Here is a 49,323-nt window from a genome sequence, read left to right as displayed (position 1 = left end):
AGTGTGATGGGTATTACTTTTAAACTGCTTGATGCTTTTCTTTGCTTGAGTACGGCGGTTCGCTTTTTTATCTCTAGGCGCTCGCTTGCTCTGACCTGAAGAGGGCTTATCCGTAACAGGGAAACCTTCAAGCTCTTGCAGTGCCAACTCTCGCTGGGTAAGTTGACGAATCGCGCTTAAATACTCAGTTTCACCATGACACACCAATGAAATTGCAGTGCCTTGCTCGCCAGCTCGCGCAGTACGCCCAATGCGATGTACATAAGCTTCAGCATGTGACGGCAGTTCAACATTAATAACCACAGGTAAGTGCTCGATATGAATGCCACGCGCCAGTAAGTCGGTCGCAATAAGGACGTTCACTTGTTTTTGTTTAAACTGTTCTAGAGTTGCTTCACGCTCTTGCTGAGATTTATTGCCATGCAAAGCCGCAGCGACAATGCCGGCTTTATTGAGCTTTTTGCAAAGCGCATCGGCGTTATCTTTAGCGTCAATAAACACCAGCACTTGCGGCCAATTGTTTTTCTTTAATTCAGAAATAAGCGCGTTGGCTTTGCTGCCTTTATTGACCAAATATAAGGTTTCTTCAATGCCTTCTACCAAACTATTGGTCACTGTGGTTTGAATGCGTTTTGGTTCGCTCAATAATGGCGCCGCTTGTGTTTGCAACTCGCTAGAGAAAGTCGCTGAGAACATGGCGGTTTGATGTTTTGACGGTAGCAATTCAATGATTTTTTGAATATCAGGCCAAAACCCCATATCCAATAATCGGTCAGCTTCATCTAACACTAAAGTGTGTAAACGGCTCACATCGATGGCTTTATCAAGCAACAAATCAAGCAGACGACCTGGGGTTGCCACCAAAATCTCCGGTGATAGCAATAACTGCTGCTTCTGAATGTCTTTGTCTATGCCACCACAAAGAGAGATAGCGCTGACGTCTGTAGCATTAGCATACGGCAATAAAGATTCACTGACCTGCTGGGCAAGCTCGCGTGTTGGCACTAATACAATGGCTTGGGTCGTACAAGGGCTCAAACGCACTTGCTCAAGTAAGGCGATACCGTACGCTAACGTTTTACCACTGCCTGTTTGCGCTATCGCTAATACATCTTGTTTTTCCAATAGAGAGGGGATAGCAAGTTGTTGAACTTCGGTTAACGTCTTAAAGTTAGCGGCTAAAAGAGTGCTAATCTCAGAACAAAGTGGCAAATTGGAGTACGGCATAGTCATTATCTTATCGGTCTGTATCAATTAATCGTTTTCGGTATCTGTTGGGCGAAGTTGCAGTTGCACGCCCGTTAAAAAGTTGCGTAGGATTTGGTCTTTGCACTCGCGGTAATGCTTGTTTTCAGGTTTACGGAAAAACGCGCTTAGCTCGTGCTTGCTCACATTCAAGTCCGCCACTTTTAGTGTGTCTAAAATATCATCTGCCTTCATGTTTAACGCAATACGTAGTTTCATGAAAACCATATTATTGGTTAAGCGAGACTCAGGCTTAGGTTGCTCACCTTCACGTTTACCACGTTTGATATTGATAAATCCGTTTAGGAAAATAGCCAATTCTTTGTCGATGATCTTACAAAACTGTTCGTCTTCCTCTCTCTTTAGCCAGTTACTCACTTGAGATCGTGTAACCTCAAGATCAGCGGCAGCAAACACATTAATCATGTCAGCGTCTTTAAGGTCAAAGGTATAGCGAATACGGCGTAAAATATCGTTATTAGTCAAAATAATTCCTAATGGAGTGGGTTACTAAGTGTGAGTGAGCGTGCACCTTAACACAGACCCTAGGGGGAATATAAATATTAGTTGGATATTCTGGGTTGATACAGGTCGTTATACGTTGGTCTGCTTTAAGCAAGCTGTGCATTTTTATTAGGCATTGAACAAAAGAAATGCGAGTTACGAATAAAATCGCATGCTTCTAAAATATCAAATTTAATCACGCATTTGTAACACTGACATCACAATCAGCCGAACATTACTTTGACTTGTTTAAGACTACTAGTAATGCTTGTGCATCTAGTTTGGTGGTTTTGTGTCAAATCCACCCAGCCATCTAGATTAATAATCAAGGAGATAGATGTGATAAATCGTAGCTTAATATTGGTTATGGCATGCTTATTATCGTTATCGGTAAATGCAGCAAACTATTCAATTGGCACCGGCGGTCAAAGTGGTATTTATTACCCATTTGGCGGTGCTTTGGCGAAAGTATGGTCAGAAAACGTACCGGAAGTGAATGCTAAAGCAGAAGTCACAGCCGCTTCTGTTGAAAACACCATTAAAGTGGTTCGTGGCGATATGATTGCCGGTATTGCGATGGGTAACGTTGTACTTGATGCCTACAATGGTCAAGGCAAGTTCCCTGCGAAAATGCCAGTGAACACGCTGTTCGCATTATACCCAAACCTTGTGCACACATTGACCTTAGAAAAATCGGGTATCAATTCTTTAGCGGATTTGAAAGGCAAACGTATCTCTCTAGGTGCGCCTGGCAGTGGTACAGCGGTAACCTCTGCTGCGTTACTTGAGTCTATTGGAATTGATGTTAAAAAAGACATCAAAGCGGTGTATTTAAACTATTCAGAGACAACGAACGCGCTCGCCAATGGTCAAATTGATGCTGGATTCATTGTCGGTGGGCAAGGTGTTGGCGCAGTTACGCAGGTTGCGTTGACGCATAAGATCAAGATCCTTTCGATTACTGCTGATGAAAGTAAAGCTTTCATTGAGGCAAATCCGGCTTATAGCGCTTACAGTATCCCTGCAGACGTTTATAACAATGTAGGTGCAGTGTCGACATTAAGCGTTTGGAATGTATTAGTGGTGAATGCCAATATGAGTGACGATATGGCGTATAACTTAACTAAATCTGCTTATGAACACATTGGAGATATTAGAAAAGTGGTGAAAATGGCGGAAATGACCACGCCTGAAAACGCTGCTCGCCTACAAGGTGTACCTTTGCATCCAGGTGCTAAAAAATACTTAGATTCTATTTCTAAATAGAACTACTTAACTAGAAGGCAAGCATAGTTTCATGCTTGCTTTTTTTGTGCTTCACATTTTTCGTTCATATTTCAGGTGTTGTTATGAATGTAACTGATAATAAAAAGACGCAAGATCTTGCTGCCAATTTACCTTACGAAAGAGTGACGACATTTTTTGGCTATTCCATTTTGTTGTTTGCGGTATCACTTTCGATCTTTCAAATTTGGCAAGGAATAAGCTCAACGATTTCCGCTACCTATTTTAGACCGATACACCTATGTTGGGTGTTAGTGCTGATATTCTTACATTTTCCGCTTATTTCAAATCGCCGTAATAAGTTTTATCTAGTAGGGCGAACCATAGATGTCATCCTCTGCTTGCTGGTCGTGTTTGCGGGATATCGGATGTCTGTGTTTGATTACAACGACATCAACTACTTATTTTATGGGTTGCAAGCCGCAGATATGTTTGCCGGCGGGGTGTTAATTGCACTGCTCATGGAAGGGTGTCGCCGAACTGTGGGCTGGGTGATGGTCTTTATTGCCCTAGCATTTTTAAGTTACAGCATGTTTGGCGATCTGTTGCCCAGTGCTGTTTCAATAAAGGCTTATACCTTACAAGAGCTGATTCAATTTCAGATATTTTCAGCTAATGGCGTGTTTGGCTCTGCATTGGGTATTGCCGCAACCACAGTCTTTATTTTTGTATTATTTGGCGCTTTTCTTGAAGTCACAGGGGCGGGTAAATTCTTTATCGATCTGGCATTTGCCATTGCGGGCAAATATCGAGGAGGCCCAGCAAAGGCGGCAGTGCTTGCATCGGCAGGCTTAGGTTCTATTTCGGGCTCCGCTATTGCTAATACGGTAACCACAGGCTCTATTACTATTCCCATGATGAAGAAGTTGGGATACAAGCCAGAGCAAGCTGCGGGGATCGAAGCGGCGGCTTCAACGGGTGGGCAAATTATGCCTCCGATTATGGGCGCTGGCGCATTTGTTATGGCCCAGTTTACGGGTGTGCCATATAGCGACATTATGTTCGCCTCGATTGCACCTGCAATACTGTATTTCTTCTGTACATTGCTGTACGTGCACTTAATGGCCTGTAAATTAAATTTACAAGCGGTAAGTAAGACAGAAGCAGTCATCGCTGTAATGAAGCATGGGGCGCATCATTTAATTCCTTTGGTATTGATTACTGCTTTGTTGATGATGGCATATTCCCCGCTATTGGTCGGCGTGGCAGGTTGTGCTGCCATTCTAGTGGTGGCAAGTACGCGAAAGCATAGCCGGATTGGTTTTAAAAAGTTTTTTGAAGGCATGAAAAACGGTGCGCTTTTAGCTTTACCTATTTCTGCGGCTTGTGGCGCAGCAGGCATCATTGTCGGCGTTGTAGGGCAAACTGGGATTGGATTGCAATTTACCCAATTTGTGATGGATTTCTCGGGCGGTTATATGATTATCGCCTTGGGATTAATCAGTATCGTGGCTTTGATTCTGGGAATGGGCTTGCCTGTTACCGCCGCTTATATTGTTCTTGCAGTGATGGCAGTCCCTATGCTGACAGATTTCGGATTACCCATTTTAACTGCGCACTTGATCGTATTTTGGTTATCACAAACATCCAATGTCACGCCGCCTATTGCCTTAGCTGCATTTGCAGGGGCCGGGGTAGCGAATGCCAATCCAATGAAGTCGTCAGTTGAGGCATTTAAACTGGCAGGCGGTCTGTTTGTTATCCCTATTATGATGGCCTATACAAATTTGGTTAACCCTGGTGAGGGTGTAGTTGCCTTATTTATATCCGTAGCGCAGACATTAGCGATAATTGTCGCTATTGCAATCACCATCGAAGGTTACTTGTTTAACTCGTTAAGTAAACTCGAACGTTTAGCATCGGCAGTTGCTATCCCATTGCTTTTATTGAATTTTTATAATACAGGCATTATTGGGGGCTTAATTATTGTGGCAATAGCAGCTTTACAATGGCGTTCTCATAACAAAAAATAAATCCTAGGGTAAAACCCCATTTAATTTTGAACCTCGATCATTTGGTCGGGGTTTTTTATTGTCTGTTTAATTAATGGTTGACTAAATCAACTAACATCACTATAGTTGTCATTATCAACTTAATTAAAGGAAGTCATCTATGATTCGCAAAGCAAGAAAAGATCATCACTACAGCGTAACTATTGAAGAAACTACCGCAGAAGGTGAAGTGCAAAAATTGCAATTTGAATTCGAAGATCGTGAAGATATGTTTAATGTGGTGGCGATGATGAATAAGGGTACAGACTTAACTCTAGAGGAGGCGACAAGAGTGGGTGTGGCGCTGAGATTGCTTGGGCCTGTAATGATGGTGAATCGAAAACATACGTTGTTTTCTGAGTTCATGCCGCACTTTAAGACGTTTATGCAGAGTTTGAAAAAGGGTTTAAAGGCGCAGCAATAAGCGCAAAGTGATTAATGCTATTAATCAAACTGAAAGTGATGAGCAATGAGAGTTTTATTGGTTGGGAAAGAAACAAAGGCCGCATAAGCTGCGACCTTTATTCATTTAAGTTCTACTGTGAAGTATCGCTATTAATACAGTAAATTCATGCTATTTAGAATCACTAAACCAATAGTGGTGGTAATAACCGACAAGATAGTGGTTAGAGCAATAATATTGGCTGCCAGAGTTGAATTTCCGCCCATTGAGCGAGCCATAATATAGCTGGCGGCGGCGGTTGGCGCTGCGGTCATAAAGAAGATGATGCCTAGTGCTTCGGCGCGAAATCCTAGCGCGTAAGCCAGCAAACAGCTGAATATCGGTGCAACAACCAGTTTAACTACCGTTGCAAGCCAAGTGGCGAAGGTTTCTGCTCGTAGTGATTTAAGATCCAATGAGCCGCCCGTACAAAGCAGGGCAAGAGGTAAGGTCATGCTAGCAAAGTAGTGACCGGCGTCTGAGGCAATCTTTGGTATCGGCAAACCAATAGCAGAGTAGAGCAGTCCTGCAATAATTGAGATGATCAAAGGGTTGCTAGTAATGCTTTTGCTCATGGCTTTTATTGCGCTACTGCCTGACTGTTCACCTTTCGGTGTTAACGATATAACCGCCAATACGTTATAAAGTAGAGTCGTTGCCGCCACGTATATTGCTGCGGTAGCAACGCCATCGCTACCGTAAATATTAGCGACGTAGGCAAGGGCAATAATACCTGTATTCGAGCGAAATGCCCCTTGTATGGTAACGCCGTTGTCTTTGTTTCCTTTCAATATCACGCCAACTAACGCAGTACAAAAAGCGAAAAACAGCAAGCTACTGCCCACAGTAAAGCCCACTAACGAGGCGCTGGTGGCAAAGTCATGATCAGCTTCCACAAGGCTAAGAAACAGCATGGTCGGTAAGGTGACTTTAAAGACGAGGTTGGATGCGCTCTGTATAAATACGTCATTAATTACGGATGTCTTTTTTAGGACAACGCCCATAACCAAGATTAAACAGATAGGCCCAGTTACCGAGATGGAAAAAGCGAGCTGATCTAAAAGTCCCATAAATGCCTGCAAAATGTTAAGTGTGACGGGAAAAAGCGCATAGTTGTACTTTTGTACTACAAATGAGCAAGGTACATATAATGCCATGATTATCACATGCTTGTAAAAGTCATTCAGACATTTGAGGGCTAACTCGACACAATTGTGAATTGGAAATCTGTGACCTAAGGTTACTTTTACCATTTTATGACGTAAGATGTGCGCCTAATTTTCTCGGGGATACATTGTGAAAAGAGAACAGTTCGAGCTATTGGCACCTGGCGGTGATCTAGATTCAATTAAAGCGGCAATCGCAGCCGGCGCAGACGCAATTTATTGTGGTTTAGACAGATTTAACGCTCGTAATAGAGCCACAAACCTGACTTTAGATAACCTAAATGGTGTAATTGAACTGGCGCATCAGCATCAATGTAAAATCTTTGTCACGCTTAACGTATTGATATTAGAGAGCGAATTGCCTGCTATTGTGCGTTTGCTCAGTCAGCTGAATACCACAAAAGTGGATGGCGTTATCGTACAAGATTTAGGCTTAGCCTACCTGCTTAAACATCACTTCCCTGAGTTAGATGTGCATGCTTCTACGCAGTTGAACACGCACAACGAAGGCCAAATACTGTTTCTGAATCAATTAGGCACCAGTCGCGTGAATTTGTCGCGTGAGCTTAATATTCAAGAAATCAAACATCTTGCGCAATTTGGTTTGCAGCACGATGTATTGATGGAAGTGTTTGTGCACGGCTCTTACTGCATTGGTTTTTCTGGCCTGTGTTACATCAGTTCTGCAAGAAACGGCGCATCTGGCAACCGAGGTCGATGCAGTCAGCCTTGTCGCGATCAGTATCAAACGACAGAAATGGGCAGCCATTACCCGTTAAACTTAAAAGACAACTCTGCCTTTGGCGATCTCGAAGCACTGGTTGACGCTGGTGTGTATTCATTGAAAGTAGAAGGGCGCATTAAAAAATCTCACTATGTGTTTACTGTGGTGGATAATTGGCGCAAGCAGATAGACAGATTTTGCGATGGTGAGCCGTTATTAACCGATAAAACTGAACTGTATACCGTATTTAACCGCGATTTCTCGAACGGCTTTTTGCAGGGTAACTTTGGCAAAAACATGTTCATTGATAACCCAAGAGATAATGCGGTTACGCATTTCTCTAAAGTGTATCAATGCACCTCAGAAGAGCAGGTCAACAGCGTTAAAACCAAGCTTTACGACGATAAAACGCAAATCATTGAGCATGTGGCTAAGGCAATCGCTGACTTTGATGTGACCGCCGAAACTGGACATGGTTCAACGTTAAAAAGTGGTATTGATACCTCGAAGATTTTAACTTTATCTCATCATCAACCAGAAAATTCAGTAGCAAATCTTTCAGTGCTGATTTCATCGTCAGAAGATGTGAGCCTACTGTCTCATTCAGATGTGGACGTGTATTACCAAATGCCAATGGGCGTAAAGGCCGAGCTGGCGAAACTGATCACACTCTTTACTGAGCACCCACAGCTTAAACCTTGTTTCCCTGCCATTTTGATTGGTGATGATTTCTCCGCATCAATAGAGTTTTTAGCCGCTGTGCGCCCTGAAATGTTAATCACCAACAATGCAGGTGTAGCGTATCAAGCGCAGCAGATGAATTTAGCATGGGTGGCAGGCCCGCACATGAATACCTCAAACTCATTTGCGATGCATTGTCAGCAACAAGAATTTGGCGCAAGTGGTGCCTTCATCTCTAACGAATTGAGCAAAGTGCAAATCCGTCAGTTAAAGCGTCCACAAAACTTCAGAACCTTCTACAGCATTTATCACCCGAATACTTTGCTAACCAGTCGTCAGTGTTTGTTCCAACAAACCGAAGGCTGTAAGAAAATCAAAGTCAATAAAGGCTGTTTAAAACGCTGTGAAAAACGCACGTCTATTATCAACCTCAAAGATAATCCGTATGTCATTCAAAAGCATAAAGGTAGCCACAATAGCATCTACAGTGAGCACAATGTGCTGAACTTAGAAATACTTGCAGATTTCCCTAACTTGCTGACCGATGTGATGATTGATCTTCGAGACATTCAAACTGAAACGCAAGTGGCAGTGTCAAAAGGGCAGTTAATCGAACTCTTCTTAGAGGCACTCAAGCAAGGTGAAGAGGGTGCGGTGGGGAATGTCCATAGCGTGTTAACACCAACGGTTAATCAGCAGTACCATAAAGGTATCTAGATAGGTTTTTGTTATCTTATTTGGGATGGGACAGAAAAAATTGTGATGCAAGCCATTGCGTTTTAGCCTTGTAAATGCACTCAAACGCCTCAATGCATAGTCACGCAGACTCATTGAGGCGTTTTTTATGGGGTAAACCGATTAGGGATTAAAAATTTGAAATACCAACACTTCTACTTAGGCAAAGCCAAACATCATCTCTGATGGGCCTATGGAAGGAGGCGTACCACTATCCGTACTTATTCGCGGAACCTAAATTACCATTAAACTAAGTGTTTCAAATGGAGCTCTAGCAATATAATGGCGTTTTATCTATTCAGATAGTACATCCAGCAAAGGAAAACGCAGTGGCGCATCTCAATTGCCATCCCTGAACGACATAGTAGGTAATTAAGATCTTGTTACGTAGGTTCAGCTATATCACTACATACGATAAGTATGGCAGCAAGAAGCCTGGGAATTGCATACCCTGATAGCCAGACGAGTATGACATACAAAAACGTCAACCTTAAACGAACGGCGACACACTTGAAGTTACCATGTAGAGCATCACACCAGGATCCGAAGATCAGTGCGGTGAATGAATAATCGGTTTTTACTTCACGTTGAAAACGAGTTGCTGGATATTCTAATAGATGTTTCACTCATATTTCCAAAGGGGCGATACATTGATCGTTCTTTTAATTAAAGGGCTTTTGTCTTTTCCCATACCGGTATGAACGCCTCAACAAAGTTATCGTTGGCCACAGTAAATCGACCACTACCCATGATGTCGATAGCTATATCCAGATCCTTCCCTTCCGCTAATTGAAGCGTGATATAGTTCATACCAGTTTGGGTTTCAGGTTGAAGCTCTACGTTCCAACGATAGACGTAGTTAGTCGTCTTGCTCTCTTGGTTGTAATCACTCTGTAGCGCACCATTACACACCGCCACCATATTAATGCTTTGCCCGTTCACGTTAGAGAGACCAACATTCACCTCTTTATATTCATTGGCGCTAAGTTGACTATGACGACCGCAGATTTGCTGTGTTGCCATATCGTTTTGCGGCACCATTATAGATGCGATGATGCTGTTATCATCATAAAAGTGCATGAAATGAATACTTAACTCACGGTCATATTTGGTGTCAGTGAGGTTGGCAAAGGTAGAGGCGTATACCCCCTCGTCCGTTCGCCACGTTGATGCGTTTGCGATGACAGATATCATTGATGCACCGAGCGCTAATGAGCCCAGCGAAGCTTTGCTAAGAATGTTCATTAAAAAGACCTTGGGTAATTTAAACTGTACGCATTTTAACCGAATCGTCGGTCTCGATGAATAAAGCAAACTTTAGGTAGGTCATTAATGACGTTTATAGGTAATATGAATCGGTCTGCAGGTATAGGCAAGAATGACGGTCCTTATCCAGACTGCTTGTGATATTTAGGTTTGAGGGGGTGCCTCTGACTAACCTTCTATTAGCGTATCTTTAAAATCATCGCAACTATGAGAGAGTAATAAAGTTAGTTACTAAAGCAGTCAAGTAACCCTGTTCGTACTGTTCTAAGTGATACGTAGCCCAAAAAGGATTCATACTAATTTCTACAACCGAGTCTGAATCGGGCTACCACTGAGTATTAAAGTACCATACTGGTTGTCTTCATCATCCGTTGAAACACGTTTCTGGACAAAACTTTGTAAGTTATATGACTAAATTGGTATATAGCGGATTAGCTTAGGCATGGGAAAGTAACGTCGTTTTAAGCGACTAAAATTATGTTAGCTACAATTTGTGAGGAACGAACAAAGCCAACTGTTTTTTGTCCTTGTTTAATTTCTTGTTATGTTTTAATTGCCCCGGTGCATGAACACCGGGGACTTGGTTTACAGTAAACCGATAAAGTGCAAGGTATCTAGAAGTTCGGAAACAGCTAGGATAACCAAAGCAACATTAAAAGTTACTTTAACTGTGGTTTGCTTTTTCATGGCATGAGCCTTAAAAATGCAGCCACATCAGCGCTGAGTGACTACGTTAATAACGTGATCGCTCTTTGGTGGTTACTAGATTTTGTGTGTGAGTATTCGTTCGACAAAACGAGTCCATTCACATCTATTGGCCACCTTACGGAGTGTTTGCCAACACTTCGGGATAGTCTTCCGTCACGAGTCCGCCTTATTGGCGTAAGTCGATTATTCGTGGCAGAGCTTTCCAATTCGATGAAACATAACAGCTTATTAATTAGCAGTAGGATAACCTCCTACTTTCTTGTAAGCCTCTTCCTCAAAATATCACTTGTAAGTGTTTGTTGTAAATGTGTTTTTTAATAAAAGCACGGGTTAAACATAACAACTTAGCAGATACAAAAGATGCATAAGTGTTTACGAGGTCTGTATAGCACTTTTATATATATTACAAACGATTTATGCATCTTTTCCATAGTAATTATCTTAACTTGAGCCATAACGGTGTATAAATACAGTGCATTGGTAAGGTAACGGTTGTGGAGCAATTAACATTTTGGGAGTCTATACAGACAGAGATCAGGGTAAGCCATTACAGCTATCAAACAGAAAAATCCTACCTCTATTGGAACCGCTATTTCATTTGACATTGCAATATTCGTCATGGCGCTTATATAACCCACACTTTGATTGAACAATTTCTTAGGCTATCACTATTTAATTGGTGCCATCCTATTTGGCTCAGCGCTAAGATTAAAGGAAGCCATAATATCTACGGGGTCAGGTCTTTGTTTTTGCATAATATTTTACCCTAGCAAGGAGAGGGGCATCAATAAGTTCACCAACACTCCCTGATTACAAACAAAAAGCACAAATTTAAAACCTAACTCGCATAAAAAAGGGGCTCAATGCACCCCTTTAGTATTACTACCACCAAAGCGCTATGCCTTGATCGTGATGATTCCTTTTTTGCTATCAGCAGAATGGTTTACATAAACCACTTCCACCACACAAATAGAGCCAAGAAACCAAACAAATAGATAAGTCCAACAATGGACAGTGCTTTCAGTTTTGGCCCTACTGCAAGCTCGGCAGGTAGCGGAGTGCGCGTAACTAAAATAAAGTTCAGCAGGGCGAAAAATGGCGTTGTAATAAAGGCCAGTACCATTGCAAAGTTCAGCATTGGTAGCAGTGCTTTGGCCAAAAATACTACGATAAATAGAGCCGATAGTGACACCACTAGCATCCAAATTTGATTGGTCATTGGATGAATGGTTTGGTCTTTACGCAGTAATCGTTGAGATTCAGTAATAACGCGTGAATAGCCATCAATCACGGTGATGGTACTACCAAAGATGCAGAAGAAGGCAATGACTGCCACTAAGTAGCGTGACCATTCGCCAATGGTAGACGCGTATAGGCCAATTAGCTGATGAGAAAAACCAACCCCAGAGGCTTGCAGTTCAACACCTGATCCATGTAGCAATAGCGCGCCCAAAGAGACAAATACTAAGGCTAAGATTGCTGTTCCAATATAACCCACGTTAAAGTCAAACAGTGCCGATTTTGGCGTCACCTCTTGATCTCTGCACTGACTTTTTAGCCACATTGACGTTAGGCTCGATATTTCGATAGGGGCGGGCATCCAACCCATAGTCACGACAATAAAACCAATTGCGGCAAGCGTCCAAGGTGAGGGTGATACAAAATCAGGTTCTGGCGTTACAGGGTTACCAAACGCTATCGCCACTGCAATTAATGTGGTGATGGTTAATACCACCATGATGATTTTTGATAAAGCGTCTAATGCTTTGTAGTGCCCGACAAATAAAATGCTTAAACAAGTGACTAACACTATGATCGACAATGTGGTCATCGACAGGTCAAATGGAATGAAATAGGCCAATAAACTGGCGCTAAACATTAGCAGAGCGGCGGTGTTGACCACAGAAGAGATCACACTCAATAGGGCAAATAAAATAAGGTAAGGTTTGCCCAAATTAAAATAGCCTTCAACTAAGCTAGTCTTTGTGCCAACGGTATATTGAACGCCTGCTTTAAAAAATGGGTATTTTAAAAGGTTAACAAGCAAGATCAAAATAGCCAGTTGCCAGCCGTAAATCGCACCGGCTTTGGTGGATGCAACTAAGTGAGAACCGCCGACAGCAGCGGCGGCGGCCATGATACCGGGACCCAACGAGCGGGCTAGCGTTCCTAATCGAGAAGGAGAACTAGACGGAAGAGTAGTGTTTTCCATTTGCTTATTTACCTAGTGAATATTTTTAAATATCACTTATAAATATCACACATTAAACAAGTGTCAATAAATACATACACTCCGTTTAGAAAATTATACATCACAACTCAAATAGAATGTTTTATAAGCTGTTTTATAGGTTTATCAGTTACCTCATTGCATCCTTAACTGCTGGCGTTATTTGTCTTTGCGGATTTTTTATATAAAGTCAGTGCGATTCCGCCAAGGATTAGCATCATACTCATCAGTCCGCTCAATGTGAGTGTTTCATTAAGAAAAACGACCCCCATTAGCAAAGCAATTGCCGGTACCGTTAATTGAGATAACGAGGCATTCAGTAAGCTCATTTTCGGCACTACGGCGTACCAGAGTACATAGCCGACGCCAGAGGTGAGTGCACCAGATATCACTCCATACAGTAGACCTTGTGGGATTAGATTATCGGGTGAAAGTAGCCAAGGAATCAGGCTAAGAGAGATGATTGATGCAATAATGAACCCTTTGGTAGTCGCAGGGAGCGCTGCATTTGCACGTTGACCTAATAAGGTGAATCCAGCCCAACTTACCCCTGACAACAACATGCTCAATACCGGCCAAAAACTAAAGCCTACTGCAGAAGGGTTAACTAACCATACGAACCCAGAAAAAGAGAGCAAAATTCCAAGCCATTCTATTGAGCTAAAGCGATGTCCGCGAAATAAATGTGCGCCTAATAACGAAAACTGCACCGCGCCAAATAAAATTAAAGCTCCGGTACCTGTAGTGAGAGAGGTATACGCTACAGAAAACAGCAAAGCGTAAAGAAATAAGCACACCCCAGACCATATTCCCAAGGACCACTGTTGATAAAACCCTTTAACGCCTTGAGTGCAGAGTAATATTACACTCAAGGTCACAGCGCCAGACATGATGCGAACTAAGGTAAAGACTTGCGCTGACGCTGCGCCGTCAATAAGAGCCAGTCGAGACAGCAATGAGTTGGCGGCAAAGGCAATCATCGCAAGGCCTGTTAACAATAAAATGCGCATCAATAAGCACCAACGTAATCAAGTGAAAATGCACCAAATGAGAAAGTGGTAATCAATTTGTCGATAACGTTTTTTGCGTTGTGAGTGTCTTTTGAAGTGCTAATCATTATTTCCTTATACCGCGAGTAACCGCTGCTTTAGCTTAAGAGTGATCAAGGTAACATAGGGCTGATGAGGCATAAAATACAATTCATTATCAGTCCTAACTTGTGGTTATAAATAAAAGTTCATATTAAAAGTGACATATCTTCGTCATATGCCAGTCACGCAGTGTTCCTAAGATATCCATAACTAGCGCTGAGGCATTTAGCCTTATACGTATTTTCAATGATCAATTGTTATGGATAGAAAATGAATTGTTTGAATAAGTCTTTAATCGCTTTGACCGCACTTGTCAGCATGCACTCGGTATTTGCACAGGATATTTCACAAGTAAAGCAGGGTGATGTGTATCAAGCTGTACTTTCCGAGTTAAAGCCAACTCAGCCATCAATTGGTTATGATCAGGTGTATTACAAGCTTGGGCGTTACCAACACGACGTTAAAAAGCAGTTCGATGAAATCTGTGAGGCAAATGGTCAAAAAGGGCTGGTTTCTTTTGATACTAATTCTAAGCCTTCAGACCCAAGCACATTTGAATGTGAAAAGAACGTTGGTGATGTGCGTAAAGACATGAAAACCATCGTAGTTGCGCCAAACAACGCTATCTACCTAACGGATGGACATCATACTTTCAATACCTTCACTCATATGTCTGGCGGCGGTAGTGATTTTAAAGTGCACGTTATCGTAGAAAAAGATTATCGCCACCTAAAATCTATGGATGAGTTTTGGGCAGAGCTAGAAAACGACAAAAACGCATGGCTGTTTGATCTTAACAACAAGCCAGTTGCACACACAGACTTGCCACAGCAACTCGGCATGAGCAACTTTGCTAACGACCCATACCGCGCTCTAATGTACTACTCACGTGACGTGAGCTGGAACAAGCCTAAGCAACCGGTTCCTTTCCTAGAGTTCTACTGGGCAAAAGAGCTAAAGCCAGTATTTGACATCAACCGCTTTGATCTCACTACTGAAACAGGCTACATGGAAGCGGTAAAACAAGCCGCTGACGTGATTCTAGCGCTAGATACCACCAACCTAGGTGGTTCAGGTCTAAGCGCTAAAGAAATGGGACAATTTGATCGCTTTGATAATAAAGAATTCAAAAAAATGACCCGCAAGACTAGCAAGCTGAACTACATGTTAGGTTATAAAGCGTCGTTGTAATGTGATTGCTTGGCTACTTGTGGCGATTGCCCAGTAAAGGCTCCTTAGTAGGAGCCTTTATTATTTCGAGGGAAGAGTCATTAAGGTTGCTTGTTAATACTGAGCATAAACGCGAGTACTGCCATCCTCTAAAAAGGCAATCACCTGAAAATCTTTATAGGCTTCACCTTCTTTTGCCATACCCGGTGAGTGCATCGGCATCCCCGGAGCGCTTAAACCTTTTACGCCTGCTGGGCGCTCTTTGAGCAGCTTGGTAATCTCTTTTTCTGGCACATGACCTTCAATTAAGTAGCCGTCGATAATAGCGCTATGACAAGATTGCAACTTGCTTGGTAGCGAATGTTGCTGCTTGATTTCATGCCATTGATTTTGTTCATGAACCTCCACCTGATAGCCTTTGCTTTGCATGATTTCAGCCCACTCGGTACAGCATCCGCAGTTCGGGGATTTATACATTTGGAACTGAGTGCTGGCGTAGCTTAGGCCAGTAAATAATAGTGAGGCAGAAAGCACGGAAGTGGTGCGCATTGTTTTTAAAAAGGTATTCATTGTGTACTCCAGTGGTATTACTCGCAAGATAGGCGGGTGATACGTTTTGTTTAAGATGTGCTGTGTTTAAGAACAGCTTTTTAAGCATTATTTGGTTGGTGTTGATTGATAACGCTAAACAATAGGAGGACGAATAGGTTGTTGCAGGTGCGCACTTAATAGTTGCGATTTATTGCGCATCAAGGGGTCGGTACTTGCAATAGAAGTTAAAGCTAATAGAGGGGATGCGCTCAAATCGATCACAGTGCCACAGCTTTGTCCTGAGCAAAGGTGCTCAACACAGTCATGCCCCATCTTCACATGGGTATGGTTGGCGCAGTGAGCTTGTGCTGAATGCGCAGCATGACTCGATTGTACGCTTTCAACATTCGCTTGCGTTATTGCATTTGCCGGCATTGCGTGCTGAGAAAGGGAATTAAACGACGGCGTCATGCTGGCTACTAGCAGAGCTAGCATCCCCAAAATGGCGTAAAAATTGATGTGATAATGTCGTTTAATCATTGTACTACTCTAAACCTTGTCCTTTGGTTATAGCTTAGACGGTCTTTTTTGGTCAAGGTTAATATCATTTGTCGTGATGTAAATTAAATAACAGCAAATCAGCGAGTTAAACTGTTTGACCTATGCCTAGCACACAGGTTTTAGACTGTGACGGGAAATCATAAACAAAGGAAACAGATTATGGGTTGTTGTAATAAAGCGCCATCGGGCGGTACTCGTTCATTGTCACTATTTTTGAAGTTGGTAGCCGCAATATTTGTGATTATTTTCGTGATCGCACTCGTAACAAAATAATCGCTTGACCTATGTGTTGCTCCTAGGTTTTACACTAAGCTTAAAGTAACAATGAGAGACGAAAAATGATTACTTCAAAACTTGCCAAATTAGCCAATGTGTCACCGGATACGGTGCGTTACTACACCAAACGAGGTTTGATTGTGGCGACGCGAAACCCCGACAATGGTTACAAAGAATATGACCGCGCCGCTTTGCAACGTTTAAAGTTTATTCATCAAGCTCGTGAGATAGGTTTTGCGTTAAAAGAGATTGAAGCTATTTTAGCGTCAGCGGAGGAAGGAACTTCTCCTTGCCCCCAAGTAAGGCAAATGATGACCGAAAAAATCACTGAAACCGAACAGCAGATCTTAAGGCTGCAACAACATGTCAGCATGTTGAAAACCACCTTTGCTAGTTGGGAAAGTTTAAGTGATGGCACGCCGACCGGAGAGTCAATTTGTTGCCTGATTGAGTCTTGGACTAAGGACGACAACGCATGAGTCATTTTAGTCTGCGTCTTGCTGGCGTGTCGTGCCAAGGGTGCATCAATAAAATAGCGAAAAAGGGACAATCACTCGATGAAACCTTTGCCATTGCAAGCACCGTTGCCAATAAAACCGAGCACAATACCGACTATATATCAGCGCGAGTGAGCACCGCTCTTTCGTTAGATGAAACGATAAATCTCATTGAATCGCTAGGCTTTACCGCTGAGCAAGGGACATTGCCATCCTATGTTGGCGCTGTGCAAAACGTGTCGTGTCAAAAATGCGTAGGCAAAATTACCGGTGCGCTGCGTGAGCTAGATGAACTGGCTGAAGTCAGCATTGATTTAGACAAGCAAAGCATCGAAGTGGTCGGTTTGTTATCGCCTCAGCAAATTACATCGAGCTTAACTGAGCTCGGTTACGCGCCTAATCACAATGAAACGCAGACTTCTATTGAACAAGGCAATAGCAACAGCGCTGCACCGCAACAGGTGAACAGTAGCGCGCAGTTAGTGCGTTTAAACTTATTTGGCGTGACTTGCGCAAGTTGTGTTGCAAGCATCGAAAAGGCGGTGAATGCGGCTATTGCAACTGAATCTGCGCATGAATCCGTAACCATTAACTTTGCCAACCGCACCGCAAGCGTTTATTCCTCATTAACTGAGTCTCAACTTGTACAAACTATAGAAAACGCAGGCTATGGCGCCTCTGTGATTGTGGATGAAACGGCCGCTGAATCTGAGCGTGAGCAAAGGCAGCAACAAGAATATCAACACAAAATCAGGCACACCATAGGCGGTTTAAGCTTAGGTGTCCCTCTGATGCTGTATGGCATGCTGGGCGGTTCGATGACTGTGAATACCACGCAGCAACAACTGGCATGGGGCGTGGTAGGTTTGCTGACGTTGGCGGTGCTTTGGTTTAGCGGTCGACACTATTTTATTGGCGCAAGCAAGGCATTTAAAAATCGCAACGCAAACATGGATACCTTAATTGCCTTAGGCACAGGCTCCGCGTGGCTGTATTCCATTGTGGTAGTGCTCATGCCTGCGTTATTGCCTGACAGTGCCCGTCATCTGTATTTTGAAGCCTCGGCCATGATCATAGGTTTGATTAATCTTGGGCAAGCGCTGGAATTAAAGGCGCGCGGCAGAACCTCACAAGCCATTAAACGTCTGCTGGATTTACGCACTAAAACGGCGCTGGTGATAAAAAACGGTAAAGCCATTACCTTGCCCGTGGAGGAGGTGCAAATCGGCGATTTGGTATTGATTCGCGCCGGCGAAAAAATTCCAGTGGATGGTCAGGTTATTGAGGGCGAGTCTTTAATCGATGAATCCATGTTAACCGGTGAGCCGATTCCGGTGCTGAAATCCATCAAAGATACGGTATCGGCAGGCACTATTAATGGCGAGCAAAATCTGACTATTCAAGCGTCAAAAGTGGGCAGCGACACTATGTTGGCACAAATTATCGAGATGGTGTCGAATGCGCAAAACTCCAAACCTGCTATCAGTCATTTAGCGGATAAAGTATCGAGCGTGTTTGTACCGACGGTGATGATCTTATCCATCATTACTGCGCTCATGTGGTACAACTTTGGCCCTGCGCCAACGGTGATCAACATGTTGGTCACGGCTACTTCGGTACTTATCATTGCTTGCCCGTGCGCCCTTGGCCTTGCCACGCCAATCTCAACCATGATTGGCATTGGTAAATCAGCCGAGTTTGGCGGTTTGATTCGTAATGGCGACGCTTTGCAAATGGCAAGTAACATAGATGTGGTGATTTTGGATAAAACCGGCACTATCACCCAAGGCAAACCCAGTGTTGCCAATGTTGAGCACGTGCGTGAAACCCCCTTTACTCTGGACTACCTGACTGCGCTTGAGCAAGGCTCTACCCACCCATTAGCAAGCGCTGTGGTCAGCTATTGCGCGCAACATAAATCGCAAATTGCGCCTTTAGCTGTGGCTGATTTTGTCAATCTAACAGGGCGAGGTGTCACCGCTAATATCGATGGTCACAGTTTGTTATTGGGCAATCAAAGACTGATGCGAGAGCAAGGCGTTGATATTTCCGATGTTGCAACAAAGGCCGAGCAGTGGGAAGCCATGGCGCATACTGTGATTTACTTTGCCATAGATAAGCAATTACACACTTTACTCTCGATTAGCGACCCAATAAAAAGTGAATCTGCTTCGGCGATTGCCGCATTAACTCAGCTTGGCATTAAAGTGATGATGTTAACCGGTGATAACGAGCACACCGCCAAAGCCGTAGCGCAGCAAACGGGCGTAGATGAATTTCATGGCGAACTGCTACCGCAAGATAAACTGCAATGGGTTGAAACCCTGCAACAGCGAGGTTTAGTGGTGGCAATGGTGGGGGATGGCATTAATGATGCACCAGCACTGGCTAAGGCCAATGTTGGATTTGCAATAGGGCAAGGCACTGATGTGGCCATTGAAAGCGCTGATATCACCTTAATACGTGGTTCGCTGTTTGGCGTCTCTCAGGTTATTGAAGTGAGTAAAGCCACTATGCGTAATATCAAACAAAACCTATGGGGCGCATTTATCTACAATTCGGTGGGCATTCCTATTGCCGCGGGCGTGTTGTATCCGCTGTTTGGCGTGTTATTAAGCCCAATAGTGGCAGGGGTCGCGATGTCGCTATCGTCAATTACTGTGGTCAGCAATGCCAATCGATTGAGGTTGTTTACACCGAAAACACAGGAGCCTTCACAAGGGATAGCACAAGCAATAACACAAGGAGATCAGGCTAATGGTTAATCTAATAGGCATAGCACTGATTGGGTTTATCGTGTGGTGGTTTTGGCTGAAGTAACGGCGTACTTGTAAACACCTGTTAATATCAGTTTCGTTTTTATTAGGTAATTCAAATATCTATATACCGCAAATTGACTTACGCTATATAATTAGAAGGGTGTTACTATAACCCTGTAACGTCTTGTGAGTGGTATTAAGGATGGCTGAGTAAATGTTAGATTTGAAGATAACGGCAAAAAAGAGTATTGAGTTACAACAAACTCTCTCGGCCGCTTCACAATCGGAAACCACGGTTGAGTTTGTTATCCCAAGCAGTATTGATCTTGGGGATACTTTTTCTGCGGGTGATTTCTTTGATAACGCATTTACTCAAACGCGCCGCTTTCATAAAGGAAAAAGCATCAGCTTAATGCTGTTGTACATCAAAATACTGGAAAAAGAACAGCTTCCTTACGAGTCGTACAAAACCTCTATCAGCTTATTTGCGTATCTCTTTATCAATGAGATACGCTCTTTTAAGACCACCCAAGAAAAAGAAGAGCAAGCAGTAGAAGAGATCATTGCCAAGGCAAAAGGTCACTCTAATATTTTGACCTCATTCCGTCGTTTTAAATTAGAAGATGACCAAAAGTTTGAACGCTTTCGTAAAGTAGACGCCATTCTCTCTTATGAATTTGAGCAATATTTGCTAAGACAAACCGCGTATGTGCAAAACATCAAAGGGGCAACGGTGGCCCGTGATTATTTGTCACAACTCTCCATAGCCGAAGATGAATATCGCATCACGCAAATGTACGAAGGGATCTACTCGGTAAAAAGCATTGAAGCGGAAGACCAAGAAAAGCTTACTCGAATCTTTAACCAAACTGACCTACAAAAGAAATTGCTAGAGTTGCCCCTTCGGGTACACAGCAGCAGTAAGCGAGTGGGAGAGAAAGAGCGTTATCTGTCTCTTGCCATTGCCACGGGCCTGATTATGTTAGGTTTCAGTGTGGTGATTTTTCAGTTTCGTTTAATGGGGCTGGATACTGACTTGCAGTTTGTATTGGCATTCGCCGCCTTGTATGTGGTGCGGGATGTGTTTAAAGAGAGCATTAAATCTTGGGTGTTTGATAAGATCATTCGTAAAAAACCGCGTGTGGTGTCTACCTTTAGTAAGCCGGATAAAAAAACCGATATTGGTTCGGGAGAGACGTGGTTTAACTCGCAACCTAACTCTAAATTGGCGATTGCAAACCGTGAGAATATCTCGCTGTTTTTCAAAGAGATCGTTAATTTAAAGAACTTTGAATACAACGGTTTTAAAAAGATAAAAACCAGCACCACCGTCGATCTTAGCCCTATTATGCGCTGTTTCCCGAGTGAAAATCGCGATATGTATGTGTACTCCACATCCAATAAGTCGCGTAAAGTGAGCATTTCTCGTCGTGGTCGAATTGAAGTGAAAATTCATGAAAAGAAAACCGAGCCGGGTGGTATCAAAGAGCGCACCGCACGTTATCGAGTGACCTTTGATCGCACCAAGATCGTTAAACTTGAACCTTTGCAATAGTCGAGCTTGGTGAGTGAAGAGTAGTGAGTATCCCCGAACTTAGCTTTGAGCAGTGGGCTCTGATTGCCGATATCTATACACCAGTGCTAGTTGTTATTAGCTTGAAGTTGCTTTATTTATCGTCAGGAGATCCAAGAAAAGCTGAAATAAAAGCATTGTTAGCCACAACCGCAGTCGTGTACATTTCAATGTTTTTGGATGATTATTTCAGCATTTGGCCGGCGTTTGGCGCAGATTACAGCACCCATAGCGGCATTGCTTTAGTGTTTGTCGTGCACATTATCATTAAAAGTGCGTGGCGAGCACGAATACTCGCCATCGGCTCATTATTAGCTTATCTGCAGTTAATGCATCATCAGCACTATCATACCTATTTAGATATGAGCTCTACTCTTATCTATCTACTGCCATTATTTTGGTTAACTTGGCGTCAATTTGCAGTTAAAAGGGCTGATTGACCATAAACCACATGTAAGAGCCTTCCTCGGACATGGCATAATCTAAGCGTACAATTAAGCCTGCTGCTAGTGCTCGCACCGCAAAGCCACCATCCAATTTCATGTCTGAGGTGAGCTCGCCCAAATCATAACTTGGCGCAACTTGTCCCGCTTCGGCAAAGGCGACTAACTGGAACCAATCAATATTTAGAAATTTCAGCCAAGAGACGTCTTTAATTGGATTGTGGCGTAAGGTATATCGGTATTCTGCGGTGGCGTACAAACTGGCTTTGTCATGAAAGCGGTTCGAATCAAATCCGCGCATTCTATATAAACCACCGAGCGATGCACCCTCGTTATACGGCGGCGCGTTTTCAACTTGGCTATTTTGTGAATCAACCGCGGTGACTTTCCAAGAAGGTGAATAACCTGTCCAAAAGTTTAAGGCAATAATGCGTTGCAGTGCCCAGTTGCTCTCACCAATAGAGATGTATTTACTCATATCCAGTTCGACAAAATCCCATTTGCTGTCTTGAGAGATAAGCGTGCCTTCATAGGTGTAGCCGATATATTGGCGGCTACCCATAGATGGGTTGGGAGAAAAATCAGTATTATCATATTGAATGCCAAGCTCAAAAGCGTTCATATCGCCGTCTTGTTTGGCTTCGCCTGGGTTGGTATACGATTGGTAACGATTAAACTGACGCAACAATAATATGGTAGAACCGGTTTCCAGTGGGTTCCAGTAGGTGCTAGTTGGCCCATCGGTTAATAAACCATTGCGCAGGTGATAATGGGCTGTAGGAGAGTGCTTGGCCGAGCCAAGGGGTAGCACGTATTCTATTTTAAAATCTAGCCAGTTTGAAAATCCGTCCCCTTGGATATAATCATCTTGGCTTGAGCCTGAACTGCCTGGCCTTGGACTGTCGTTTGGCCACGAACCTGCGCCTATGGTATAAGCGCGCTGATCAGGAAAATAGGCGTACATGCCAGATACGGAAATAAAAGCGCGATTGGCAAACCAAGGGCGATAGTTCCAAAGCCCCGCGGAAATGCCGTAGCTTTCTTCGCCTCCCCATGCGGTTCCGCCAATCACCAACTGCTCTTGCCCAATGCCTTGTACTACACCACCGACACCCACATTTAAGCCCATCGTTTCAGTAGAAAACAGATACGGCAGTGCCATGGCGTTTTTAGTATCGTTAGCATTTTCGGCGCGAGTAATGGTGTATTTCATACCCACGGGAGTGGCAGCCTCAACACAAAATGATAAAGCCAAAGTGGACAATAGCACACTGCTACAGGAGATTTTACTAAGGGAAGAACTAGAGTGTTGTTTTTGTTTATTCATCAGTGAGATATGAGCATCCTGCTCCCGTTAATTAACGTCCGTTAATGATGATACAAATAAAAAACGTTCAGGAAAAGATAAGAAACTGCATGTTGTGCAATGAGTTTGTTTTGTGCGTTCAAGTGATGAAAAAAGAGGCAGTAACACGCTGCCTCTTTATTTAAGTGGTCGGTGAAAAATCGCTTACCAGAATACGGTGGCAATAAAGGTAAGAGCGATAATGCACGCAATATTCAAGACAATGCCCACTCGCATCATTTCTTGCTGCTTGATGTGCCCTGAGCCAAACACAATTGCATTTGGCGGAGTGGCTACTGGAAGCATAAAGGCACAAGAAGCAGCGACGGCAATCAATACAGACAGAATGACTGGCGACATGCCAAATACTTCTGCCACTGTCGCAAAGATGGGAATCAGTAGCGCCGCACTGGCGGTGTTGCTGGCAAATTCGGTTAAGAAAACCACAAACAGAGCAATGATGGCGATAATGAATAAGATGCCAAAATCTGAGATCAGGCTACTTAGTGTATTTGCCAAGAAAACACTGGTGCCGGTGGCTTTTAGAACATTACTTAAACAAATGCCGCCGCCAAACAAGATCAATACGCCCCAATCCGCGGTTTTTTCTATGTCTTTCCAGTGTACGACTCGCGCAAAGCTGACCAAGACAATTGCGCACAAGGCGACAATGGTATCAAAGCGTGAAATTCCGCCTAACATGGCGTTGATCGGCTTACTGAATATCCAGCAAGATACGGTCAAAGCAAAGATAGACAAAGTCACAATCTTACCTTTGTCCCACACTACCGGCTCACGGTTTAGCTCAAATGTGCCTTTCAAGTTTGGCTTGAGTACCAAATAAAGAGTGGTTACGGCAAGTGGCAATAAGATGATAGTGGCAGGTACGCCAAATGCCATCCATTCGCTAAAGGTCAGTCCCACTTCGGCTGCGGCAATGGCGTTCGGCGGTGAGCCTACTATGGTGGCGATACCGCCGATACTGGCACTGTAAGCTACGCCAAGCAGTACAAAGACATAGGTTTTGCGCTCTTTGCCTGCATCCACTTTACTGAGCACCCCTAATACCAACGGAAGCATCATAGCGGCTGTGGCTGTGTTACTGATCCACATAGATAAGCCTGCAGTCACACCAAACAGCATAAATACCGCGGTGCTCATTTTGCCTTTTGCCATGATCAGCACTTTATCGGCAATGACTTTATCAAGCCCTTGTACATGCATAGCCGCAGCAAGCGCAAAGCCCCCTAAAAAGAGAAAGATAATAGGGTTAGAAAAGTTGTTGAGGGCAGTTTGGGTATTAAAAATATCAAAGGCGACCGCCAAAATAGGCACTAAGATGGCGGTGATAGTTACGTGCAATGCCTCGGTTAACCAAAGCACTGCAATAAACACTAATATACTAAAGCCAAGCACGACCTGCGGTTCAAACGGCAACAGATTATATAGGGCAATAAACAGTGCGATATCAGCAAGGACTATCAAACTGTTTTTATGCATTAGCCATTCTTTGGTGTTGCTAGGGAGGGGGACAGTGTCATTTTTATGCATTTTATTTCTCCTCTTTGTAGCCTTTGACGATGTTATTTTTATTAATTCGCTTAATGTAGGGTGTACCACTATATGGTTACTAAATAGTCACATTATTTGTGTGTGTATGAAACGAAGTTATTGCGATTTTGTTAACTAAGGTGGGTGGGTGAGATTTTGCTGATTTGGAATGAGTGGCGTGTCACAACTTTATTGCAAAGCGAGAAGCGAGAAGCGAGAAGCGAGAACAGGGGAGCTTAGCTGCGCAGGTGATAAATCGTTTAAACAAAAAAAGAGTGGCACCCTTAACGGGAGCCACTCTTAATAGACAGTATTAAACTTAATTGAGTTTAGTTGTTTTTCATATGATCGAGCATTTGTGTTTTATAAACATCACTATTGCCGCCAAAGATAGCTTGTACGCCAGTACCTACACGTACTACGCCTGCTGCCCCTAGAGCTTTTAGTCGATCATTATCTACTTGGTCTTGGTCTTTAACCTGCATTCTCAAACGAGTAATACAAGCGTCGACAGAAACAATGTTTCCTTTACCACCAAACGCAGCAACGAGTTCTTTAGTGAACTCGTCACCTTCTAGTTTTTCAGAGGTGTCTTGCTCTCCATCTTCACGGCCTGGTGTTTTCAAGTTGAAGAACTTGATAAACCAAGTAAATACAGCGTAGTAAATCGCTGCATACGCTAGGCCAAGTGGAATGATCATCCAACCTTTAGTCGAAATACCATAGAAGGTTAAGTAGTCAATAAGACCGGCGCTAAAGCTGTAACCGTGTTTCACACCCAAAATAATACATAGCGGATAAGCAAGACCTGCCATGATAGCGTGGATTGCGTATAGCGCTGGTGAAATAAATAGGAATGCGAACTCTACTGGTTCAGTAATACCTGTTAAGAATGAAGTAAGAGCCGCCGAAACCATGATCCCCATCACTTTGACTCTATTTTCAGGTTTTGCTGCGCGACCCATTGCAATAGCCGCTGCTGGTAAACCAAACATCTTGAACAGATAGCCGCCTGCTAGGTTGCCTGAGTTTGGATCGCCTGCGAAGAAGCGAGGAATTTCACCATGGAATACTTGACCTGCTGCGTTAGTAAAGTCACCGGCTTGAAGCTGAATGATTACGTTAATAACGTGGTGTAAGCCAAATGGAATTAATGCACGCTCCGCGGTGCCGTAAGCCCAAAATGCCATGACTGGATTTTGTTCTGTAGCCCAGTGACCAAACGCATCGATACCTAAACCAATAGGTTGCCAAATAAAGGCAAGTGCGATACCCAATAGCAACATAGCAAATGAAGTGACAATCGGTACAAATCGTTTACCCGCAAAGAAGCCTAAGTAAGCTGGCATCTTGATGGTGTAGAAACGGTTGAACATGTATGCGCCTACCGCACCAGAAATGATACCACCGAGTACCCCCATATCGATGTGATCAACGCCTAGTACGCCTGCCATAACCTTTAAGGTTGCAATCAGTACGTAATAACCGATACCTGCAGCAACGGCCCCCACGCCGTCATTGTCAGTAAAGGAAATTGCGACACCAAGTGCGAAAATAAGTGGCAAGTTACCAAATACAGCGCCACCGGCTTCAGCCATAAGTTGTGACACGATAGGTGGGATAAACCCAAAGTTAGCGGAACCGATACCTAACAAAATACCGGCGGCAGGCATAGATGCAATTGGTAGCATCAATGCTTTACCAACCTTTGAAAGGCTCGCAAAGAAGTTTTTGAACATATAATAACCCTGATGTTTTTTTTGATTTAGCGCCGAAAATTAACGGTTTTAAGTTCATTACTCAAAATATTTCGGTGGAAAATAATTCTCAGTTTTTGGTACGAAAAATTACGCTTTGTAAGGTGAATAAAACGGGAAAAAACAAACAGGTAAGTCAATATAATTAAGGTGTATTTGTGCTCTTGATCACTAATACCAAAGAGGTAAAAGGACGATGCTTTAGATACATGCTGAATAGGGGGGCGTGTGTTTTTTGATCAATGAGAACACGGGGCCCTCATTGTTGATTAATTTATAGCGTGTGGGATGTGTTGGATTGAATTCTATAGCAGATGAGCGTTTCGCCAATGGGTGAGTGACTCCTGACCGACTTCACCATATTGTACGGCCGCATCAATCATTCCCTTTTGAAAGGCTTGGCTTAATTCTTTTTGTCCTAGAAGGGCTAAACTTCGAATCATTTGGGTAATACATTGATGACTGTAGTCGTCATACTTGAGCCAACTATGCTCATTTACGCTGAAATTGGTTTGCGGAAGCACAACACCATCGATCAATTGCATGTCATAAAAATTTAACATCATGTTTAACGAGCGACGTTGAGCTTCTCTTAAGGCTTTACAGGTGAAAAAATAATCACGGGTGGACTGACACACTAAAGGGGTGTGGGATTGAAGTTTATTAGAGGTGTCTATGGGGAATAACCATTGTAGGTATTCTCGATCATACTGTAGCCAAAAATCATCCAGAGCCCATATCTGCTCAATGCTTCTGTTTTTGTGATCGAGTTGCTGGCCAAGCATAAATTGGCAAATAACGTTCATGTTTTATGCAAACCTTTCTTGTGCTACTTATTGCGTAGCTAATGATGTTCATATGCATATTAGCTGTGGTCAGCGCAAATATCTATTCTATCCAGTTATTAATAATAACTATTTACATTTATTTTTTCTGGGCATCCAAATGATTGATATACATAATTAATTCACAAACTTTAAACTTTACTGTCATTAAACTCAACTAACTTACCTTCCAACTTAAACCCGTTTAGGAAAAGACAATGAAGTTAGTTAAGACTGCAGTTGCTACTGCATTAATGTTCTCTGCAGCCGTTTCAGCTATGGATGTTCGCTACCAAGACCGTACTGGCAACCTAGTGGCTGATGTTCCGCAAAATGAAGCTGAATGGGCTAACCCATCAACTCTTATTTTTGCTTACACTCCTGTTGAAGACCCAGCAGTATATGCTGATGTATGGAGTGAGTTCTTAGCACACCTTGAAAAAGAAACCGGTAAGAACGTTCGTTTCTTCCCAGTGCAAAACAACGCCGCTCAAATCGAAGCGATGCGTTCAGGTCGCCTACACATTGCAGCATTTAACACAGGCTCTACGCCACTAGCAGTAAACTGTGCAGGTTTTGCACCATTTACTATGATGGCAGGTAAAGATGGTTCTTTCGGGTACGAAATGGAAATCATTACTCACCCGGATTCTGGTATCAAAGCAGTTGAAGATCTGAAAGGCAAGAACCTAGCATTTACTTCTCAAACGTCTAACTCTGGTTTCAAAGCACCTTCAGCTATCTTAAAAGCTGAGTATGGTCTAAAACCTGAAGCGGATTTCAAACCGGCATTCTCTGGCGCGCACGATAACTCTATCTTAGGTGTTGCTCACCAAGATTACGATGCAGCGGCAATTGCTAACTCTGTACTAAACCGCATGCTTGCGCGTGATGTTGTGAAGCCAGAACAATTTACTTCTATCTACAAGTCACAAACATTCCCAACTTCTGCTTACGGCACAGCGCACAACCTAGCGCCTGAGTTACAAGAGAAGATTCAACAAGCATTCTTCACCTTTAACTGGGAAGGCACCAAGCTTGAAGAAGAGTTCGGTCGTAACGGTGAAGCACAATTTATTCCAATTACTTACCAAGAGCATTGGGAAGTGATCCGCACTATCGATACAGCAAATAACGTTTCTTACACTTGTAGCTAATACAGAGCTAACGGGTGATGCGCATCGTTATTTAATCACTCTGGATAGGTCCGGATTTTAATAAAAACGACCTATCCAGAATTTGTTTCAACAGGTTTATCAAGCCTTCTAAATTCTCCAAATGGAAGTTATGTCTACTCTAATTCTTAAGGGTTTAACCAAGCACTATTCAGCATCGGACAAAGCACTGACCGATGTGAGCTTTACTGTCGAACCCGGTGAGGTCGTTGGTTTAATTGGCCCGTCTGGCGCGGGAAAATCGACGCTAATACGTTGCATCAATCGTCTTACCGAGCCAACAAGTGGTCAGGTCATTTTTTCAGATAAATATCTTGTCCAATTATCCAAATCTAATCTGCGACATGCTCGCCGAGAGATTGGGATGATCTTCCAAGAATATGCGTTGATTGAGCGTTTAACTGTGATGGAGAATGTATTATCTGGCCGTCTTGGTTATGTGGGTTTTTGGCGCAGCTTTGCTCGTCGTTATCCGGAGCAAGATGTGCAAGCGGCGTACGCTTTGCTTGATAGAGTAGGGCTACTAGAGCACGCGAATAAACGCGCGGATGCGCTTTCTGGTGGTCAGCGTCAACGTGTAGGTATTGCACGAGCGCTCGCGCAACAACCCAAATTATTATTGATTGATGAGCCAACAGCGGCACTTGATCCGAGAACGGCTCGTCAAATTATGCGTCTGATCAGTGAAATCTGTGAAGAGCATCAGCTTCCTGCCATCATCAACATCCACGATGTTGAATTGGCAAAACAATTTGTACAACGCATTGTCGGCCTGCAAGCCGGTGAAGTGGTCTTTGACGGTAAGCCAAGTGAGCTTAACGAAGATGCGTTAACCCAAATCTACGGTCAAGAAGATTGGAGTGCGTCGACGACTGACAGCGATGAAGAAGAAGAGATCATTGCCGCACCATTTACTGAGGCATTGGCATGAGTGGCAACTATCCAACGTACTGGAAAAAGCCAGCACTGATCAGCAGTGCATGGTTACGCTGGGGCATTACGTTATCGGTGGTGGTCTATTTATACCTGGCGACACAATCGGTTGAGATCAACTGGACTCGAATCTACGAAGGCAGTGAGCGCGGATGGCGCTTTGTATCGGCGTTCTTTAATCCTGATTTCACAGGGCGTTGGGAGAACATCTCGCAAGGTTTGATAGAAAGTTTAACCATGACTCTGACATCAACTGTGGCAGGCGTGATTCTTTCGGTACCTTTTGGACTGGGCGCAGCCAAAAACTTAGCGCCTAAACCTATTTATTTGTTCTGTCGCGGGTTCATTTCTATCGCAAGAAGTTTTCAAGAGATCATCATCGCTATTTTATGTGTAGCGCTGTTTGGATTTGGTACTTTTGCCGGTTTTGTCACTTTAACCTTTGCCACGATTGGCTTTTTGGCCAAGCTGTTCGCCGATGAAATTGAAACCATAGATCCTGCGCCATTAACGGCGATGAAGGCCACGGGCGCGTCATGGTTACAACAAGTGAACTATGCGGTGCAAGCACAAGTCATGCCGCGATTTATTGGTTTATCTATGTACCGTTTGGACATTAACTTTCGTGAATCAGCCGTGATCGGCATTGTTGGCGCTGGTGGTATTGGCGGCACATTGAATACGGCTATGGATCGTTATGAATACAGCGCAGCAGCGGCCATTCTACTGATCATCATCGCTATTGTTATGTTGTGTGAATACACCTCAACCTTGATTCGTAAGCGAGTACAATAATGACCCAATTCAATTCTTCGCTTACTGTTTGGCGAAAGTACGACGAAAAACAGACTCTGCTTCGCTGGAGTGTATGGCTAGCTTTTATTACCCTGTTGGTATACGCATGGCAATTGATGAACCAAGACACCATTTGGTACTTCGTCACCGATGCGCCAAATCAGATTGCTGATATTGGCTCTCGTATGTGGCCGCCACGTTGGAGCTATCTTGAGCATTTATGGTTACCGCTTTGGGATACACTAAATATCGCCACTTTAGGGACATTGCTCGGGATTGTGATGGCGTTTCCAGTGGCGTTTCTTGCGGCACAAAACACCACTCCAAGTGCGGTATTTATTCGACCGATTGCGCTGTTTATTATTGCGGCAAGTCGTTCTATCAACTCTTTAATTTGGGCGCTGTTATTAGTTGCTATTTTAGGCCCTGGTTTGCTGGCAGGTATCATCGCGATTGCCCTACGTTCAATCGGTTTTATCTCAAAGCTGATGTACGAAGCCATTGAAGAGGTGAACGTTACTCAAGTATCGGCCATTCGCGCCACGGGCGCATCGCCACTGCAAGTGTTGGACTACGGTGTATTGCCACAGGTAATGCCAAGTTTCATCGGCACAAGCTTGTTCCGTTGGGACATTAATATTCGTGAATCTACCGTGTTGGGCTTAGTAGGAGCGGGTGGCATTGGTTTGAAGCTTCAAGAATCAATGGCAGTGTTAGCTTGGCCACAAGTGACAGTGATCTTTTGCTCGATTCTGGTGACCGTGGTTATTTCTGAGTGGATATCGGCAAAAGCTCGCCATGCACTGATCTAGTATGAAATTACTGTGAATGAACAAAGGTACTGAGACCGATTAAGGCTCAGTACCTTTCTTGTTTTTTGATAGGCTTTATTCGATTTCAGGGTGATTTTTAATATAGATTCGATAGTAAAAAGCAATAACCACACACAAAATCGATGGCATAAATAAAGCATAAAACGAATTGTATAGATAAAGATAAGCCCCCACACTGCCGCCTAAAATAAAGCCAAGCGTAATGTAGATAAATAGCATCAGCTTTCTGGAGTTGACTTCTTCACCACGCAAATAATGACCCAGCATCAAACCAAGGTCGGTAATGATCCCCGTCAAATGGGTGGTGCGAACAATCGCGCCACTGTAGGTCGTTACCATTGCATTTTGCAATCCACACGCCGCAGCAGCCGTAAAGTCACCATAATCGCTACCGTTAAACAGCAAATAGATGGTCAGCAACAAAAGTGACGCTTCTAAAAGGAGCGGAACTTCATAGTGACGTTTAAGTTTTAAAGAGGATGATTTAAGTACAAAACCCGATATGGCCGCACCCAAGAAAAACGACCCCATAACGCCCGCAAGGTGCAGACTTTGCCCAATGGAAGAAGTAAATAACTCTGTACCAAATAGGGTAGCAGTCCCAGACAGGTGAGACACAGACTGATGGTCTAGCCCCAACAAACCAATAGCATTGATGGATCCGGCAATAAAGGCAAGCAACAAAGCGCCATATTCAACCCATCGAGGTAATCTTGTAATCACGATATGTACCAAAAAAGTGCGGGGTCAGGTCTTGAAATTTGCATGTATGCACGAATTAGGGACGAGATCCTAGAGGACTAGGATCTCAGAAGCTAGACCTGAGATGTTACGCCAATCGAAATAATGAATGTAGCGTTCTAGCTTGTTAAAGCTATCTTTGAGCACTTAATTATGACGATTGGTATTCGGTTTACGATTTATTCAAATACGGAAAGCGCGCTTGCTTTCATACATTTGCTAGGAAATTGGTGTTGTACAGCACTAACTGAAGAACAAACTTTTGAGAATGCGGTGTTGTTGTTCCAGATAAATAGCCAAGCAATGGCGACAACTGCAACGATAACAAGAGGTTTTTTCATGTGCATGTATTCCGTATTTAAAATGAAAACTGAGTTTAAGATCTGAGTTAAGGATAGACCAATCTTTGTTATCCACTACATATGAAAACAAAGGTTTAGGATCTGGGCGTATATTCCCAAGAGTGCACATCTATTAGTTGAAGAGTTTATAGCGACGAAATACCAGTTACGAATAAATAGCAAAGCGTGTCATACTCAGTTTAAGCCAGTTAACGAAAGTAGTGTCCATGTCGACAGCAAGTAACAATCAATACAGTAAAAATGAAGAGATAGCGAATTCACTGACCCACGGGATTGGGATGATTTTTGGTGTTTTTGCTTTGGTTTTATTAGTGCGTAAAGCCCTATCGTATGATGCGGACCTACTTACGATAACCAGCATGGCCATTTACGGTAGCAGCATGATATTGCTATTTTTAGCCTCCACGCTTTATCACGCCGTTCCTTACGAAAAAACCAAGCGTTTATTAAAGACCTTCGATCACAGCGCTATTTATTTGCTGATTGCAGGTAGCTATACGCCCTTTTTATTGGTCACGTTACGCACGCCATTAGCGATAGGGCTGATGATTGTGATTTGGTCCATTGCCTTAGTTGGCATTGTCATGAAAGTGGTATTTGTGTATCGCTTTAAACGATTCTCCTTGATTAGCTATATCGTTATGGGCTGGTTATCTTTGGTCATGGTGTATCAACTGGCGATGACAATGCATACTGGAGGGCTAGTATTTTTAGCCGCTGGTGGTTTGTTGTATTCACTGGGCATTATTTTTTATGTTGGTAAGCGTATCCCGTTTAATCACGCTATTTGGCACTGTTTTGTGTTGGCGGGTGCGGCATGTCACTTTTTAGCCATCTATTACTACGTACAACCCGTGTAAATTACCGCACATCATTGAACAATATAGTGACTTGTCCTAGCTTTGATTAGGGAGGAGTCACTATGTTTAATATGGATAGAAAGACCAAGTTTAGTTACGCTTTTCTACTCTCAATACTCGTTTTGCTCACAGGATGTCAGACGAGTTCTACTCCTGCTGCTCCTATTGACCCTCCTAACGATCCAATACTCAAAATATTGTTCGACCAAGTCACATTTCCTGAAGGATTTACGGCTAAATCAGACGCTTTTGTTTACGCTTATGCTGATCTTAACGGCGATAATGAAGACGAGTTATTTGTGCTAATGCAAGACGCTCATTTTTGTGAAGCAGAGGGTTGTACTGGCTATCTGTTTGATTCATCAAAACAATTGCTAGCCACGTTTACATCCATAAAACGCCCGATCTTGCTTTCACGTACGGGCAATTATCAATGGAAGAACATTGTGGTTGCTAGCGGTAATTCACTGCGTTTGCTTCGCTACGACGGACAAAACTATCCTTTTGATGCGACCAGTGAGCCTATTTTTAATCGTAAGTCAGGCAAAGCCATAGCGCATAAATTGGTGGTGAATAGCGACCTCTATCAAGACGGCGGCTATCAACTATCTGAGCGAAGTGACTTGCCGATATTAGCGCCGGTAGAGCAATTTAAATTTCAGTTCAAACGAGAGTCCGATAGCAACAGTGTCTTTATCGCCACAGCAAATGCGATAACGGGTAATGTCTTTTTTAATAAAGAAGTGATTAAGGTAGATTAAACTCATGGCCAATCCTGAGCATAAAGAATCGCTAGATGGATTAGATAAAATTAGTGTAGTGATATACAGAATAGGGATTAGCCTAGTATCGGTAGCACTATTGATGCTCGCATTTGCCGAAATACTGTGCGTGATCGAAAGTGATAAAGCGGGTTTCATGCGCCATTTAAGTATTCATGTTGTGGCGATTTCTGCTGCTATGTGTGCGGCGACAATTCATATCTACGATAAAAAGATCCGCACCCTTATTGTGTGGTCTGGGTGGTTGGGGTTAGTGACTTTTATTGCATTACCTAGCCATGATTGGCTGTTTATCGGCTTCTTTTTTGTGACTTTTTCTGGGGTGGCATTAAAAGAGTCATACTGCTTTAAGATTAAAGGGTTAACGCTTGTGCCTATGTTGCTGATCTTATCGGTACTGGTGATTTGGATGAAAGATGCCGCCTTACTTGCCATACTTAGCAGTATCAGTGGCGCTATCTTTGCCTTCTTAGCCCTTAAAAAATGGCGTATGCCTTTGCATTTTGATATCGGTAAAAAAAGTAATTATCAGATTTGAGTCCCTTTTGTGCCCTAATTGATAGGCGCAGGGCCAAACGAAGCACTTGAAAGAGCTTAGAATGACATTTCTGTTACCTGTTAGGCTCTTGGATTGTTATACTTCACCCAAATACACAACAGTGAACGTACAATGAGCATTAATAGAGAAGAATTACAAAACAACCCATTACACGGCCTAAAGCTTGAAGATATGGTGAAAGAACTTGTTGACCATTACGGCTGGGATATTCTCGACACAGCAATGCGTTTTAACTGTTTTCACACCAATCCATCAGTGGCAAGTAGCGTTAAATACTTACGTAAAAGTGACTGGGCAAGAGAGAAACTAGAAGCCTTTTATTTGTCTCGCTTTAAACGTATGCCACGTCCAACAGAAGAAGAAAGAGAAATTCCACCAAGAATGCGCACTTTTGCTAACGGCATTGAACCCAAAGAGCCTATGGAATTGACTGTCGATTCAATTTTAGCCTCGCAAGCCAAAGCCGCTTCTGCCTTTAAAGCGAGAAAAGCGCAAGAGCGTAACTCTCGCTCACGCCGCTAGAGTAAAAATACTCGTATACTACGGGGTCGAGTTAACTACGGGGTCGGGTTAAACCACTCGGCCTCGCATTGATTTAGTTTGTCCCTTTTTCTTTTTCGCATCCACTCGTCGTCTTTGTGAGGCGCGCGTCGGCTTAGTCGCACGACGTATCTTTGGCACAATCGTTACGCTTTTAATCAAGATTAACAGACGATCTAACGCATCTTGTCGATTCAATTCCTGCGTCCTATGCGCCTGCGCTTTAATCACAATCACGCCATCACTGGTAATACGGCTATCCGACAAAGCCAGCAATCGTTCTTTATACACTTGCGGCAAGGTGGAACGACTAATATCAAATCGAAGATGGATGGCTGATGAGGTTTTATTCACATTCTGCCCACCCGCACCTTGCGCGCGAATGGCAGTCATTTCAATTTCCCAGTCGGCTAGGGTGACGGTGTTGGAGATTTTTAGCATTCTTGTTGCCATGCGAAGAGTTTGATGGCGCCTTCTCCAAAGTAAAAACAAAGATTGTCACCGATTTTCAGATTTCCATCTATAGGCAAATGATTAATTCTAGCTCTACCAGTTTTAGTCATTTCTATATTTATGGTGTTTGAGCTATTAAGTATAGAAAGTGCATTCCAGCTTATTTTATCACTAGCGTTTAGAGTTAAATTTGGAAATAAGTGAGGCCAAATATCTTGTGGGATACCTGTTTGGTAGTCGTTAAGTAATGTTTTATCTACGACTTTTACTCCCAAACGTGGACCAATAACAGTCCACGAGTGTGATTTTAGAGGATAATTATCCATTTAATTTATTTGTAGCATGTAACACAAGCACCACCACCTTCGACATCGTCATAGATCTCGTCCATAAACATTGTGTCGATAAGTTGTTCTTCGTTGACCATAGCATGAAGACCTAGTTTACGTTTTCGTTCTCTAGCTTTCTTTTTTTCAAATCGCTTTAACGATTTTTCATGGTTTGCTTTAATTTGAGCAATTCGTTCTGGGTTTTCTAAAGTGGTAAGGGGTTCGTTTGGTCCCATCCAATAGAATGTCTCGCCATTTGCGCTAGTTTCAGCTCTTTTTTCATAAGCTTTTGCTTCTTCAAAAGCTTCTGGATATCGTTCCATTAGCCTAACCCACTCAATTTTTCTTTGGAAAAAACAAAAGGTACAACCGGAGCGAGAGCGCCACTCATAGTATTTTGGTAAACCGATACCAGAGCTTTCCAATAGAGAGATAACACCGGCTCTTTTTATACCATCATCGGCAAATGGCATTTTTATCTTGAGGTATTTTTGAGATTCATTAGGAGTATATCCGTCGCGCCAAGGTTCATCAGCTCGAATACCTACATAAGAAACAACCTCATAGCCATCATTTAAATATGGCTTAATCCATTTTTCAAATGGTTCTAGTTTCATACGAATGGTGCACCATCGTTGACGACCAGAAGGAAGGAAGTTGTTATGTTCCGCTAAGAGTTTATCGAAGACTTTAACATCATTGTTAACTGCTCGTTCATTGTGATTAAGTCTTAATATTTCTTTGCCAAGAATACTTTCTAACTGCTCGATAAACTCATAAACCTCAGGCAATTCATAGCCAGTGTCGGTGAAAAAGTAGTCGATATCTAACTCTGGGTACTCACGAGCCATATAAATGGCTAAAGCAGCACTGTCTTTACCACCAGATAAACCTAAGACATGTTTTACTTTTCTATCATTACTCATGATTGTTACCTACTTCATTAACCTTGAGTTTGTAATGCATCTTGCAACAATTGCTTTAGTACATCGATCTTTTCAAATTCACTTAATTTATCGAGTTCTTTAGATAAATTACTCTTGATAGGGGCGATGATAGCATCATCACTAACTTTAATCTCTTTGCTAAAGTTAACGAACTTGCCATCTTCATTTTCAAGAACGAGGGATACACTCCGTGTGGACAATGCCGTATCTTCTGTTTCTAAGTCGCGCTGTGAGGATGCCTTGTATACACGCAAGAAATCTTGGGAGAAATCGCTAATTTTCTGTTCAGCAACCAGCAGATTGCTTTCGTTCCAATTAGTCATTCCTCTACCAGCTACAACGGCAACAAGTGACTCCAGCCAGCCAGACTCGCTTTCTGTACTTCGACCTAGTTCTCGGGCAAATGATTTTAGTCGTAAGTCACCAGATTTACGTTCAACGGTTTGACACATTTTTAGGAGTAATTCTCCTGATTCAGGAATAAACTGGTCTACTGTTGAATGCATTTTACTCAGCATCTTGCCATGTGCGGCACGTAGCACAGAAATACACTGCTCTAAACCATCAATCTTATTTGTTTCTGTTAGGTCTGAGTTAGGATCTAGAACTTCATTTAACTGTTGAATTAATAGTGCATGAGGATCGTTTGCTTGTAAGAAAATATCACGTAAACGCAGTACTTTCTTATTCAGTAAACGGTCATCCTCCACTAGATTACTAGCATTTCTAACCCAGTGAGGCAGAGTGTGCATAGTGGTTACAAGTGGGGTAGCTATAGAGAGTAAATTTGTTTGCGTTGACTGCCCCGTCAAGATAGACACGTAAACTGCCAACTGTTGAAGCCACTGTTTATCTTTCTCTTCTAGTACAATAAACTTAATAGCGAGCTCTTTTGGCGCTTTTTGTAGTTTATGTACATAGTCTATGTCTGGCTCAGCGAGAAATTCAAAGTCACCTGAAAGTGCTTTTTCATAGTACGCAATGTCTTGCCCTAATGTTTTTAGATAGGCAAGTAACAGTATTGGGAATACTCCAGCACTGATACCGAAAGGTGCATCAGCCCACAATTTTTCGATAGTAGCTAAGTTAACTTGCTCACCAGCGTTATCTTTTAGATATTTACTAGTAAATTCAAAGAGTTTTTTAAATTCAGGAGCAACATTTTCTAGTGACCACTCCCAATCTGTTCCGTTATTGATATGTAAGTTTGTGTTCTTCAAGCAACTGATATACATGGACTTTTCAGGAGGGAAGCCATCTATATCTAAATTTTCTTCATCATCAAAATCTAACATTGCTTCTAACAATTTTTTACGCGCAGATACAGCAGTGCCAGATATTTTATTACGGTTAACTAGTTCGTTTAATATTTTAGGGCTATCACAATAGATATGATCGGCTAATTCACTGGCAAGTTCACTTAATGGGTATGCTCTGTCGCTAGGTATCCCTCTGACAGTCCAGAATGAACTACTAAAGCCTTCTTCAATTGAAGACCAAAGCAGTTTCTGAGCATCAGATAAACGGCTATCAAACTCTTTTTGAGCGACTTTATCGTGCTGAATTGCTGCACCTACTTCTTTATCAGCTCTGATTAGGTTTAGTGCATATACTTCATTTGCGTATGCGATGATATCGTCTGAGTTGCTTGCTACAGCAAAAGCAATATTAGGATACTCTTGAGATTTTTTAATGAGCTCATCACTACTTACTCCTTCCATTAGTAGTACGAAGTGAGCGAATTCTCCAATTTTTGATAGGGAGAGTTGGCTTAGGTTAAGCATGCCAACATTTTGACAAAGAGTCTGCTCAACCCAGCGTAATGAACCAGTTAGATGATAATGGCCTTTTGCCATAGTTTGTTGCGAGTATGCAATATGCTCAATGGCTTCGGTACTAGACGTTAGTTGCTCAATTTTTTCTTCTAAAAGCGTAGGAATATCAATATCACTACCTTCGAATATTACCCAAGAAGATTGATGTTTCCGAAAAATGATTGATGATGCTTTTTTTAGAAGTTCTAGATGTCTTTTAAGCTTATTCCTATCCTCAATACCGCTAGCAGCTTGAAGCATTGGCTCTGTCGCATAAAGTTTGGCTGGTTTACCAAATAAATTTAGAAGGGCAATAGATTTTAAAATATTCAATGTATCTTGAGGAACATCGACTTTATTAATTGCTTCTGAAGCTTCTGCCCATCCATGACCATCAGGAGAGCTAAGAATCGCGTGTTCTAAATTGGTCTCAAGATAGTCCCATAGATCGCTAAGTGAATATCTTATATTTGTGTCTACTGTATGTTGTAGAAATAGCTGGAAACTGCTTGGTTCATGAGAATTCAAAAACCCAAAAGTGCTTCGTTCATTTTGGCTAAAGCGACGCTTAGAAAGTGGCCCTAGTATTAACGCTACGAGTGGATGCAAAGGAGCTACATTCTCTAGACGACTTTTTAATTGTTTTTTGCGTTGTTCGGTATCTTCAAGAGCATTTAGTACTAGTTCAATAAATCGAGTTTGATCGGGGGCGGTGCCTTTAGCAGGTTCAATAGATTTAGCTATCAGTGATACTGTCTCATCGGTTGAAACATTGTATAAAATATCAGTGTAGCGACCTTGGATTTTTGCCCATTCTTCTTGAAGCTTAGTTCCACGCTCTTTTGCGTACTCACTAAACGATTGATGAAGTAAACCTAGAAATAGGACGGGAGTGTCTAAACGACCTAAAACTTCAGCTAAATCCTGGTATAGGTGGAGTTCACCCTTATTTTTATTTATAAACTCAAGAGACTTGCCCATCTCATCACCGAGAATTAAAACACCATCAACGAAATTACGAACTTCGGTAAATAGCTTCTCCCACAATGTGATAAGTTCAGCTTCACTTTTAGGTATGGTTTTAGAGTACTCTTTAAATAGAGGCTGAGTATTGGGGTGCTCTTTTAAAGACTCTAGGGTAGCATTCCAAAATGTATCAATGGGTGCGTTTACTCCGCCAACAGAGCGGATTTGTAGCCAACCTTTGACAACAACAAAATTAGAATCAAAATAACTTTTCGATTCGTTGTTTAGGACAGATCGCGCAGCGTTGTGCACTTGTTTATCGAAGTGCAACATGCCAGCTAATAACAAAGCAACCGTAGATTTACCAGAGCCATAAGGACCTGTTAATGTGTAAGCACTTTGTCCCGCTTGAGAATACTGGCGAACAAGAGTTTCTAAAGCGTTTTGAGCTGTACCGTGATAAACAAGACCAGGGAAAAATTTAGGGCTTAAGTCACTATCAATGCGCGTAGAGCGTTGATGCCTAACTGAAATAGAGTATTGATTTGCTAATGTCATGTTTATCTCTTGTAGTAACTAGTTAGGTATTCAGATGGGTCAATAGCGTGCAAATTATTAAATGAATGTTGCACTTGTCGTAGCCCTTGAGTGTCTGTCCAGGCCACTTGACCGTTAGTAATTCTTTCAACAGAATCTAGTTTTTCACTTAGTCCGTTTGATGTGAGTCTGAAGATACGCCCAGGTGAACCAATTTCATTTAAAAGTTTATCAAAGGAGAATGTATTCTCGTTACTGATGACTTTTCCTGACTTATCAATTTGCTGTTTCTGCATAAAATCAACCAGTGCGAAGGTAAACACCTCATCGGGTAAAGATTTCCTACTTGATAATTCTGATAAATAGGTTTTTCCATCAAGTTGAACTAGGAGCCCTAACTCGGTAAAAGGAGAGGTGAAGCTATCTTCGCTTAACTTTTTGTTAACGGAATATTTAGTTGAGTAGGTTTGAAAAAAACAATCAATATCTTTACGAAGTGTTGCTTCAGTAAGCTCTTTTTCATGATTACCCAAAGACAGGTTTATATCTCTAGCAAGTTGTTGTTTATCTAAACGAACACCATTAAAATAGTTGAAAAACCATCTAGCAGTGTTTAACTCTGCGTTGCTTGCAGGGATTGATTGAGTTAACCAATGCAGTAGCCAAATCGTACCGATCTTATCTAAGAATTCATCCCATGCTTTTTGCTCTTCAGTGTTAACGAAAAGGTTTTTAGCTAAATCGGTAAGTTCAAAATCGAGTAGCTTGTTCTGATTAGGTTGTACAAGCTTGAGAGTTTTGATCCAGTGTCTAACGGACAAAACCATATTTTTACCCATTCCCATAGAAACCATTTGTTGTTCAATAGTCTCTTTACTAGAAATCGAAACGTTAGTTTGAACTTCTTGAATTATTTTGTAGATCCATCCATAACGGACAGGGAAGGTTTGATGACCTGAAAACTTCAGACTACTAGACTCGATTGACAATTTGCGTACCTTTGCTGTTTGGAGGTTTTATCCACGCGCTGATTGTAACTAAATTCTCAGAATCAATCTATAACCGAGTAATTAGAATTATTGAATATTGAGAAAATACAACATTAAGTCTGTATGTTTTTTGAGCGGGTGCTGTCGTGAAATGGTAAGACAAATTTGGATGCGTGCCGTAGGATATATTTTTAACTAATAATAATGAAAAAAGTATTATTTTTAATTAAAATATCCACCTAAAGCATTTGAAAATTATTAAAAGAGAACAATAAGGTATGCAGAAATCATTAGATATTTTTAAAGCTGAGCCACAGTCAGTATTTGACGTAATTTGTGAACGTAAAAATACAGGTTTCTATATGCCAGCTTATCAACGTCCATATTCGTGGGAAGAAAGTCATATAAAGGATTTGTTTTCTGACTGTGAGAATGTGTTCAGAAATCTTCTTGAATCTCCAGATGCGATTATTTTCCTTGGCTCAATACTTAGTGTTGATGATAGTTCCGCGTTAACAATTTATCCCTTGGTAAAAAGACACCCACCAACACATATAAAACTGATCATTGATGGGCAACAACGTCTTTCAACTTTAATATTGATTATTCTTTGCCTTAATGAAAGATTAAGACTTCTCTTGGCTACTCTTAAAAAAGCCATTAAATCAGAAGAAGATGATGACATTAAGGATGTACTTGATGAGTTACGTCAAGTTGTGGCTCAACTGATGATCGATACTTCAAATACGGTTGTAGAAACAACTGCTGAGCATGAAGTGTATAAATTTCTTCCCAAAATTGTGCGTTCACAAATAGACTGTTGGGGAAGAAATGAAAAGAAAGCCCGATATGATAGCCCTATTTCTGAGGTACTATCGGCTTACCAACGCCATATAGTAAATCAACGTGATAGCACAGTATTTAAAGCATTAGATTTATCTTTAATGAGCTCTTCTGCTAAGCGAGTTGTTAACAATATAAAAGAGATTCGAAAGCAGCTTGATTGTGTTCAAAAAGGGTTTGAATTTAAGTTGCCTGGTGGTGATGTAGAAGAAAAAGTCAATATAAGTGATCTTGTTGGTGTAGAAACATTAGATATATGCTTAGACTTTCCTATTGATGAAGATCTTCAAAAAGCGTCCGAAAATCATCCCAAGGTTGCTGATATAATCTATATTACGGCATTCGCTAAATTCTTACTGCATCGAGTGTGTCTTACTTATGTAGAGGTAAACAATGAATCATATGCATTTGATATGTTTGAAGCTCTAAATACGACAGGAGAGCCACTGACTGCAATAGAAACATTTGTACCTAAAGTCATTGAGCATATTGGCAATAAACGAAGAGATGGGGTATTAGAAGATGAGCTGGAAGCATCTATGGATCTTCTTAATTCTATTACTGAACGCTTTGAGAGTATCATTAAGAGCAAAGAGAAAAATGATAAAACTAAAGCGTTAATACTGGCATTTGTCCGAGCTTATCAGGGTAAAGTTAAAGTTACTAGCTTAAGAGATCAGCGTGATGCAATGCTTAAAAGTTATGAAAATTGTCACTATAACGACAAGGATGAGTATTTAGTACAACTTTCCAAAACAGCAGATTTTTTGTTTGACCATTGGCAAGCAACAATACCTGATGTAGGGAGTCTTGTTGAATCGGAAGAGCAAGACATTGGTAATCTTTGCTTGCGTTACCTTGTTGATATGAAGCATGACATTGTTCAAAGCTTACTCGTTCAATTTATATTGCTTGATGAGAAATATGAAACTGTAGGAACTGAATATTCTAGCTTTGTAAAAGTGCTCAAGGCTGTGACCGCATTTAGTGTTCTTTGGCGTGCTATGAGTGGCGGTGCTGATGGGATAGACGGTGTATATAAAAAACTATACGAACGTGGAATAACTGCACATGAAGAAGGTTATCAGTTAAGTAACGGGAACTTAACCTCTGAGAAGTTTGATGCTGATGCGATTAAACGTTTTTTTAAGGATGAACTAGAAATTAAAATTAACTCAAAAGGCTCTCCAAAAGAAACTATTGAGGAAAAGTGGCTTGATATTTGTTCTAAACAGCAGATCCTAACTAAAGCTAAAAGTATTAAGTTACTACTTTTAGCTGGAATGCATGGTATCGAATTGAATGATTTAGCTTATGAACTTTCAGATAGAGCTAGTGCGCAATTTCTTTCCCCGATGATGTGGGAATTACTTTCAAGTAAGGATGTAATTAAGAAAGTGTTTAACGGTGGTTCTACTGAGGGGTGGGGTGAAGACATAATTGCAAACCCTGAGGAGTTTAATAAGATAGGTAATGTCCTCATTGATGTTCGAAATGGGGTCTCTACTACAAATCCACCTTCTTGGTATAATTTGAAGCAACATCTGCTCCAAGCATTGTCAAATGATTCAATCAGCAATATAGAGGATATATTATCCGCTGACGGAGTGGTTTCAACCGAAGCTATGCGAAATGCATCAATCTTAATGTTAGAGACCAAGTTTGTAGATATTACTTTTGCAGATGAATGGACAAAACAACAGATCGATGAGAGAACCATACTATTATTAAGTAACGCATGGCGTAACCTTACTGAATGGCTTAATTGAGAATATCAATGCATTTTTCTGATCTTAAACTTAAAGCGAAATATGATACAGATGATGATGATATTTTGAACTGTGTCCATATCCCTTTGCTTACAAATGCAAATCGTTATGATCGTGCGGTGGGGTATTTCTCTTCGTCTGTCTTAGCTTCTGCTGCTAAAGGGTTAGAAAAGTTTATTCATGCTGATGGAAAAATGCGCCTTATCATTGGTGATCCCCTTTCTGATGATGAATATGAAGCAGTTATGGAAGGGGTGTTACACCCTTGTAAATCTAAATCACTTCAACTTGCAGAGTTATTAATTGAAGCTAAAGATATAAATCTCAAACTATTGGCCTATATGGTGGCTAAGGAGCAGTTAGAGATCAAATTTGCATTTACTCACCAAGGGATGTTTCATAAAAAAATAGGTATCTTTTATCAAAAAGACCAGACAGTAGTTTTTAGTGGATCGGCCAATGAAACGTTGGCTGGACTGTCTAAGTATAACTCTGAAGAGGTATCTTTATTTTTTAGTTGGCGGGAATCATTTGTTGATTATGGACAAGTAGAAGTTGATAATTTTAACGCCCTTTGGAGTAATTCAAAAAAACGAGCAAGAGTTGTAGCTATTGATTCAGAAGCTTATCAAAAAATTCAATTAGGTTTAGATGTTGAAAAACTCCATAAGGAGTTGTTTGCCTGTCATGTTAAGTCTGAAACTAGTCAGGTATTTTTCACTTACAGTTTTCCTAAGTCTGAACAACGGTTAGAAAAATTAAATATTGAAACGAAGATACCTCATAAGCCATTGACGATAAATGGAAAGCCTTTTGAATTGTTTTCACATCAAGTTGATGCAATCGCTAGTTGGCGTAAAGCCCATTACAATGGGTTATTCAAGTTAGCTACAGGCTCCGGTAAAACATTTACGTCGATTTCTGCAATGATTGAACTTTATGAAGAGCGGCGAAGAAACCGTGAAGCTACTTTTGTTATCATTAGTGTCCCTTATATTGAATTAGCCAATCAATGGGTGAAAGAGCTAGCCCCTTTCAATGTAGTACCAATACAATGCTACGGAGCATCTAATAAATGGTCGGCAACTTTCGACAAAAAATTATTACGCTTCCGGACTGGGACTTTGGATTTCATATGTGTTGTTGTCGTTAATAAGACTCTCTCTTCTAGTTTATTCCAGTCGAAAATCGCCAAAGTTCCTCCTGAAAATATGCTATTAATCGGTGATGAGTGTCACCATCTTGGAAGCCAAGGCTATTTTGAAGCTTTACCTTCAGCTCGCTTTCGAATTGGTTTATCAGCCACACCTTTTCGTACTGATGATGATGAGATGGAAGGCTCGCCATTCCCTGATACGGTGAGGCAGAATTTACTTTCTTATTTCAAAGGAATCATAAGTGAATATTCACTAAGTGATGCGATAAGAGACGGAATATTAACACCATATAAGTACGATCTTGTACCTGTCTATCTAGACGAATATGAGCAAGAGTCTTTCGAAAATTATTCGGCAAAAATTCAAAAGTTCATTTTGACAGCTAAATCTAAAAAACTAACAATTGATGAACAATCAATGCTTACTAACTTGTGTGGAGCTAGATCAAGGTTACTAGCTACAAGTTCCGGTAAACTTCCTGCATTATTAGCTTATTTGAAAACACATCCTGAGTTGTCGCTCGTACATTCTTTGATTTATGTAGGCGAAGGTTCGGCACCTGGAGATGATACACCATATATAACTAAGGTGACGAATAGCCTACATGAATATGGATGTAAGGTTGCAAAATTTACATCTAAAGAAACATCCTCTGATAGGTGTAAGATCATGGATAGTTTCAAAGAACAAAATATTGACTCCCTTGTAGCCATGAAGGTGCTGGATGAAGGAATTGATGTGCCAGTTTGTCAAAGTGCGTTTATTCTAGCAAGTACACGTAATCCGAGGCAATATGTACAAAGAAGAGGAAGGGTGTTAAGGAAAGCGCAAGGAAAAAAAGAAGCTTTGATTGTTGATTTTATCGTACTTCCTTTGCCAGGAGTAGTTAATCATTTTAGTCAAAGTTTATGCCGCGCAGAGTTAGAAAGGATAGAGGATTTTAAGTTAACAGCAATTAATCCTGAAGATATAGAAAAAAGAATTACCGAATTGGGGATTTATTAATGGATCTTAATGCATTTAAAGCTTTGTTGAAGGAAGTTGATAAAGATACAAAGGTTGCTCACCAGGATTACTCGAAGAAGTCAGCAGCTCATAAGGCTGCATTACAGGTAATGTTATTTGAAAAAGAGTTATATTATGGGGATTTGGTGCAAAGTCGTCATATTCAGAAGATTAAAGATATTATTGAAGTAAATGCGGAAGATATCGTAAATGAAATTAATAAGACTTGAAATCAATAATTTTCGTCAGTTCTATGGTAAGCAATCTATAGATTTTGCTGTAGATCCAAAGCGTCCGGTTACTTTGATCCACGGTGAGAATAATGGTGGTAAGACGGCACTTCTGAATGCACTTCGTTGGTGTCTCTACGAGGAAACGACAGAAAATTTATTAGATGCCCAGAATTTATTGAATAAACATGCGGCAAGACAAGGTAAGAGCACATTCAGCGTTTGTCTTCAGTTAGAGCATGAAAATCGATTGCTTGAGGTTCGGCGAGTTAAGGCTCAAAATAGCCACAAGAGTAATCTTCATGTGTATGAGATCAATGATGGTTGCTATGCTGATAGGCCTGAAAGTAATCCTAATACTTTGATAAATCAATTTTTGCCAAAAGAAATGTCTAAGTATTTCTTTTATCAAGGAGAAGGTACTGGCACTTTAAGTAGTCAGAATGATTTTTCCCATATCAAGGATGCTATTGAAAAGGTTCTGGGGCTGACTGTGGCAAAAACCACAGTCAAGCATTTGAATAGCATAAAAACAAGCTATCAGAAAGATCTAAAGCAGTATGATACTGGTAATAAGATAAACGACATTTTGACAAGAAAAGATGAACTAGTTGCAAGCTTAGCGCGAGAAGAAAAAATTCTAACGAGAAAGAAGGCTGAATTGCAAAATGCAGAAAAAGAATATGAATCGCAAATTGCAAAGCTTACTCGATTTGATAAGACTATTATTGAAGAAAAAATAAAACTACGTTCGAAGCAGATTCAACTACTTAATAATTATAAAAGACAACATAATCAATTACTAGCTGACAAAATTTCAAAAACCCCAGGTTGGGCACTAAATACATATTGTCAAAAACTTGCTTTAATCAATATTTCTGGTATTAATACGGAAGAACTTAATAAGTCTTTACGTTATACAGTAGACAAGCAGTTATTACGCGAGATTATTGAAAATAAAGAATGTATTTGTGGTGCTAATATAGAAGATAGTAGTACAGCAAAGTATTTTCTTGAAGAGTTGGGTAAACATGCTGTCGATCCAAGTCTTAAGCGGCGTTGGGATTCTGCAATAAATCTGCAAGATAAATTGCGTAAGAATGCTTTATCGAAAGCGGCTATGGAAAAACTACTAGCTGATATTGATGATTGTGAAGATCAAATGCAACAATTAGAGGTTAGTATTCAGGAAATAAGTCATACTATTATTGACTCTGATATCGACGATATAAAAGTGATCGAGAAAGCCAAAGATGTAGCTAAATCTAAATGTGATCAGCTAAATAAAGAAATTCCAGACCTAAGACAGAAAGTTCGTAGGAAGGATATCGATATTAAAGATATTGATAAGCAAATTAGTAGTTTGTCTTCGACTCAACCAAAAGCACAAAAAGTTAAACGTTTGATTTTAGCTACTGAAAAAATAATGAGATTATACGAAGATGCTATAAATTCTTCCAAAGAAGGTGTTGACCAAATACTTCTCAATAAAATGCAGTCTTTGTTTAATCAGGTTGCGTTTAATGGTTACACAGTAAAAAAAGACACTAACGCTAATAGCGGCAGTTTTACATGGGCAATTGTTGATAAAGAAGGTAAGCGCGTAGCTGCTGGGAATGGTTATCAAGCTATGTTAGCAATTTCTTTTATTGTTGCATTGATTGAGCTCTCAAAGGATCGAAGCTACAACAAACAGCATCTACTTACCCCTGGCACAACAGCTCCGTTTATTGCTGATTCGATTCTTGCTTTTATTGGACCGGATAATGGTCGCGAATTAGTGCGTTACATTGCAAATAAAGTGGATCAATCAATATTTATGTTTTCTCAAGCTCAATGGACTGAGAGTCATACAGATAAAGGTATCCGTCATCATATTGGCAAAGAGTATAACCTTGTTCAGCATACTGTGCTCGCTGAAGATGACTTTGGTGGACAGTATCCGACGCGCCTGACGGTGCAAGGGCATAATTATAATGTTGTACACTTTGGTAGTGATTTTGACAAGGTAACGATAGAGGAGATCCCAACTAATGCCTGATAGTTTTGATTGGCGAAAACTTCCTGTACGTAGAGATGCAAGATTCGAAATGTTAGAAGAAAAATTTTGTTCCACGAAAGGAGCAAAAAGTGATGTTCGAGTTTTCAGTACTATAAAAGAGCTGATGGTTTTTGCTGCTTTGATTGGATATCAGTTAGATGACTACAAGCCTTTGGAATCTAAAGTTAGTACGACACCTATTCTGCTGGAAACTTATGCAACCACTGGACATGATGCTTATATCTATCTGATAGCTCTCGCTAAAGAACCATCATTAAATACGTTAAAAGATGAGAACTTGAGGTTTGCCATTAGTATTTTTGAAGGATATTGCAATAGTGGTTTGAGCTACATAGATAGTTGGATTATGAGTAATATAGGGGAGCCTTTAATGACCAATATATTATTCAATCATACATTAGAGTATTTGGTTGATAATGAATAACTACTTTGATTATGCTGCATCAACTCCAGTTTCAACTCCGGTTCTTAAGGCTATTGAGTTCTGGAGTAATGATAATTTTGCAAATCCGTCAGCATCCCATAAAGACGGAGTTAACGCTTCAAAGGCTATCCAAAAGACAAGAGAAGTAATTGCAAACAAACTAGGAGCAATGCCTAGCGAGATTATTTTTACTAGTGGTGCAAGCGAATCTAATAACCTTGCTATTAAGGGGGTTGCGTTTCAACATCTAGAATCCAAGGGACATATTATAACTTCAAGTATTGAACACAAATGTATACTCAATACATGTTCTTATTTAGAAAAACTTGGTTTTGAAGTTACTTATTTGCAACCGACAAGTGATGGCATAATTAAGCCGGATTCTTTATATGCTGCAATACAAAACAATACTATTTTGATTACAATCCATCATATTAATAATGAGCTAGGCACTATACAAACTATTGAAGAGTTTGGTGCGATAGCTTTTGACAATAATATTCCATTTCATACCGATGCAGCTCAGAGTTTTTGTAAGGTTGATATAGATGTTGATGACATGGATATTGATATGTTGTCCCTATCTGGTCATAAAATTTATGGACCTAAAGGTGTTGGAGCACTTTATGTTAGGGATGCTCGGAATTCTGGTCTAGTCCCCCTAATACACGGGGGAGGTCAAGAGAATGGGCTTAGAGGGGGAACATCACCAACTCCTTTGATTATAGGATTAGGCGCTGCGGTAAATCATTTTCCGAAAACAAAGTCGGAACAACATCAAGAGTTTGAGCGTATAATTCGTAATTATTCTGTGGTAAGGAACGGTGGGAATAGCCTACTTGATACAACTTGGAACATTACTTT

General features: G+C 41.5%; 42 protein-coding genes (1 of these 42 cut by a window edge). 23 read left to right on the top strand and 19 right to left on the bottom strand.

The genetic code is table 11. From position 1 onward, the window contains the following. Together VHA01S_RS04880 and VHA01S_RS04875 are read right to left on the bottom strand one after the other, a co-directional pair. On the bottom strand, positions 1-1,227 hold a 1,227-nt coding region (locus tag VHA01S_RS04880; protein WP_023403241.1), incomplete at its 3' end, for a DEAD/DEAH box helicase. A 27-nt stretch (positions 1,228-1,254) separates the two neighbouring features. Further along, a complete protein-coding gene (locus VHA01S_RS04875; protein WP_023403240.1) occupies positions 1,255-1,731 on the bottom strand; it encodes a YehS family protein in 477 nt (158 codons plus the stop codon). 384 nt (positions 1,732-2,115) lie between these two features. Here VHA01S_RS04875 and VHA01S_RS04870 point away from each other — a divergent pair, with 384 nt between their 5' ends. The 3 genes from VHA01S_RS04870 (at position 2,116) to VHA01S_RS04860 (ending at position 5,448) form a co-directional block, all read left to right on the top strand. After that, positions 2,116-3,015, top strand: a complete 900-nt coding sequence (locus VHA01S_RS04870; RefSeq protein WP_119006013.1) for a TAXI family TRAP transporter solute-binding subunit — start codon at positions 2,116-2,118, stop codon at positions 3,013-3,015. A gap of 83 nt (positions 3,016-3,098) precedes the next feature. Next, positions 3,099-5,006, top strand: coding sequence for a TRAP transporter permease (locus tag VHA01S_RS04865; RefSeq protein ID WP_023403238.1), 1,908 nt, complete (start codon positions 3,099-3,101; stop codon positions 5,004-5,006). Positions 5,007-5,145: 139 nt separating this feature from the next. Next, a complete protein-coding gene (locus tag VHA01S_RS04860; protein ID WP_023403237.1) occupies positions 5,146-5,448 on the top strand; it encodes a DUF3861 domain-containing protein in 303 nt (100 codons plus the stop codon). A gap of 131 nt (positions 5,449-5,579) precedes the next feature. On the opposite strand, the gene VHA01S_RS04855 is transcribed toward VHA01S_RS04860, so the two are convergent. Then, positions 5,580-6,536 (bottom strand): AEC family transporter, encoded by a 957-nt coding sequence (locus VHA01S_RS04855; protein WP_039970185.1) that lies wholly within the window; start codon positions 6,534-6,536, stop codon positions 5,580-5,582. A gap of 226 nt (positions 6,537-6,762) precedes the next feature. Here VHA01S_RS04855 and VHA01S_RS04850 point away from each other — a divergent pair, with 226 nt between their 5' ends. Beyond that, positions 6,763-8,754 (top strand): peptidase U32 family protein, encoded by a 1,992-nt coding sequence (locus VHA01S_RS04850; RefSeq protein ID WP_023403235.1) that lies wholly within the window; start codon positions 6,763-6,765, stop codon positions 8,752-8,754. Positions 8,755-9,438: 684 nt separating this feature from the next. Here VHA01S_RS04850 and VHA01S_RS04845 read toward each other — a convergent pair. The 3 genes from VHA01S_RS04845 to VHA01S_RS04835 form a co-directional block, all read right to left on the bottom strand. After that, positions 9,439-10,017, bottom strand: coding sequence for a hypothetical protein (locus tag VHA01S_RS04845; protein WP_023403234.1), 579 nt, complete (start codon positions 10,015-10,017; stop codon positions 9,439-9,441). A gap of 1,672 nt (positions 10,018-11,689) precedes the next feature. Further along, positions 11,690-12,958, bottom strand: a complete 1,269-nt coding sequence (locus VHA01S_RS04840) for an NRAMP family divalent metal transporter (RefSeq protein ID WP_023403233.1) — start codon at positions 12,956-12,958, stop codon at positions 11,690-11,692. A 164-nt stretch (positions 12,959-13,122) separates the two neighbouring features. Beyond that, on the bottom strand, positions 13,123-13,986 hold the full coding sequence (locus tag VHA01S_RS04835; protein WP_039970172.1) for a DMT family transporter: 864 nt from the start codon (positions 13,984-13,986) through the stop codon (positions 13,123-13,125). Positions 13,987-14,337: 351 nt separating this feature from the next. On the opposite strand from VHA01S_RS04835, the gene VHA01S_RS04830 reads away from it, so the two are divergent. Continuing rightward, positions 14,338-15,258, top strand: coding sequence for a ParB/Srx family N-terminal domain-containing protein (locus VHA01S_RS04830; RefSeq protein WP_039970170.1), 921 nt, complete (start codon positions 14,338-14,340; stop codon positions 15,256-15,258). Positions 15,259-15,351: 93 nt separating this feature from the next. Here VHA01S_RS04830 and VHA01S_RS04825 read toward each other — a convergent pair whose 3' ends face one another. Together VHA01S_RS04825 and VHA01S_RS04820 are read right to left on the bottom strand one after the other, a co-directional pair. Beyond that, positions 15,352-15,807 (bottom strand): DUF411 domain-containing protein, encoded by a 456-nt coding sequence (locus VHA01S_RS04825; protein WP_023403230.1) that lies wholly within the window; start codon positions 15,805-15,807, stop codon positions 15,352-15,354. Between the two features lie 114 nt (positions 15,808-15,921). After that, positions 15,922-16,308: a hypothetical protein gene (locus VHA01S_RS04820; protein ID WP_023403229.1), complete on the bottom strand. Its 387-nt coding sequence runs from the start codon at positions 16,306-16,308 to the stop codon at positions 15,922-15,924. 359 nt (positions 16,309-16,667) lie between these two features. On the opposite strand from VHA01S_RS04820, the gene VHA01S_RS04815 reads away from it, so the two are divergent. The 4 genes from VHA01S_RS04815 (at position 16,668) to VHA01S_RS04800 (ending at position 21,874) form a co-directional block, all read left to right on the top strand. After that, positions 16,668-17,084, top strand: a complete 417-nt coding sequence (locus VHA01S_RS04815; RefSeq protein WP_021712814.1) for a MerR family transcriptional regulator — start codon at positions 16,668-16,670, stop codon at positions 17,082-17,084. Then, a complete protein-coding gene (locus tag VHA01S_RS04810) occupies positions 17,081-19,867 on the top strand; it encodes a heavy metal translocating P-type ATPase (protein WP_023403228.1) in 2,787 nt (928 codons plus the stop codon). The genes VHA01S_RS04815 and VHA01S_RS04810 overlap by 4 nt, the downstream gene beginning before the upstream one ends. A 208-nt stretch (positions 19,868-20,075) precedes the next feature. Further along, positions 20,076-21,416, top strand: coding sequence for a hypothetical protein (locus tag VHA01S_RS04805; RefSeq protein ID WP_023403227.1), 1,341 nt, complete (start codon positions 20,076-20,078; stop codon positions 21,414-21,416). Between the two features lie 23 nt (positions 21,417-21,439). Further along, entirely contained in the window at positions 21,440-21,874 is a 435-nt protein-coding gene (locus VHA01S_RS04800; RefSeq protein WP_023403226.1) for a hypothetical protein, read from the top strand. On the opposite strand, the gene VHA01S_RS04795 is transcribed toward VHA01S_RS04800, so the two are convergent. From VHA01S_RS04795 to VHA01S_RS04780, 4 genes are all read right to left on the bottom strand, one after another. Then, on the bottom strand, positions 21,858-23,090 hold the full coding sequence (locus tag VHA01S_RS04795) for a BamA/TamA family outer membrane protein (protein WP_052029576.1): 1,233 nt from the start codon (positions 23,088-23,090) through the stop codon (positions 21,858-21,860). The two genes, VHA01S_RS04800 and VHA01S_RS04795, sit on opposite strands and share 17 nt — an antisense overlap. A gap of 297 nt (positions 23,091-23,387) precedes the next feature. Beyond that, entirely contained in the window at positions 23,388-24,773 is a 1,386-nt protein-coding gene (locus VHA01S_RS04790; RefSeq protein ID WP_023403224.1) for an SLC13 family permease, read from the bottom strand. Between the two features lie 329 nt (positions 24,774-25,102). Beyond that, positions 25,103-26,512 (bottom strand): PTS glucose transporter subunit IIBC, encoded by a 1,410-nt coding sequence (gene ptsG, locus VHA01S_RS04785; RefSeq protein WP_023403223.1) that lies wholly within the window; start codon positions 26,510-26,512, stop codon positions 25,103-25,105. 323 nt (positions 26,513-26,835) lie between these two features. Beyond that, on the bottom strand, positions 26,836-27,336 hold the full coding sequence (locus VHA01S_RS04780; protein ID WP_023403222.1) for an opioid growth factor receptor-related protein: 501 nt from the start codon (positions 27,334-27,336) through the stop codon (positions 26,836-26,838). A 236-nt stretch (positions 27,337-27,572) separates the two neighbouring features. Between VHA01S_RS04780 and phnD the strand changes: the two genes are divergently transcribed. The 4 genes from phnD to phnE (VHA01S_RS04760) all read left to right on the top strand — a co-directional run bounded on the left by phnD (position 27,573) and on the right by phnE (VHA01S_RS04760) (position 31,069). Continuing rightward, positions 27,573-28,511, top strand: a complete 939-nt coding sequence (gene phnD, locus VHA01S_RS04775) for a phosphate/phosphite/phosphonate ABC transporter substrate-binding protein (RefSeq protein WP_023403221.1) — start codon at positions 27,573-27,575, stop codon at positions 28,509-28,511. Between the two features lie 130 nt (positions 28,512-28,641). Beyond that, complete coding sequence (phnC, locus tag VHA01S_RS04770) at positions 28,642-29,460, top strand: phosphonate ABC transporter ATP-binding protein (protein WP_039970169.1); 819 nt, start codon at positions 28,642-28,644, stop codon at positions 29,458-29,460. Next, positions 29,457-30,257, top strand: a complete 801-nt coding sequence (gene phnE, locus VHA01S_RS04765) for a phosphonate ABC transporter, permease protein PhnE (protein ID WP_023403219.1) — start codon at positions 29,457-29,459, stop codon at positions 30,255-30,257. Before phnC ends, phnE (VHA01S_RS04765) begins: the two co-directional genes overlap by 4 nt. Continuing rightward, positions 30,257-31,069 (top strand): phosphonate ABC transporter, permease protein PhnE, encoded by an 813-nt coding sequence (gene phnE / locus VHA01S_RS04760; RefSeq protein ID WP_023403218.1) that lies wholly within the window; start codon positions 30,257-30,259, stop codon positions 31,067-31,069. The genes phnE (VHA01S_RS04765) and phnE (VHA01S_RS04760) overlap by 1 nt, the downstream gene beginning before the upstream one ends. Before the next feature lie 75 nt (positions 31,070-31,144). Here the strand turns inward: phnE (VHA01S_RS04760) and VHA01S_RS04755 are convergent, their stop codons facing one another. Next, entirely contained in the window at positions 31,145-31,813 is a 669-nt protein-coding gene (locus VHA01S_RS04755; protein WP_039970168.1) for a YoaK family protein, read from the bottom strand. Between the two features lie 197 nt (positions 31,814-32,010). Beyond that, a complete protein-coding gene (locus VHA01S_RS18460) occupies positions 32,011-32,172 on the bottom strand; it encodes a hypothetical protein (protein WP_162890991.1) in 162 nt (53 codons plus the stop codon). Positions 32,173-32,399: 227 nt separating this feature from the next. Here VHA01S_RS18460 and trhA point away from each other — a divergent pair, with 227 nt between their 5' ends. The 4 genes from trhA (at position 32,400) to VHA01S_RS04735 (ending at position 34,916) form a co-directional block, all read left to right on the top strand. Continuing rightward, entirely contained in the window at positions 32,400-33,053 is a 654-nt protein-coding gene (trhA, locus tag VHA01S_RS04750) for a PAQR family membrane homeostasis protein TrhA (RefSeq protein ID WP_023403216.1), read from the top strand. Between the two features lie 62 nt (positions 33,054-33,115). Then, complete coding sequence (locus VHA01S_RS04745; protein WP_023403215.1) at positions 33,116-33,814, top strand: hypothetical protein; 699 nt, start codon at positions 33,116-33,118, stop codon at positions 33,812-33,814. A 4-nt stretch (positions 33,815-33,818) separates the two neighbouring features. Then, a complete protein-coding gene (locus VHA01S_RS04740) occupies positions 33,819-34,373 on the top strand; it encodes a DUF2301 domain-containing membrane protein (RefSeq protein ID WP_023403214.1) in 555 nt (184 codons plus the stop codon). A 132-nt stretch (positions 34,374-34,505) separates the two neighbouring features. Continuing rightward, positions 34,506-34,916, top strand: a complete 411-nt coding sequence (locus VHA01S_RS04735) for a VF530 family protein (protein ID WP_039970166.1) — start codon at positions 34,506-34,508, stop codon at positions 34,914-34,916. 48 nt (positions 34,917-34,964) lie between these two features. On the opposite strand, the gene arfB is transcribed toward VHA01S_RS04735, so the two are convergent. From arfB to VHA01S_RS04710, 5 genes are read right to left on the bottom strand one after another with little or no spacing between them, the layout of a single operon-like run. Beyond that, a complete protein-coding gene (gene arfB, locus VHA01S_RS04730; RefSeq protein WP_023403212.1) occupies positions 34,965-35,375 on the bottom strand; it encodes an alternative ribosome rescue aminoacyl-tRNA hydrolase ArfB in 411 nt (136 codons plus the stop codon). Then, a complete protein-coding gene (locus VHA01S_RS04725; protein ID WP_023403211.1) occupies positions 35,369-35,713 on the bottom strand; it encodes a hypothetical protein in 345 nt (114 codons plus the stop codon). Before VHA01S_RS04725 ends, arfB begins: the two co-directional genes overlap by 7 nt. Positions 35,714-35,718: 5 nt before the next feature. Next, entirely contained in the window at positions 35,719-36,642 is a 924-nt protein-coding gene (locus tag VHA01S_RS04720) for a phosphoadenosine phosphosulfate reductase domain-containing protein (protein ID WP_023403210.1), read from the bottom strand. A gap of 17 nt (positions 36,643-36,659) precedes the next feature. Beyond that, complete coding sequence (locus tag VHA01S_RS04715; RefSeq protein WP_023403209.1) at positions 36,660-40,001, bottom strand: hypothetical protein; 3,342 nt, start codon at positions 39,999-40,001, stop codon at positions 36,660-36,662. Between the two features lie 2 nt (positions 40,002-40,003). Next, positions 40,004-40,969, bottom strand: coding sequence for a DUF4007 family protein (locus VHA01S_RS04710; protein WP_023403208.1), 966 nt, complete (start codon positions 40,967-40,969; stop codon positions 40,004-40,006). A gap of 278 nt (positions 40,970-41,247) precedes the next feature. On the opposite strand from VHA01S_RS04710, the gene VHA01S_RS04705 reads away from it, so the two are divergent. The 6 genes in view from VHA01S_RS04705 to VHA01S_RS04680 are tightly spaced (at most 8 nt apart) and all read left to right on the top strand, a layout consistent with a single transcriptional unit that may run on beyond the window. Continuing rightward, positions 41,248-43,581, top strand: a complete 2,334-nt coding sequence (locus tag VHA01S_RS04705) for a DUF262 domain-containing protein (protein WP_023403207.1) — start codon at positions 41,248-41,250, stop codon at positions 43,579-43,581. Between the two features lie 8 nt (positions 43,582-43,589). Then, on the top strand, positions 43,590-45,743 hold the full coding sequence (locus VHA01S_RS04700) for a DEAD/DEAH box helicase family protein (RefSeq protein ID WP_023403206.1): 2,154 nt from the start codon (positions 43,590-43,592) through the stop codon (positions 45,741-45,743). Beyond that, entirely contained in the window at positions 45,743-45,973 is a 231-nt protein-coding gene (locus VHA01S_RS04695; RefSeq protein ID WP_023403205.1) for a CxC ATPase DNA modification system associated small protein, read from the top strand. Before VHA01S_RS04700 ends, VHA01S_RS04695 begins: the two co-directional genes overlap by 1 nt. After that, the gene (locus VHA01S_RS04690) at positions 45,954-48,014 is read left to right on the top strand and encodes an AAA family ATPase (protein WP_023403204.1); all 2,061 of its coding nucleotides are present in this window, start codon (positions 45,954-45,956) and stop codon (positions 48,012-48,014) included. Before VHA01S_RS04695 ends, VHA01S_RS04690 begins: the two co-directional genes overlap by 20 nt. Continuing rightward, positions 48,007-48,459 (top strand): DNA phosphorothioation-associated 4-like protein, encoded by a 453-nt coding sequence (locus tag VHA01S_RS04685; protein WP_023403203.1) that lies wholly within the window; start codon positions 48,007-48,009, stop codon positions 48,457-48,459. Before VHA01S_RS04690 ends, VHA01S_RS04685 begins: the two co-directional genes overlap by 8 nt. Next, a protein-coding gene (locus tag VHA01S_RS04680) for a cysteine desulfurase family protein (RefSeq protein ID WP_023403202.1) crosses the window boundary here: on the top strand, positions 48,452-49,323 show its 5' portion. Its footprint extends 178 nt past the window's final position; 872 of the gene's 1,050 nt are visible here — the first part of the coding sequence; its start codon is at positions 48,452-48,454; its stop codon lies off the right edge, out of view. Before VHA01S_RS04685 ends, VHA01S_RS04680 begins: the two co-directional genes overlap by 8 nt.

It is taken from the genome of Vibrio halioticoli NBRC 102217 (assembly GCF_000496695.1).
In the GTDB taxonomy this organism is placed as follows: domain Bacteria; phylum Pseudomonadota; class Gammaproteobacteria; order Enterobacterales; family Vibrionaceae; genus Vibrio; species Vibrio halioticoli.
Note: the sequence above shows the minus strand (reverse complement) of the source record. Positions and strands in the feature narration are given on the sequence as shown.

What these genes read in the sequence shown, in the direction of transcription:
- VHA01S_RS04870 (WP_119006013.1), top strand. Translation starts at nt 2,116, where the DNA reads ATGGCATGCTTATTATCGTTATCGGTAAATGCAGCAAACTATTCAATT.
- VHA01S_RS04865 (WP_023403238.1), top strand. Translation starts at nt 3,099, where the DNA reads ATGAATGTAACTGATAATAAAAAGACGCAAGATCTTGCTGCCAATTTA.
- VHA01S_RS04860 (WP_023403237.1), top strand. Translation starts at nt 5,146, where the DNA reads ATGATTCGCAAAGCAAGAAAAGATCATCACTACAGCGTAACTATTGAA.
- VHA01S_RS04855 (WP_039970185.1), bottom strand. Translation starts at nt 6,536, where the DNA reads ATGGGACTTTTAGATCAGCTCGCTTTTTCCATCTCGGTAACTGGGCCT.
- VHA01S_RS04845 (WP_023403234.1), bottom strand. Translation starts at nt 10,017, where the DNA reads ATGAACATTCTTAGCAAAGCTTCGCTGGGCTCATTAGCGCTCGGTGCA.
- VHA01S_RS04840 (WP_023403233.1), bottom strand. Translation starts at nt 12,958, where the DNA reads ATGGAAAACACTACTCTTCCGTCTAGTTCTCCTTCTCGATTAGGAACG.
- VHA01S_RS04835 (WP_039970172.1), bottom strand. Translation starts at nt 13,986, where the DNA reads ATGCGCATTTTATTGTTAACAGGCCTTGCGATGATTGCCTTTGCCGCC.
- VHA01S_RS04830 (WP_039970170.1), top strand. Translation starts at nt 14,338, where the DNA reads ATGAATTGTTTGAATAAGTCTTTAATCGCTTTGACCGCACTTGTCAGC.
- VHA01S_RS04825 (WP_023403230.1), bottom strand. Translation starts at nt 15,807, where the DNA reads ATGAATACCTTTTTAAAAACAATGCGCACCACTTCCGTGCTTTCTGCC.
- VHA01S_RS04820 (WP_023403229.1), bottom strand. Translation starts at nt 16,308, where the DNA reads ATGATTAAACGACATTATCACATCAATTTTTACGCCATTTTGGGGATG.
- VHA01S_RS04815 (WP_021712814.1), top strand. Translation starts at nt 16,668, where the DNA reads ATGATTACTTCAAAACTTGCCAAATTAGCCAATGTGTCACCGGATACG.
- VHA01S_RS04810 (WP_023403228.1), top strand. Translation starts at nt 17,081, where the DNA reads ATGAGTCATTTTAGTCTGCGTCTTGCTGGCGTGTCGTGCCAAGGGTGC.
- VHA01S_RS04805 (WP_023403227.1), top strand. Translation starts at nt 20,076, where the DNA reads ATGTTAGATTTGAAGATAACGGCAAAAAAGAGTATTGAGTTACAACAA.
- VHA01S_RS04795 (WP_052029576.1), bottom strand. Translation starts at nt 23,090, where the DNA reads ATGAAATACACCATTACTCGCGCCGAAAATGCTAACGATACTAAAAAC.
- VHA01S_RS04790 (WP_023403224.1), bottom strand. Translation starts at nt 24,773, where the DNA reads ATGCATAAAAATGACACTGTCCCCCTCCCTAGCAACACCAAAGAATGG.
- ptsG (WP_023403223.1), bottom strand. Translation starts at nt 26,512, where the DNA reads ATGTTCAAAAACTTCTTTGCGAGCCTTTCAAAGGTTGGTAAAGCATTG.
- VHA01S_RS04780 (WP_023403222.1), bottom strand. Translation starts at nt 27,336, where the DNA reads ATGAACGTTATTTGCCAATTTATGCTTGGCCAGCAACTCGATCACAAA.
- phnD (WP_023403221.1), top strand. Translation starts at nt 27,573, where the DNA reads ATGAAGTTAGTTAAGACTGCAGTTGCTACTGCATTAATGTTCTCTGCA.
- phnC (WP_039970169.1), top strand. Translation starts at nt 28,642, where the DNA reads ATGTCTACTCTAATTCTTAAGGGTTTAACCAAGCACTATTCAGCATCG.
- phnE (WP_023403219.1), top strand. Translation starts at nt 29,457, where the DNA reads ATGAGTGGCAACTATCCAACGTACTGGAAAAAGCCAGCACTGATCAGC.
- phnE (WP_023403218.1), top strand. Translation starts at nt 30,257, where the DNA reads ATGACCCAATTCAATTCTTCGCTTACTGTTTGGCGAAAGTACGACGAA.
- VHA01S_RS18460 (WP_162890991.1), bottom strand. Translation starts at nt 32,172, where the DNA reads ATGAAAAAACCTCTTGTTATCGTTGCAGTTGTCGCCATTGCTTGGCTA.
- trhA (WP_023403216.1), top strand. Translation starts at nt 32,400, where the DNA reads ATGTCGACAGCAAGTAACAATCAATACAGTAAAAATGAAGAGATAGCG.
- VHA01S_RS04745 (WP_023403215.1), top strand. Translation starts at nt 33,116, where the DNA reads ATGTTTAATATGGATAGAAAGACCAAGTTTAGTTACGCTTTTCTACTC.
- VHA01S_RS04740 (WP_023403214.1), top strand. Translation starts at nt 33,819, where the DNA reads ATGGCCAATCCTGAGCATAAAGAATCGCTAGATGGATTAGATAAAATT.
- VHA01S_RS04735 (WP_039970166.1), top strand. Translation starts at nt 34,506, where the DNA reads ATGAGCATTAATAGAGAAGAATTACAAAACAACCCATTACACGGCCTA.
- arfB (WP_023403212.1), bottom strand. Translation starts at nt 35,375, where the DNA reads ATGCTAAAAATCTCCAACACCGTCACCCTAGCCGACTGGGAAATTGAA.
- VHA01S_RS04725 (WP_023403211.1), bottom strand. Translation starts at nt 35,713, where the DNA reads ATGGATAATTATCCTCTAAAATCACACTCGTGGACTGTTATTGGTCCA.
- VHA01S_RS04720 (WP_023403210.1), bottom strand. Translation starts at nt 36,642, where the DNA reads ATGAGTAATGATAGAAAAGTAAAACATGTCTTAGGTTTATCTGGTGGT.
- VHA01S_RS04715 (WP_023403209.1), bottom strand. Translation starts at nt 40,001, where the DNA reads ATGACATTAGCAAATCAATACTCTATTTCAGTTAGGCATCAACGCTCT.
- VHA01S_RS04705 (WP_023403207.1), top strand. Translation starts at nt 41,248, where the DNA reads ATGCAGAAATCATTAGATATTTTTAAAGCTGAGCCACAGTCAGTATTT.
- VHA01S_RS04700 (WP_023403206.1), top strand. Translation starts at nt 43,590, where the DNA reads ATGCATTTTTCTGATCTTAAACTTAAAGCGAAATATGATACAGATGAT.
- VHA01S_RS04695 (WP_023403205.1), top strand. Translation starts at nt 45,743, where the DNA reads ATGGATCTTAATGCATTTAAAGCTTTGTTGAAGGAAGTTGATAAAGAT.
- VHA01S_RS04690 (WP_023403204.1), top strand. Translation starts at nt 45,954, where the DNA reads ATGAAATTAATAAGACTTGAAATCAATAATTTTCGTCAGTTCTATGGT.
- VHA01S_RS04685 (WP_023403203.1), top strand. Translation starts at nt 48,007, where the DNA reads ATGCCTGATAGTTTTGATTGGCGAAAACTTCCTGTACGTAGAGATGCA.